Annotated in this window: 53 protein-coding genes, 1 tRNA gene and 2 pseudogenes (2 of these 56 running past the window's edge); 18 read left to right on the plus strand and 38 right to left on the minus strand. The window is 70.3% G+C overall.

Annotated features, from left to right (window positions below; translation table 11 throughout):
- A protein-coding gene (locus tag H295_RS0117070) for an LLM class flavin-dependent oxidoreductase (RefSeq protein ID WP_028809447.1) crosses the window boundary here: on the plus strand, positions 1-726 show its 3' portion. The gene continues 303 nt to the left of window position 1, outside the view; 726 of the gene's 1029 nt are visible here — the last part of the coding sequence; its start codon lies off the left edge, out of view; the stop codon is at positions 724-726.
- A gap of 114 nt (positions 727-840) precedes the next feature.
- Here the strand turns inward: H295_RS0117070 and H295_RS0117075 are convergent, their stop codons facing one another.
- Positions 841-1233, minus strand: a complete 393-nt coding sequence (locus H295_RS0117075) for an SCO5389 family protein (RefSeq protein ID WP_020136548.1) — start codon at positions 1231-1233, stop codon at positions 841-843.
- Positions 1234-1489: 256 nt separating this feature from the next.
- On the opposite strand from H295_RS0117075, the gene nucS reads away from it, so the two are divergent.
- On the plus strand, positions 1490-2161 hold the full coding sequence (nucS, locus tag H295_RS0117080) for an endonuclease NucS (protein WP_020136549.1): 672 nt from the start codon (positions 1490-1492) through the stop codon (positions 2159-2161).
- A gap of 92 nt (positions 2162-2253) precedes the next feature.
- On the opposite strand, the gene H295_RS0117085 is transcribed toward nucS, so the two are convergent.
- From H295_RS0117085 to H295_RS47960, 4 genes and pseudogenes are all read right to left on the minus strand, one after another.
- The gene (locus H295_RS0117085; protein WP_020136550.1) at positions 2254-4752 is read right to left on the minus strand and encodes a hypothetical protein; all 2499 of its coding nucleotides are present in this window, start codon (positions 4750-4752) and stop codon (positions 2254-2256) included.
- 229 nt (positions 4753-4981) lie between these two features.
- Positions 4982-5305: an STAS domain-containing protein gene (locus H295_RS0117090; RefSeq protein WP_020136551.1), complete on the minus strand. Its 324-nt coding sequence runs from the start codon at positions 5303-5305 to the stop codon at positions 4982-4984.
- A 213-nt stretch (positions 5306-5518) separates the two neighbouring features.
- Positions 5519-6367 (minus strand): 3-hydroxyacyl-CoA dehydrogenase family protein, encoded by an 849-nt coding sequence (locus tag H295_RS0117095; protein ID WP_020136552.1) that lies wholly within the window; start codon positions 6365-6367, stop codon positions 5519-5521.
- A gap of 137 nt (positions 6368-6504) precedes the next feature.
- Positions 6505-6606 (minus strand): annotated as a pseudogene (locus H295_RS47960) (TetR/AcrR family transcriptional regulator); the annotation flags it as partial.
- Positions 6607-6661: 55 nt separating this feature from the next.
- Between H295_RS47960 and H295_RS0117100 the strand changes: the two are divergent.
- A complete protein-coding gene (locus tag H295_RS0117100) occupies positions 6662-7234 on the plus strand; it encodes a cob(I)yrinic acid a,c-diamide adenosyltransferase (protein WP_020136553.1) in 573 nt (190 codons plus the stop codon).
- Here the strand turns inward: H295_RS0117100 and H295_RS0117105 are convergent.
- Entirely contained in the window at positions 7231-7761 is a 531-nt protein-coding gene (locus H295_RS0117105) for a hypothetical protein (RefSeq protein WP_020136554.1), read from the minus strand. The two genes, H295_RS0117100 and H295_RS0117105, sit on opposite strands and share 4 nt — an antisense overlap.
- A 152-nt stretch (positions 7762-7913) precedes the next feature.
- Between H295_RS0117105 and H295_RS0117110 the strand changes: the two genes are divergently transcribed.
- The 3 genes from H295_RS0117110 to H295_RS0117120 all read left to right on the plus strand — a co-directional run bounded on the left by H295_RS0117110 (position 7914) and on the right by H295_RS0117120 (position 11659).
- Entirely contained in the window at positions 7914-9083 is a 1170-nt protein-coding gene (locus tag H295_RS0117110) for a sensor histidine kinase (RefSeq protein ID WP_020136555.1), read from the plus strand.
- Positions 9080-9721, plus strand: a complete 642-nt coding sequence (locus H295_RS0117115; RefSeq protein WP_020136556.1) for a response regulator — start codon at positions 9080-9082, stop codon at positions 9719-9721. Before H295_RS0117110 ends, H295_RS0117115 begins: the two co-directional genes overlap by 4 nt.
- A gap of 117 nt (positions 9722-9838) precedes the next feature.
- Positions 9839-11659, plus strand: a complete 1821-nt coding sequence (locus tag H295_RS0117120; RefSeq protein WP_020136557.1) for a glycoside hydrolase family 18 chitinase — start codon at positions 9839-9841, stop codon at positions 11657-11659.
- 310 nt (positions 11660-11969) lie between these two features.
- Here the strand turns inward: H295_RS0117120 and H295_RS0117125 are convergent, their stop codons facing one another.
- From H295_RS0117125 to H295_RS0117250, 26 genes are all read right to left on the minus strand, one after another.
- The gene (locus H295_RS0117125) at positions 11970-12416 is read right to left on the minus strand and encodes a DUF2550 domain-containing protein (protein WP_028809448.1); all 447 of its coding nucleotides are present in this window, start codon (positions 12414-12416) and stop codon (positions 11970-11972) included.
- Between the two features lie 142 nt (positions 12417-12558).
- Complete coding sequence (locus H295_RS0117130) at positions 12559-12933, minus strand: F0F1 ATP synthase subunit epsilon (RefSeq protein WP_028809449.1); 375 nt, start codon at positions 12931-12933, stop codon at positions 12559-12561.
- Positions 12934-13066: 133 nt separating this feature from the next.
- On the minus strand, positions 13067-14503 hold the full coding sequence (atpD, locus tag H295_RS0117135) for a F0F1 ATP synthase subunit beta (protein ID WP_020136560.1): 1437 nt from the start codon (positions 14501-14503) through the stop codon (positions 13067-13069).
- Positions 14503-15420 carry a F0F1 ATP synthase subunit gamma gene (locus tag H295_RS0117140; protein ID WP_020136561.1) on the minus strand — a complete coding sequence of 306 codons (918 nt, stop codon included), beginning with the start codon at positions 15418-15420 and terminating at the stop codon, positions 14503-14505. The genes atpD and H295_RS0117140 overlap by 1 nt, the downstream gene beginning before the upstream one ends.
- A 20-nt stretch (positions 15421-15440) precedes the next feature.
- Positions 15441-17033 (minus strand): F0F1 ATP synthase subunit alpha, encoded by a 1593-nt coding sequence (gene atpA, locus H295_RS0117145; RefSeq protein WP_020136562.1) that lies wholly within the window; start codon positions 17031-17033, stop codon positions 15441-15443.
- 125 nt (positions 17034-17158) lie between these two features.
- Positions 17159-17974, minus strand: coding sequence for a F0F1 ATP synthase subunit delta (locus H295_RS0117150; protein ID WP_020136563.1), 816 nt, complete (start codon positions 17972-17974; stop codon positions 17159-17161).
- Positions 17971-18522, minus strand: a complete 552-nt coding sequence (locus H295_RS0117155; RefSeq protein WP_020136564.1) for a F0F1 ATP synthase subunit B — start codon at positions 18520-18522, stop codon at positions 17971-17973. Before H295_RS0117155 ends, H295_RS0117150 begins: the two co-directional genes overlap by 4 nt.
- Before the next feature lie 42 nt (positions 18523-18564).
- Complete coding sequence (locus tag H295_RS0117160; protein ID WP_020136565.1) at positions 18565-18795, minus strand: ATP synthase subunit C; 231 nt, start codon at positions 18793-18795, stop codon at positions 18565-18567.
- Between the two features lie 77 nt (positions 18796-18872).
- The gene (atpB, locus tag H295_RS0117165; protein ID WP_020136566.1) at positions 18873-19712 is read right to left on the minus strand and encodes a F0F1 ATP synthase subunit A; all 840 of its coding nucleotides are present in this window, start codon (positions 19710-19712) and stop codon (positions 18873-18875) included.
- A 210-nt stretch (positions 19713-19922) separates the two neighbouring features.
- The gene (locus tag H295_RS0117170) at positions 19923-20354 is read right to left on the minus strand and encodes a hypothetical protein (RefSeq protein WP_020136567.1); all 432 of its coding nucleotides are present in this window, start codon (positions 20352-20354) and stop codon (positions 19923-19925) included.
- A gap of 308 nt (positions 20355-20662) precedes the next feature.
- A complete protein-coding gene (locus H295_RS0117175; RefSeq protein WP_020136568.1) occupies positions 20663-21970 on the minus strand; it encodes an MraY family glycosyltransferase in 1308 nt (435 codons plus the stop codon).
- 129 nt (positions 21971-22099) lie between these two features.
- The gene (gene glyA, locus H295_RS0117180) at positions 22100-23341 is read right to left on the minus strand and encodes a serine hydroxymethyltransferase (protein ID WP_020136569.1); all 1242 of its coding nucleotides are present in this window, start codon (positions 23339-23341) and stop codon (positions 22100-22102) included.
- Positions 23342-23624: 283 nt separating this feature from the next.
- Positions 23625-24296, minus strand: a complete 672-nt coding sequence (locus H295_RS0117185) for a low molecular weight phosphatase family protein (RefSeq protein ID WP_020136570.1) — start codon at positions 24294-24296, stop codon at positions 23625-23627.
- Entirely contained in the window at positions 24293-24940 is a 648-nt protein-coding gene (locus H295_RS0117190; protein WP_020136571.1) for an L-threonylcarbamoyladenylate synthase, read from the minus strand. The genes H295_RS0117185 and H295_RS0117190 overlap by 4 nt, the downstream gene beginning before the upstream one ends.
- A gap of 52 nt (positions 24941-24992) precedes the next feature.
- Positions 24993-25838, minus strand: coding sequence for a peptide chain release factor N(5)-glutamine methyltransferase (prmC, locus tag H295_RS0117195; protein WP_020136572.1), 846 nt, complete (start codon positions 25836-25838; stop codon positions 24993-24995).
- 145 nt (positions 25839-25983) lie between these two features.
- On the minus strand, positions 25984-27060 hold the full coding sequence (gene prfA / locus H295_RS0117200) for a peptide chain release factor 1 (protein WP_020136573.1): 1077 nt from the start codon (positions 27058-27060) through the stop codon (positions 25984-25986).
- A gap of 102 nt (positions 27061-27162) precedes the next feature.
- Positions 27163-27381 (minus strand): 50S ribosomal protein L31, encoded by a 219-nt coding sequence (gene rpmE / locus H295_RS0117205; protein ID WP_020136574.1) that lies wholly within the window; start codon positions 27379-27381, stop codon positions 27163-27165.
- 151 nt (positions 27382-27532) lie between these two features.
- Complete coding sequence (locus H295_RS0117210; protein WP_020136575.1) at positions 27533-28639, minus strand: LCP family protein; 1107 nt, start codon at positions 28637-28639, stop codon at positions 27533-27535.
- A gap of 207 nt (positions 28640-28846) precedes the next feature.
- Positions 28847-30655, minus strand: a complete 1809-nt coding sequence (locus H295_RS0117215; RefSeq protein WP_020136576.1) for a trypsin-like serine protease — start codon at positions 30653-30655, stop codon at positions 28847-28849.
- Between the two features lie 142 nt (positions 30656-30797).
- The gene (gene rho / locus H295_RS0117220) at positions 30798-32831 is read right to left on the minus strand and encodes a transcription termination factor Rho (protein ID WP_020136577.1); all 2034 of its coding nucleotides are present in this window, start codon (positions 32829-32831) and stop codon (positions 30798-30800) included.
- 411 nt (positions 32832-33242) lie between these two features.
- Positions 33243-34172, minus strand: a complete 930-nt coding sequence (thrB, locus tag H295_RS0117225; protein WP_020136578.1) for a homoserine kinase — start codon at positions 34170-34172, stop codon at positions 33243-33245.
- A 271-nt stretch (positions 34173-34443) separates the two neighbouring features.
- On the minus strand, positions 34444-35502 hold the full coding sequence (gene thrC, locus H295_RS46720) for a threonine synthase (protein ID WP_020136579.1): 1059 nt from the start codon (positions 35500-35502) through the stop codon (positions 34444-34446).
- Positions 35503-35508: 6 nt separating this feature from the next.
- The gene (locus H295_RS46725; RefSeq protein ID WP_020136580.1) at positions 35509-36801 is read right to left on the minus strand and encodes a homoserine dehydrogenase; all 1293 of its coding nucleotides are present in this window, start codon (positions 36799-36801) and stop codon (positions 35509-35511) included.
- Between the two features lie 144 nt (positions 36802-36945).
- Positions 36946-38337 (minus strand): diaminopimelate decarboxylase, encoded by a 1392-nt coding sequence (gene lysA / locus H295_RS0117240; protein ID WP_020136581.1) that lies wholly within the window; start codon positions 38335-38337, stop codon positions 36946-36948.
- 12 nt (positions 38338-38349) lie between these two features.
- A complete protein-coding gene (gene nrtL / locus H295_RS0117245) occupies positions 38350-39594 on the minus strand; it encodes an ArgS-related anticodon-binding protein NrtL (RefSeq protein WP_020136582.1) in 1245 nt (414 codons plus the stop codon).
- Between the two features lie 164 nt (positions 39595-39758).
- Entirely contained in the window at positions 39759-40277 is a 519-nt protein-coding gene (locus H295_RS0117250; RefSeq protein ID WP_028809450.1) for a response regulator, read from the minus strand.
- A 106-nt stretch (positions 40278-40383) separates the two neighbouring features.
- Between H295_RS0117250 and H295_RS0117255 the strand changes: the two genes are divergently transcribed.
- Positions 40384-40455: transfer RNA gene (locus H295_RS0117255), tRNA-Arg, on the plus strand.
- Positions 40456-40982: 527 nt separating this feature from the next.
- On the opposite strand, the gene H295_RS0117260 is transcribed toward H295_RS0117255, so the two are convergent.
- Complete coding sequence (locus tag H295_RS0117260; protein ID WP_020136584.1) at positions 40983-41699, minus strand: SDR family oxidoreductase; 717 nt, start codon at positions 41697-41699, stop codon at positions 40983-40985.
- 71 nt (positions 41700-41770) lie between these two features.
- Between H295_RS0117260 and H295_RS0117265 the strand changes: the two genes are divergently transcribed.
- Positions 41771-42586, plus strand: a complete 816-nt coding sequence (locus tag H295_RS0117265; RefSeq protein WP_020136585.1) for a helix-turn-helix transcriptional regulator — start codon at positions 41771-41773, stop codon at positions 42584-42586.
- A gap of 150 nt (positions 42587-42736) precedes the next feature.
- On the opposite strand, the gene H295_RS0117270 is transcribed toward H295_RS0117265, so the two are convergent.
- The 3 genes and pseudogenes from H295_RS0117270 to H295_RS47965 form a co-directional block, all read right to left on the minus strand.
- Positions 42737-46237, minus strand: a complete 3501-nt coding sequence (locus H295_RS0117270) for a S8 family peptidase (protein ID WP_020136587.1) — start codon at positions 46235-46237, stop codon at positions 42737-42739.
- Positions 46238-47389, minus strand: coding sequence for a CU044_5270 family protein (locus tag H295_RS0117275; RefSeq protein WP_020136588.1), 1152 nt, complete (start codon positions 47387-47389; stop codon positions 46238-46240).
- Positions 47386-47514: pseudogene (locus tag H295_RS47965) on the minus strand (RNA polymerase subunit sigma); the annotation flags it as partial. The pseudogene H295_RS47965 and the gene H295_RS0117275, both read right to left, overlap by 4 nt.
- A gap of 255 nt (positions 47515-47769) precedes the next feature.
- Here H295_RS47965 and H295_RS0117280 point away from each other — a divergent pair.
- The 8 genes from H295_RS0117280 (at position 47770) to H295_RS0117315 (ending at position 53105) form a co-directional block, all read left to right on the plus strand.
- Positions 47770-48171 carry a hypothetical protein gene (locus tag H295_RS0117280; protein ID WP_020136589.1) on the plus strand — a complete coding sequence of 134 codons (402 nt, stop codon included), beginning with the start codon at positions 47770-47772 and terminating at the stop codon, positions 48169-48171.
- A 53-nt stretch (positions 48172-48224) separates the two neighbouring features.
- Positions 48225-49019, plus strand: a complete 795-nt coding sequence (locus H295_RS0117285) for a leucine-rich repeat domain-containing protein (RefSeq protein WP_234021629.1) — start codon at positions 48225-48227, stop codon at positions 49017-49019.
- A 42-nt stretch (positions 49020-49061) separates the two neighbouring features.
- On the plus strand, positions 49062-49724 hold the full coding sequence (locus H295_RS0117290; RefSeq protein ID WP_020136591.1) for a hypothetical protein: 663 nt from the start codon (positions 49062-49064) through the stop codon (positions 49722-49724).
- 75 nt (positions 49725-49799) lie between these two features.
- Positions 49800-50897, plus strand: a complete 1098-nt coding sequence (locus H295_RS0117295; RefSeq protein WP_020136592.1) for an acyltransferase family protein — start codon at positions 49800-49802, stop codon at positions 50895-50897.
- Positions 50898-51053: 156 nt separating this feature from the next.
- Complete coding sequence (locus H295_RS0117300; RefSeq protein WP_020136593.1) at positions 51054-51392, plus strand: hypothetical protein; 339 nt, start codon at positions 51054-51056, stop codon at positions 51390-51392.
- Positions 51393-51573: 181 nt separating this feature from the next.
- Positions 51574-52083 (plus strand): SigE family RNA polymerase sigma factor, encoded by a 510-nt coding sequence (locus H295_RS0117305; RefSeq protein ID WP_020136594.1) that lies wholly within the window; start codon positions 51574-51576, stop codon positions 52081-52083.
- An 8-nt stretch (positions 52084-52091) separates the two neighbouring features.
- Complete coding sequence (locus tag H295_RS0117310) at positions 52092-52535, plus strand: hypothetical protein (RefSeq protein WP_020136595.1); 444 nt, start codon at positions 52092-52094, stop codon at positions 52533-52535.
- 69 nt (positions 52536-52604) lie between these two features.
- Positions 52605-53105, plus strand: coding sequence for a peptidylprolyl isomerase (locus H295_RS0117315; RefSeq protein ID WP_020136596.1), 501 nt, complete (start codon positions 52605-52607; stop codon positions 53103-53105).
- A 53-nt stretch (positions 53106-53158) separates the two neighbouring features.
- Here H295_RS0117315 and H295_RS0117320 read toward each other — a convergent pair whose 3' ends face one another.
- The gene (locus tag H295_RS0117320) at positions 53159-54217 is read right to left on the minus strand and encodes a Ku protein (protein ID WP_020136597.1); all 1059 of its coding nucleotides are present in this window, start codon (positions 54215-54217) and stop codon (positions 53159-53161) included.
- 54 nt (positions 54218-54271) lie between these two features.
- Here H295_RS0117320 and ligD point away from each other — a divergent pair, with 54 nt between their 5' ends.
- Positions 54272-55153, plus strand: coding sequence for a non-homologous end-joining DNA ligase (gene ligD / locus H295_RS0117325; protein ID WP_020136598.1), 882 nt, complete (start codon positions 54272-54274; stop codon positions 55151-55153).
- Positions 55154-55387: 234 nt separating this feature from the next.
- Here the strand turns inward: ligD and H295_RS0117330 are convergent, their stop codons facing one another.
- Positions 55388-56191, minus strand: a complete 804-nt coding sequence (locus H295_RS0117330) for a nuclease-related domain-containing protein (RefSeq protein ID WP_020136599.1) — start codon at positions 56189-56191, stop codon at positions 55388-55390.
- Between the two features lie 130 nt (positions 56192-56321).
- Between H295_RS0117330 and H295_RS0117335 the strand changes: the two genes are divergently transcribed.
- A protein-coding gene (locus H295_RS0117335) for a protein-tyrosine phosphatase family protein (protein WP_028809452.1) crosses the window boundary here: on the plus strand, positions 56322-56695 show its 5' portion. 133 nt of this gene lie beyond the right edge of the window; 374 of the gene's 507 nt are visible here — the first part of the coding sequence; it begins with the start codon at positions 56322-56324; its stop codon lies off the right edge, out of view.

Here is a 56695-nt window from a genome sequence, read left to right on the forward strand (position 1 = left end):
TCGCTGGGCGTCGGGCGCGGCGGACCGTGGGTCGACCTGGAGGTGTTCGGCTCGGGTCTGGAGGCCTACGAGAAGGGCTTCCCGGAATCACTCGATCTGCTGGTGCGCTGGCTGCGCGAACCCTCCGTGGGGGCCGACGGCGAGCGTTTCCGGTTCCGCGAGGTACCCGTCGTGCCCCGGCCGTCGGAGTCGCTCACGGAGGCGGACGGCCCCGAGGTGATCGTCGCCTGCACCTCCCCGGCGAGTGTCCGGCTGGCCGCCGAGCGCGGGCTGCCCATGCTGCTGGGGATGCATGTCGGGGACGAGGAGAAGGCCGAGATGGTCGCCCTGTGGCGCAGGCAGGCGCGCGCGGCCGGACACGCGCCGCAGAAAGTCCTGGAGGCACCCCATGTCTCGGCCGGTGTCTGCCAGATCGCGGACCGGCGTACGGACGCGGTGGAGGCGCTGGTGAAGGCGATGCCCGGCTGGCTCAGGCAGGGGCTGGGCGCCCATGTCACGGTCGACGGCCGCGTACGGCAGATGCGCGATCCGGTGGCCTACACCGAACTGCTCTGCGGACTGCACCCGGTGGGCACCCCGCGGCTGTGCGCCGACCGCCTGGCGGCGACCAGCGAGCGGACCGGTATCTCCCGCTTCGCGCTGCTCGTCGAGGGCTCGGGAGACCTGGCGGCCACCGAGGAGAACGTACGGCGGCTGGGGGGCGAGGTGCTGCCGCACCTCACCTGAAGAGGTGGCGGCGCATCTGACCTGAAGTGGAGCAGGAACCCTTGTCCGGCGGGGGCTTGCCGCCCCGGTACTGATGCACCTCCCGCGTACGGAGCGGCAAGCAAGCGCGTCGCGTCAGCAGTCCCGGAACTCCGGAGACTGGTTCAGCAGCTGACTGCGGACCGAGGTGAAACGGGTCAGCGTCTCGTCGACGGAGGAGTCCAACGGGAACACCGCCACCCGGTGGCAGTTCTGGAAGGCCAGCCGCACACCGAAGTGCCGCTGAAGCGCGCCGCGTATCGCGTCACTCGCAAGCGCACGCAGCAGCTGACCGCGTGCCTGCTCGTCCGGCGGGGGCGTCTGGTTGTCGGCGAAGTTGCCACCGTCCACCTTCAGCTGGGCCACCAGGGAGCTGATCATCTCCCATGCGTAGGGCAGGGAGGTCCGGACGCAGTCGACGAATTCGGCTTCGCCGACCTCGCCTCGCTCGGCCTTCTCGAGTAGGGCCGGTGAGACGTCGAGCGACATGGGTTCTCCTCTCGCACCCCTGCCTGGGCAGGGGTTGCCGGACAGATAAAGGGAGTTCGCGCTGCCGAACACGCTCAGTACATGCCTCGCGACCTCCCGTTTACTACCGTAGGCAACGGGCCGTGACGGCACCAGGAGAATGCGAACAAAGGGCACTCCCAACAGGCCCACAATCGGCCACAACTGAACAGGGTTTCTCCACAGCCTTACGGGCCGAATCGCGTGGACATGCGCCCGTCGAGTAGCGTTGCCGACCATGCGTCTCGTCATTGCCCGGTGTTCCGTCGACTACGCGGGCCGGCTCACCGCCCACCTGCCCTCGGCCCCCCGTCTGATCCTGGTGAAGGCCGACGGCAGCGTCTCCATCCACGCAGATGACCGCGCCTACAAGCCGCTGAACTGGATGTCGCCGCCCTGCACGTTGAAGGAGGGAACCGGCGACGAGGAGGGCGTCTGGACCGTCGTCAACAAGGCGGGCGAGAAGCTCATCATCACCATGGAGGAGGTCCTGCACGACTCCTCGCACGAACTGGGCGTGGATCCCGGCCTGATCAAGGACGGCGTGGAAGCACACCTTCAGGAACTGCTCGCCGACCGCATCGAAACGCTCGGCGACGGCTACACCCTGATCCGCCGCGAGTACATGACGGCCATCGGCCCGGTCGACATCCTGTGCCGGGACGCCGACGGGCAGACCGTCGCGGTGGAGATCAAGCGGCGCGGCGAGATCGACGGCGTGGAACAGCTCACCCGCTACCTCGACCTGCTGAACCGCGACCCTCATCTCGCCCCGGTCCGCGGCATCTTCGCCGCGCAGGAGATCAAGCCCCAGGCCCGCGTCCTCGCCACCGACCGCGGCATCGGCTGCGCCGTCCTCGACTACGACGCGCTGCGCGGCATCGAGGACGACAAGCTGCGGCTGTTCTGACAGCGCGTCCTCTTCTACGACTTCTACGACTTCCACGACGACGAGGGCCGGGTCCGTGCGTGACGGAACCCGGCCCTCTTGTGCGCGCGCTTCTAGATGACCGACTCGCTGGGCGAGCTGACGGTGCTGCTGGTCTCCACGGGGGTGGTGGAGGCGGGGCCGCTGGCCGTGTTGGAGTTGGTCGGGGTGGTGCCGCTCGGGGTGGAGCTGGGCGTGCTCGACGGCGTGCTCGTGGGCCCGGACGGCGACGACGACGGCGTACCGGAACCCGTGGGTGAGGACGGTGTAGACGGCCTGGGCGACGAGGGCCTGGGGCTCGACGGCCTCGGCGAACTCGGCGTGCTCCCCGTCCCCTTCGTCCCGCTCGGCTTGGCCGAAGGAGTGGCCGTACCCGTCGGCGTCGGATCGTCCGCCGTCCCGTACGTGCCGTCGGGCCCCGGATCCGTCGGCCGGGACGTCGCCGTACCCGTGTCGCCCTTGTCGTCGTTCGACGGGACGTCCGCGCCGAGGTTGCCGTCGTCGATGCCGACGCTGGCCGACGGGTTGACGCCGACCTCGTTCGACGGGGAGTTCGGGTCGTTGTCGGAGGTGGCGCCCAGGGTCACCACGGTGCCGAGGACGGCGACGAGCAGCGCGCCCGCGCCGGCGGCGACCAGGTTGCGCTTGGCGAGGCCCTTGAGACCGCCCCGTGCCTTGCGGGAGGGCCCGGTGGCGGGGGTGCGGTGGACGACGACGGTCTGGGACTCGCCGGGCGGCTGGAGCCGCGGGAAGGCCGCGGGCACTCCCCCGGGCGGTGAGGCCGACTCGTCGTGGCGGGCGTCGGGCACCTCCTCGCCGGCCGTCGCGCCGAGGCCGACGAGGCCGGTGGCGGGTGTGGTGCCGTCCCGGTCGGAGACCAGGGCGAGGGCCCGCCGGCCCGCCACGGTGCCGCGCTTGTCGGCGAGGGCGCCGCGCAGGCCGATGGAGGCCTCCAGTTCGGCGCGGGCCCGGTCGAGCTCTCCGCCGCACAGCGCGAGGATGCCGAGTTCGTGGTGGAAGTAGGCCCGCTCGGACACCTCGCCGGCCAGCCGGGAGGCCTCGGAACCGGCCCACAGGGAACGCTCCCAGGCGCCCCAGTGGCCGCCCGCGGCGAACGCGGGTGCCGCCGTGCGGGCCAGCCGCACGGCGATCGTCTCCTCGCCGTCGAGGGGCGCGACGGTCACCGGGACCAGGACGTCGAGGGCGGCGAGCAGCGCGTCGGCTTCGGCGCAGACCCGCTCGGGGGTGACCGAGGGGTGGCCCGCCCACCAGTCGTAGTGCTGGGCGGCGGTGCGGGCGCGGTCCTCGATGTCGTCGGCGTATCCGGCGGCCTCCAGCTGGGCGAGGACTCCGGCGGCGAGCCGGTAGCGGGAGCCCACCGGGGAGACCAGTCCCGCGTCCGCGAGCTCGCCGAGGGCGGCGTCCGCGTGGGTGTCCCCGACCAGGGCGGGCAGGTGCGCCTGGTGGGGCACCTCGCCGCCGAGGGCGACGGCGAACCGCAGGGTGGCCCGCGCGGACTCGCTCAGCCGGGAGGCGAGCAGGGGTGCGGGCGCGGCGGCGTCCCCCAGCGCGGGCAGGGGTATCTGGTCGGCGTCTTCGGTGGGCGGCGGGGCGTCCGCCACGGCCATCTCCGCGAACACGCCGAACTCGTCGACGGCGCCGGCCCCGGCCCGCTGCCGGTCGCGCTGCCGGAGCAGGGCACCGGCCTGGACGAAGCGCAGCGGCAGACCCTCGGACTCGAACCAGAGGTCGCCTGCCCAGTTGGACTCCTCCTCCGTCAGCACCCGGCCGACGGCACGCTCCAGGAGTTCCACGCCGTCGGCGCGTTCGAGGCCGCTGAGGAGGACCTCCTCGACGGCGGAGTCGGCCGAGGGCGCGGGCACCTCGGGGGTGGCGCCGATCACGAAGGCGCACTCGGGTGTGGCGTCGAGGAGCTCGTCGAGGGCGGCCCCGCCGAACTCGATGTCGTCGAGGACGACGACCGCGCCGATCTCGCGGACGCAGGAGAGCAGCTCGTCCCGGTCGGGTCGGTGCAGGGGCGAGTCGAAGACGGCGTAGTAGAGGTCGTACAGGAGCTCTCCGGCCGTACGGCGGAAGCCGGTGAGGCGGACCACGCCGTCGGGGGCGAGGTCCGAGCAGTCGTCGGCGACGACGTCGAGGAGGCTGGTGCGGCCGGATCCCGCGGGGCCGGTCAGCCGGACCGAGCGGCCGCGGGCCAGCATCCGTACGAGCTGCTCGCGCTCGTCCTGGCGGGCCAGGAGCGGCAGGCTGGTACGGGTGGGGCCCGGAGGGACGGGCGGGCGGGCCGCGCGGTCCACCTCGGCGCGTTCGGCGGCACCGAACTTCGCGGGGCGGCCGGGGCGCTCGCCGGGCGGGCAGGCCTCTATCTCGCTGCCGTCGACGGGGTTGACGGTGAGCAGGTAGTCACCGGCGACGAGCTGGACGGTGCGGGCGAGCGCGGGTGAGTGCTGGCCGAAGTCGGGTGTGAGGGCGTCCCTGGGAGGCCGTTGACGCGGCGAACCGCCGTCACCGTCATGGCCGTACTCCTCGGGTCCCCGGTTGTTCGGGTCCATAGGTTCAAGCCCCCCAAAAGCGTCTCGTGTGCCGTCAGTGGCCCCTCCCGGCCGGCAGCACACAGCGCTGTCGCTTCTGGTCCGGGCCCGCTGGAAGGGTTGCAGGCAGCGGGCGACCGAACCCTAAACCTTCGCACAGTATCTATGACAGCCCGGGGTACCGCGCCGTCCGAGACGTCACAGTCTCGTGAGGATTGGGCGGGAGATGCGTTTCGCCAGGGTGACCGGGTCAGACCCGGGGCAGCGACTCGACCCCGATGCCGCCCTCGATCGCCAGGATCCGGTGCAGCCGGGTGGCGACCAGGAGGCGCTGCATCTGCGGCGGTACGTCGCGCAGCACCAGGCGGCGGCCGCAGCGGCCGGCCCTGCGGTGCGCGCCCATGATCACCCCGAGCCCGGTGGCGTCCCAGGAATCCAGCTCGGACAGGTCGAGCACCAGGTCGCCGGCTCCGTCGTCGACGGCCGAGTGCAGGACCGTACGGGCGTCCGCCGCGCTACGGACGTCGAGGCGGCCCCCGACGACCAGCTCGGCGTGGTCGCCCCTGATGTACATATGCGCTCCCCGAGAGTGCGTGCAGTACTCCACGAATGTGATGTCCAGTGATGACACCTCTGACTGCGTTGAGCGGCCAGAGGTTGCCGTCCGTAAGCGAACCGATACCGAATTCACCCTGAGGTGTGAAACCAGAGGGGTTTGTGCGGTTTCAGTGGTTGTTCCCCGACTGCCTCAGCGGCTCCGGCAGCCGCGTCGGCGGCCGGTGCTGACTCAGTAGCTGTAGAAGCCCTGCCCGCTCTTGCGTCCGATGTCACCGGCGTCCACCATCCGGCGCATCAGCTCCGGCGGGGCGAACTTCTCGTCCTGGGACTCGGTGTAGATGTTGCCGGTGGCGTGCAGCAGGATGTCGACGCCGGTGAGGTCCGCCGTGGCGAGCGGGCCCATGGCGTGGCCGAAGCCCAGCTTGCAGGCCAGGTCGATGTCCTCGGCGGTCGCGACGCCCGACTCGTAGAGCTTGGTCGCCTCGACGACGAGGGCGGAGATGAGACGGGTGGTCACGAACCCCGCCACGTCCCGGTTGACGACGATGCAGGTCTTGCCGACGGACTCGGCGAACTCCCGCGCGGTGGCGAGGGTTTCGTCGCTCGTCTTGTAGCCGCGGACCAGCTCGACGAGCTGCATCATCGGCACCGGCGAGAAGAAGTGCACGCCGACGACCCGCTCGGGGTGCTCCGTGGCCGCTGCGATCTTGGTGATCGGGATCGCGGAGGTGTTGGAGGCGAGCACGGCGTCCGGGCGCACGATCTTGTCGAGCGCGCGGAAGATCTCGTGCTTGACTTCCAGCTTCTCGAAGACGGCCTCGACGACGATGTCGGCGTCGGCGGCCGCGTCCAGGTCGGTGGTCGCGGTGATCCGGGCGAGGGCGGCGTCGGCGTCGTGCGCCTCCAGTTTGCCCTTGCTCACGAACTTGTCGTACGAAGCCTTGATGCCGTCGGTGCCGCGCTTCAGCGCCTCGTCGGTGACGTCCCGCAGGACCACGTCCCAGCCCGCCTGGGCAGAGACCTGGGCGATGCCGGAACCCATCAAGCCGGCGCCGATGACGGCAAGCTTCCGTGCCACTGTTGCGACTCCCCTTTGAAACGCCTTACGCCCTGTTTACGTTGCCTGTGCGGCGGACACTAGCGCTCGTGAGGGGCTGTGTGACCGGTTAGTAATGCGCGTCACGTCTCATCTGACGGACATCACACCGGTAGCTGTCACGAGTGGTCTCGTACGGCGTAGTTGAGCACCTTATCGCTCAACAACTCCTCCCCGTCGCTGAGAAGCACGAGTGTCTCTCGTGACACTTCGTCCGGTTCGTACCGAGGGCCGTCTCACATGCCCGTGCCGCCCTGACGTCATTACGCTGACCTCATGGTCAATCTGACGCGCATCTACACCAGGACCGGCGACCAGGGCACCACCGCCCTCGGCGACATGAGCCGGGTCGCCAAGACCGATCTGCGGATCTCCGCGTACGCGGACGCCAACGAGGCGAACGCGGTGATCGGCACGGCGATCGCCCTGGGCGGCCTGGAGGAGGACGTCGTCAAGGTCCTCACCCGCGTCCAGAACGACCTGTTCGACGTCGGCGCCGACCTGTCCACGCCCGTGGTCGAGAATCCCGAGTACCCGCCCCTGCGTGTCGAACAGTTCTACGTCGACAAGCTGGAGGCGGACTGCGACCGCTTCAACGAGCGGCTCGAGAAGCTCCGCTCCTTCATCCTCCCGGGCGGCACCCCGGGCGCGGCCCTGCTCCACCAGGCCTGCACGGTCGTACGCCGGGCCGAGCGCTCCACGTGGGCGGCCCTGGAAGTCCACGGCGACGCCATGAACCCCCTCACCGCCACCTACCTCAACCGCCTCTCGGACCTGCTGTTCATCCTGGCGCGGACGGCCAACAAGGACGTCGGGGACGTGCTGTGGGTGCCGGGCGGGGAGCGCTAGCGCTCCCGCTTGGGGAACAGGGTGTAGCTCGCGGCGATCAGCACGTTGATGCCGATCAGCCACAGCATCCGCTGCTGCCAGGCGCGCAGCGAGTCGGTCCGTCCGTCGCCGACGTACCAGACCGCGGCCTGGAGCAGGACCACGGTGACCACCGCAGCGAGGATCCAGCGGCCCGCGACCTTCCACTCGTGGACGGCGCGGGCCGTGCCGTACTTCGGCGGCCTCACGGGCGGCGGGCCGCCCGCGAACCGGTGGGCGACCCGGGCGTCCGCCCACTTGACCGTCGAATGGCCGAGGCCCACGGTGAAGCCGATGTAGACGGCGGCCAGGCCGTGCTTCCAGTCGGGCTCGGCTCCGTTCTTCAAGTCGATCGCGGTGACCGCGAACAGCACCAGCTCCAGCAGCGGCTCGCAGAGCAGCAGGGCCAAGCCGGTGCGCGGCATCCGCAGCCCGTACCGGAAGGCCAGTCCGGCCGCGAGCAGCACCCAGAAGGCCACCTCGCAGGCGATGATCAGTCCGACGACCACGACTCGCTCCCTTCGCTCACCCTTCCAGGCTCGCGTCGGCCCCGGGCCGTTTCGTCGTCGGCGGTGACGAGACCGCCGTACATCGAAAGATGCAGTCCAGGACCGTTCCCGGGGATCAGGCGCGGGGCGTGGACACCGTGTTGGATGGAGTCATGGCCCTCTCCCGCCCGCACCGCTTCGACGTGTACATCGCGGCCGGCGGGCTGCTCGGCGGGCTGCTGCTGGTGGCCATCGGCCTGGCCACCCGGCCGTCCTCCGATCCGATCACCCTCTTCGACGGCCCCTGGCCGGTGCTGCTGCCGCTCGTGGTGATGTCCGGCTGCGAGCTGCTGCGCCGGTCGACCCCGCGGGCGGCCCTGCTGACGGCCACGGTCGCGGTCTGCGCGGACGTCGTGACCCAGGGGAACCTGGCCACGGTGCTGATGTTCACCGACGTCATGTATGCCGCCGTGCTGTACGGCCCCCTCGCCTCGGCCCGTCGCATCCAGTGGATCACCGGTCTGCTGACGGTGGCCGGGACGCTGGTGCCGTTCGCGGTGTGGCGGGAGCCGGAGGCGCTGCTGATCGGGGTGGTCGTCGGGGTCGTGGCGTACGGGCCCGCCGCCACCGGCTGGATCGTGCGCGACCACCGGGACGCTGCCGAGGCCGCCCGGCTGCGCGCCGAACAGACCGCGCTGCTCGCCGAGATGGACCGCGCTCAGGCGGTCACCGCGGAACGGGCGCGCATGGCACGGGAGTTGCACGACATGGTCGCCAACCACCTGTCCGCGATCGCCATCCACTCCACGGCCGCCCTGTCCATCGACGAACCGGCCACCTCCAGGGAGGCGCTGTCCGTCATCCGGGAGAACAGCGTGGCGGGCCTCGCCGAGATGCGCCGGCTGATCGGCATCCTGCGCGACGCCGGCGGCGACACCGAGCCCGCCGTCGCGCCCACGCTCGACAGTCTCGCGGCCCTGGTCGAAGGCGCCCGCGCCAACGGCCTGGACGTGTGCCTCGACGCCGGCGACCACGGCAAGGTGCCTGCGCCGGTCGAACTCGCCGCGTACCGGATCGTCCAGGAGTCGCTGACCAACGCGCTCAAGCACGCGTGCCCCGGACGGGTCACGGTCGGTCTCGCGCGCCGGGACGGGGTCCTCGACGTGCGGGTCACCAGCCCCTACGGCCATCGGGACGGTCCCCGGGCCCCCGGCTCCGGTGCCGGACTGACCGGGATGCGGGAGCGGGCCGCGCTGCTCGGCGGCACGTTCCGGGCCGGGCCGCAGGGCGCGCTGTGGGCCGTGCACGCCACGCTTCCCCTCTCGGAAGGAGAGTCCGCATGATCCGCGTCCTCGTCGCCGAGGACCAGTCCGCCGTCCGCGCCGGGCTCGTCCTCATCCTGCGCAGCGCCCCGGACATCGAGGTGGTCGGTGAGGCGGCGGACGGCGAGCAGGCGGTGGCGCTGGCCCGGGAGTCGCGACCCGACCTGGTGCTGATGGATGTGCAGATGCCGCGTCTGGACGGGGTGTCGGCGACCCGGAAGGTCGTCGAGGAGGGGCTCGCCGATGTCCTCGTGCTGACCACCTTCGACCTCGACGAGTACGTGTTCGGGGCGCTGCGCGCGGGCGCGTCCGGTTTCCTGCTCAAGAACACCGAGGCCGGAGATTTCCTGGAAGCGGTCCGGACCGTGGCGCGCGGGGAGGGTCTGATCGCGCCCGCCGTCACCCGGCGTCTGATCGCCGAGTTCGCCGCCGGGGCGGCGCGGGAGCCGAGCGCGGATCCCGCCGTCCTCGACACCCTGACCCGGCGGGAACGCGAGGTGCTCTCCTGCCTCGGCGAGGGCCTGTCCAACGCGGACATCGCGATCCGGCTCGACATGGCGGAGGCGACGGTGAAGACGCACGTCAGCCGTCTGCTGGGCAAGCTGGAGCTGCGCAGCCGGGTGCAAGCGGCGGTGCTGGCGCAGGAGTTGGGCGTCTAGACCGCCGTATACGAGAGTGGTCCAGACCTATTGACCTGTGGTCCAGACCTTTCTATTCTCGCGGCACCGTGGGCGTGAAGGCTCAGTCACGCCCCCAACTCCCCGAGGAGGCGCACGATGCGCTTCAGACACAGAGCCGCGGCAGGATTCGCGACGCTGTTGCTCCCCTTCGCCGGCCTGGTCGGTCTCGCGAGCCCCGCCCAGGCCGCGACCTCCGCAACCGCGACCTACGCCAAGACCCAGGACTGGGGCAGCGGCTTCGAAGGCAAGTGGACGGTGAAGAACACCGGTACCACCAGCCTCAGTTCCTGGACCGTCGAGTGGGACTTCCCCTCCGGCACCTCCGTCACCTCCGCCTGGGACGCCGACGTCACCTCCTCCGGCACCCACTGGACGGCCAAGAACAAGTCCTGGAACGGCACCCTCGCCCCCGGCGCCTCCGTCTCCTTCGGCTTCAACGGCGCAGGCAGCGGCTCCCCCGCCAACTGCAAGCTGAACGGCGGCAGTTGCGACGGCGGCTCCACCCCGGGCGACGCGGCCCCGTCCGCACCCGGCACCCCCACCGCCTCCGACATCACCAACACCTCGGTGAAGCTGGCCTGGAGCGCCGCCACCGACGACGGGGGCGTCAAGAACTACGACGTGCTGCGCGACGGCGCCAAGGTGGCCACCGTGACGACGACGTCGTACACGGACAGCGGCCTCACCGCCGGCACCGACTACTCCTACACCGTCCAGGCCCGTGACACCGCCGACCAGACCGGCCCGGTCAGCGGCGCCCGCGCGGTGCGCACCACCGGCGGCACCACGGAGCCTCCGACGGGCGACAAGGTCAAGCTGGGCTACTTCACCGAGTGGGGCGTCTACGGCCGCAACTACCACGTGAAGAACCTGGTGACCTCGGGCTCGGCGTCGAAGATCACCCACATCAACTACGCCTTCGGCAACGTCAAGAACGGTCAGTGCACCGTCGACGACACCTACGCCGCCTACGACAAGGCGTACACCGCCGACCAGTCCGTCAGCGGTGTCGCCGACACCTGGGACCAGCCGCTGCGCGGCAACTTCAACCAGCTGCGCGAGCTCAAAGCCAAGTACCCCCACATCAAGGTGCTCTACTCCTTCGGCGGCTGGACGTACTCGGGCGGCTTCGCGCAGGCCGCCGCCAACCCGGCCGCGTTCGCCAAGTCCTGCAAGGCGGTCGTGGAGGACCCGCGCTGGGCGGACGTCTTCGACGGCATCGACATCGACTGGGAGTACCCCAACGCCTGCGGTCTGACCTGTGACACCAGCGGGGCCGCCGCCTTCAAGAACCTGATGTCGGCGCTGCGTGCGGAGTTCGGCTCCAGCTACCTCGTCACCGCGGCCATCACCGCCGACGGCTCCAACGGCGGCAAGATCGACGCGGCCGACTACGGCGGCGCCTCCCAGTACGTCGACTGGTACAACGTGATGACGTACGACTACTTCGGCGCCTTCAACGCGCAGGGCCCGACCGCCCCGCACTCGCCGCTGACCTCGTACGCCGGCATCCCGCAGGCGGGCTTCAACTCCGCCGACGCGATCGCCAAGCTGAAGTCGAAGGGCGTCGCCTCGAAGAAGCTGCTGCTCGGCATCGGCTTCTACGGGCGTGGCTGGACCGGCGTCACCCAGGCCGCCCCCGGCGGCACCGCGACCGGCGCGGCACCCGGCACCTACGAGGCGGGCATCGAGGACTACAAGGTCCTCAAGAACTCCTGCCCCGCCACCGGCACCGTCGCGGGCACGGCCTACGCCTACTGCGGCACCAACTGGTGGTCCTACGACACCCCCGCGACGATCGCCGGCAAGATGTCCTGGGCCAAGAACCAGGGCCTGGGCGGCGCGTTCTTCTGGGAGTTCAGCGGCGACACGAGCAACGGTGAGCTGGTGACCGCCATCAACAGCGGGCTGAGCTGACACCTGACACCGAATCGAGGGCGCGCGGCCTGTGCCGCGCGCCCTCGGCGTACTCCCCCCAGGGCCGGTCGGCCCTCGACGAAGGACCATCAGCGGCCGAAAGGCGGCGGCCGAACGGGAACAATCGGTATCTCGACCGCAAGCGGAATGACTCATTCGGGGGGGATGAATGAAGCGCAAGCGTATGAACAGGGAGAACGCCGGCGTCCCGTCGGCGAGGCCCGGCAGGGGGCACGTGGGGATGTTCACGGGGACGACGGTCGCGGCTCCGCTGACCGTGCTGCCCGTGACCGTCACCGTCACGCTCGACTCAGGCCACGTTGACACGCTGACCGGGGGGAGCTGCCTCCAGCCAGGCCAGGAAGCCGGTCAGCGCGTCCTCGCTCATGGCCAGCTCGAGGCGCGTGCCACGGTGCACACAGGTCAGGATGACGGCGTCGGAGAGCAGCGCCAGCTCCTCCTCGCCCTCGGGCAGACGGCGGCCCGCCACCTCGATCGCGGCACGTTCCAGGACGCGGCGCGGGCGGTAGGCGTAGGAGAAGACGCGGTACCACTCGACGCGGTCGCCGTTGTAGCGGGCCACGCCGTAGCTCCAGCCCTTGCCGCTGGTGTCGGTCTTCTCCGGGACGTCCCAGCGCAGCGAACAGTCGAAGGTGCCGCCGGAGCGCTGGATGAGCCTGCGGCGCAGGCCGAAGACGAACAGCCCCAGCACCACCAGGGCCACGACAATTCCGCACACAGTCAGAGCGAGGACCATCGACACCGACCTCCTCGTCTCCTAGGTACCTTCGATAGGTAACGGAACGGAAAAAACATCCAGATCTGCCACAGCCGCGACCGGCTCCGGATCGCTCCGGTGCCAGTCGCGGCTGAGTGACGTCATACAGCTCCGCGCGGCTCTAGCGCGTGGTCGCCGCGCGAAGTCGTACGTCGGCGCGACGCTCGGCGGCGGCATCGCCCTCCGCCTTCGCGCGCTCCAGCTCCCGCTCCGCACGCTGGACGTCGATCTCGTCCGACAGTTCGGCGATCTCGGCCAGCAGCGACAGCTTGTTGTCGGCGAACGAGATGAATCCGCCGTGCACCGCGGCGACGACCGTTCCGCCGTCGCTGGTGCGGATGGTCACCGGGCCCGACTCCAGCACACCGAGCAGCGGCTGGTGACCGGGCATGACGCCGATGTCGCCGGACGTGGTGCGCGCGACGACCAGGGTGGCCTCGCCGGACCAGACCTCTCGGTCGGCCGCGACCAACGCGACGTGCAGCTCAGCAGCCAAGGTGGCTCCTCGGGTCACCACCCGGCGGTTGTGCCGGGTGTTGGTTACAAGTCTAGTAGGCAGGAAAGAGGGGGCGGGACGTGCCCCGCCCCCTCAGGTGTGAACCACAGGGTTCACTTCGAACTCAGGGAGTTCAGGAGACGCCGAGTTCCTTGGCGTTGGCCTTCAGGTCCTCGATGCCACCGCACAGGAAGAACGCCTGCTCCGGGAAGTGGTCGTAGTCGCCGTCGATGATCGCGTTGAAGGCCGCGATCGACTCGTCCAGCGGCACGTCCGACCCGTCGACGCCGGTGAACTGCTTGGCGACGTGGGTGTTCTGGGACAGGAAGCGCTCCACGCGGCGGGCACGCTGGACGACCAGCTTGTCCTCCTCGCCGAGCTCGTCGATGCCGAGGATGGCGATGATGTCCTGGAGGTCCTTGTACTTCTGAAGGACACCCTTGACACGCATCGCGGTGTTGTAGTGGTCCGCCGAGATGTAGCGCGGGTCCAGGATCCGGGACGTGGAGTCCAGCGGGTCCACGGCCGGGTAGATGCCCTTCTCGGAGATCGGACGGGACAGAACCGTCGTCGCGTCGAGGTGGGCGAAGGTGGTGGCCGGGGCCGGGTCGGTCAGGTCGTCCGCGGGGACGTAGATCGCCTGCATCGAGGTGATCGAGTGACCACGGGTCGAGGTGATGCGCTCCTGGAGGAGACCCATCTCGTCGGCCAGGTTCGGCTGGTAGCCCACCGCGGAGGGCATACGGCCGAGCAGGGTCGACACCTCGGAACCGGCCTGGGTGAAGCGGAAGATGTTGTCGATGAAGAACAGCACGTCCTGCTTCTGCACATCGCGGAAGTACTCCGCCATGGTCAGACCGGCCAGGGCCACGCGCAGACGGGTGCCCGGGGGCTCGTCCATCTGGCCGAAGACCAGGGCGGTCTTGTCGATGACGCCCGAGTCGGCCATCTCCTCGATGAGGTCGTTGCCCTCACGGGTGCGCTCACCGACACCGGCGAACACGGAGACACCGTCGTGGTTGTTGGCGACGCGGTAGATCATCTCCTGGATGAGCACCGTCTTGCCGACGCCGGCACCGCCGAACAGACCGATCTTTCCACCCTTGACGTACGGGGTGAGAAGGTCGATGACCTTGACGCCGGTCTCGAACATCTCGGTCTTCGACTCGAGCTCGTCGAAGTTCGGGGCCTTGCGGTGGATGGACCAGCGCTCGCCCTCGTACTTCTCGTCGACGTTCAGCACCTCACCGAGGGTGTTGAACACCTTGCCCTTGGTGAAGTCGCCGACCGGGACGGTGATGCCCGTGCCGGTGTCGGTGACCGCGGCCTGACGGACCAGACCGTCGGTGGGCTGCATGGAGATGGTGCGGACCAGGCCGTCACCCAGGTGCTGGGCGACCTCAAGGGTCAGCGTCTTCTTCGCGCCGTCCTGGGCCGGGTCGGCCACCTCGACGTGAAGGGCGTTGTAGATGTCGGGCATGGCGTCGACGGGGAATTCCACGTCGACGACCGGGCCGATGACCCGGGCGACGCGGCCCGTGGCAGCGGCCGTCTCAACTGTCGTCGTCATTACCTGTCACTCCCCGCGGACGCGTCGGCCAGGGCTGCGGAGCCACCGACGATCTCGCTGATTTCCTGGGTGATTTCGGCCTGGCGGGCCGCGTTGGCAAGTCGGGAGAGGCTGGTGATCAGGTCTCCCGCGTTGTCGGTGGCCGACTTCATCGCGCGGCGCGTGGCGGCGTGCTTGGAAGCGGCCGACTGGAGCAGCGCGTTGTAGATCCGGCTCTCGACGTACCGCGGCAGCAGGGCGTCGAGGACGTCCTCCGCCGAGGGCTCGAAGTCGTACAACGGAAGGATCTCGCCCTTGGGGGCAGTCTCCTTGGCCACCTCTTCGAGGCTGAGCGGAAGCAGTCGGTCGTCGAGCGCCGTCTGCGTCATCATCGAGACGAACTCGGTGAAGACGATGTGGAGTTCGTCCACGCCGCCCTCGGCCGTGTCCTTCTCGATGGCCTCGATCAGCGGAGCCGCGACCTTCTTGGCGTCCGCGTAGGTGGGCTCGTCGGTGAAGCCCGACCACGACTCCACGACCTTGCGCTCGCGGAAGTTGTAGTGGGCCAGACCGCGGCGGCCGACGATGTACGTGTCGACCTCCTTGCCCTCGGCCTCAAGACGCTCGGTCAGCCGCTCCGCGACCTTGATGGCGTTGGAGTTGAAGGCACCCGCGAGACCGCGGTCGCTCGACAGGAGCAGCACCGCGGACCGCACGACCGTGTCGGCCTGCGTGGTCAGCGGGTGCTTCGTGTTCGAGCCGGTACCGACCGCCGTGACCGCACGCGTCAGTTCCTGCGCGTACGGCGTGGAGGCCGCCACCTTGCGCTGCGCCTTGACGACGCGCGAGGCGGCGATCATCTCCATCGCCTTGGTGATCTTCTTGGTCGCGGTGACGGATCGGATGCGACGCTTGTAGACCCGGAGCTGGGCTCCCATGAGTCAGGTCCCTTCCGTCGTCACTTGGCCGTGGCGGCCGGCGCGTCTTCGCCGAGAAGCTTGCCGTCCGAGGTCTCGAACTGCTTCTTGAAGTCCGCGATGCCGTCGGCGATGGCGGTGAGCGTGTCGTCCGACATCTTGCCGCCCTCCTTGATGGAGGTCATGAGGCCCTGCTCCTTGCGGTGCAGGTACTCCAGGAGCTCCTTCTCGAAGCGGCGGATGTCGTTCACCGGGACGTCGTCCATCTTGCCGGTGGTGGCGGCCCACACGGAGACGACCTGGTCTTCGGTGGCCATCGGCTGGTACTGCGGCTGCTTGAGCAGCTCGACCAGACGCTGACCGCGCTCCAGCTGCGCCTTCGACGCGGCGTCCAGGTCGGAACCGAAGGCGGCGAACGCCTCCAGCTCACGGAACTGGGCGAGGTCCAGGCGCAGACGGCCGGAGACCTGCTTCATCGCCTTGTGCTGCGCGGAACCACCGACTCGGGAGACGGAGATACCGACGTTCAGCGCGGGGCGCTGACCGGCGTTGAAGAGGTCCGACTCCAGGAAGCACTGGCCGTCGGTGATGGAGATGACGTTGGTCGGGATGAACGCCGAGACGTCGTTGGCCTTCGTCTCGACGATCGGCAGACCGGTCATCGAGCCGGCGCCCAGCTCGTCGGAGAGCTTCGCGCAGCGCTCCAGCAGACGGGAGTGCAGGTAGAAGACGTCACCCGGGTAGGCCTCACGCCCCGGCGGGCGGCGCAGCAGCAGGGACACGGCGCGGTAGGCGTCGGCCTGCTTCGAGAGGTCGTCGAAGATGATGAGGACGTGCTTGCCCTCGTACATCCACTGCTGGCCGATGGCCGAACCGGTGTACGGCGCCAGGTACTTGAAGCCGGCCGGGTCGGACGCCGGGGCGGCGACGATGGTCGTGTACTCCAGCGCGCCGGCCTCTTCGAGGGCGCCACGCACGGAGGCGATGGTCGAACCCTTCTGGCCGATGGCGACGTAGACGCAGCGGACCTGCTTCTTCGGGTCGCCGGAGCGCCAGTTGTCACGCTGGTTGATGATCGTGTCGACGGCCAGGGCGGTCTTGCCGGTCTGGCGGTCACCGATGACCAGCTGACGCTGGCCGCGGCCGATCGGGGTCATCGCGTCGACGGCCTTGTAGCCGGTCTCCATCGGCTCGTGCACCGACTTACGGGCCATGACGCCCGGAGCCTGCAGCTCAAGCGCGCGACGACCGCTGGTCTCGATCTCGCCGAGGCCGTCGATCGGGTTGCCGAGCGGGTCGACGACGCGGCCGAGGTAGCCCTCGCCGACAGCCACGGAGAGGACCTCACCGGTGCGGTGCACCGGCTGACCCTCCTCGATGCCGCTGAACTCACCGAGGACGATGGCGCCGATCTCGCGCTCTTCCAGGTTGAGCGCGAGGCCGAGGGTGCCGTCCTCGAACTTCAGCAGTTCGTTGGCCATGGCCGAGGGAAGGCCCTCGACCTTCGCGATGCCGTCGCCGGCAAGGGTGACCGTACCGACCTCCTCGCGCGAGGCCGCGTCCGGCTTGTACGACTGGACGAAGTTCTCCAGCGCGTCCCGGATCTCCTCCGGCCGGATCGTGAGCTCCGCCATCTGGGTTCCCTGCTCTCCTTGTTGGGCCCGAAGTTTCACTTTGGGGGTCTGGGGGCGACCCCCAGGATTCTTCATGTACGGCCCAACCAGGGCCGTCGTCCGTACGTACTGCTGTGAAGTTGCTGCTAGCCCGCCACGCGGCGGCCGGCGTCCTCGATACGGTCCGCGATGGAGCCGTTGATGACCTCGTCACCGACCTGCACCCGGATCCCGCCGAGGACCTCGGGGTCCACGTCGAGGTTGAGGTGCATCTGGCGGCCGTAGAGCTTGGCCAGGGCACCGCCCAGGCGCTGCTTCTGCCGGTCGCTCAGCGGAACCGCCGAGGTGACGACGGCCACCATGCGGTCCCGGCGCTCGGCGGCGAGCTTGGACAGGGACTCGAGTCCCGACTCCAGGCTACGTCCCCGGGGCGCGGCCACAAGGCGCGTCACCAGACGCTCGGTCGTCGCATCGGCACGGCCGCCGAGCAGGCTGCCGAGCAGCTCGCGCTTGGCCGAGGCCGAGGCGGTGCGGTTGGTCAGTGCGGCGCGCAGCTCGGTGTTCGAGGAGACGATCCGGCCGAACCGGAACAGCTCGTCCTCGACGTTGTCGAGCGTGCCCCGCCGCTGCGCGGCGGTGAGGTCGGCGATGTTCGCCAGCTCCTCCAGCGCGTCCACCAGGTCGCGCGACTGCGACCAGCGGGAGCGCACCATGCCGGCGACGAGGTCCGCGGCGGGGCCGCCGACCTGCGTACCGATCAGACGCTGGGCCAGTTCGGCCTTGGCCTCGCCGGCCTGCGCCGGGTCGGTCAGGACCCGACGCAGCGACACCTCGCGGTCGAGCAGCGCGGTGACGGCGGCCAGCTCGTCGGCGAGCGAGCCGGCGTCCACGGACGTGTTGTCCGTCAGCGCGTCGAGACGCTCGCGTGCGGCTGCCAGGGCCTCGCGGCTCGCTCCGTTCATCGCGCCGCCTCGGCCTTCTCCTCGAGGTCGTCGAGGAAGCGGTCGATCACGCGGCTCTGCCGGGCGTGGTCCTCGAGGGACTCGCCGACGAGCTTGCCGGCCAGGTCGGTGGCGAGCTTGCCCACGTCCTGACGCAGCGCGGACGCGGCGGCCTTGCGGTCCGCCTCGATCTGCGCGTGACCGGCGGCGACGATCTCCTCGCGCTGCCGCTGGCCTTCCGCGCGCATCTCGGCGATGAGCGTGGCGCCCTGCTCCTGAGCCTCCTGGCGCAGGCGCGCGGCCTCGTGGCGGGCCTCGGCGAGCTGTGCCTTGTACTGCTCAAGGACGCTCTGGGCCTCGGTCTGCGCGGCCTCGGCCTTCTCGATACCGCCCTCGATGGCCTCGCGACGCTCTTCCAGAACCTTGTTGATGGTCGGGAGGAGCTTCTTGGCGAGGAAGCCGAAGACGATGACGAAGGCGATCAGGCCGATGACGAGCTCCGGCCACGGCGGAATGAGGGGATTCTCCTTCTCCGCCTCGGCCGCCAGCTGAACCAGTGCGTGGTTCACATCAGTGCCTTTCGTCGAATGGGGCTGTCGTCGTGGTTCGTCTTAGTAGACGAACGGCATGACGAGGCCGATGAGGGCCAGCGCCTCACAGAACGCGAAGCCGAGGATCTGGTTACCGCGGATGAGGCCGGCCGCCTCGGGCTGGCGGGCGAGGGCCTGGGTGCCGTTGCCGAAGATGATGCCGACGCCGACGCCCGGGCCGATCGCGGCGAGGCCGTAACCGATGGAGCCGAGGTTGCCGTCGACCGCAGCGAGGGTCTGGAGAGCGGACATGCCGGTTCTTCCTTCTCTTTCAGTGACCGGTGGGGGTTGGCCACCGGATGTCTCTGGGGGTGTGGCGGGGGCGGTGCTCAGTGGTGCTCGGCGAGCGCGCCCTGGATGTAGGTGCAGGTCAGGAGGACGAAGACGTACGCCTGCACTGCCTGGATGAAGAGCTCGAAGGCCGTCATCACGATGACCATCACGAACGAGACACCGGAGTAGGCGATACCGATGCCGTTCAGCATGTACCAGCTGGCGATCGTGAAGAGCAGCAGCAGGGTGTGGCCGGCGAACATGTTCGCGAACAGTCGCACCGCGTGCGTGAAGGGGCGGACCAGCAGGTTCGAGAAGAACTCGATGACCATGGCCAGCGGGAGCACCGCGCCGAGCGACTTGTCGTAGCCCGTGACGTTCTTGAAGAACCCGACGAACCCGTGCCGCTTGAAGGTCAGCGAGACCCAGGTGATGTAGACGATCGCGGCGAGGACGGCCGGGTAGGCGATGATCGAGGTCACCGGGAAGGAGGCGACCGGGATGATCGACCACAGGTTCAGCATCCAGATGAAGAAGAACAGCGAGACGGCGAGCGGTACGTACTTCTCGCCCTCCTTCTTGCCGATCGTCTCGTAGACGACACCGCGGCGGACGAAGTCGTAGCCGGCCTCGGCGATCATCTGGAGCTTGCCGGGGACCATCTTCGGGCGGGCGAACGCGGCCCAGAAGAAGCCCACGACGATGACCGAGCCGAGCAGGGCCAGCAGCATCGGCTTGTTGAAGTAGAAGCCGTTGCCGTCGGCGTCGCCCCACAGGGGCTCGAACATGAACGAGTGCAGGCCCGGAGCCGGGAAGCCGCACCCGTCGAACAGGTGACAGCTCGTGTCGAAAGCGAGCGTCTGCGTCGGGTCAGCACTCACCGCGGGCTCCTTCATCGTGGCGCATAGGTACGGCAACCTCGTTGTGTCGGCGCGGCGGTAGGCCGCAGTTCGGCACGGGACTGGTGTAACGGATGTGGGGGCGGCCGGGGGGCATCGAGCCTCGCGTTCGAGCAGGCGTCAGCTCGGATGCCCGCGCCCGCGATGCCGCAGTTGGCACCGGACGATAGCAGGGTCTCTCAGTCGCATTTATCCCGGCCCTACCTCTCACGACGAGTGCCCGGATTTTTCGGGCTTGGTGCCCGAATCGGGTTCGACGTAGAGGATCTTGGACTTCATGTGGGCGCGAGTCTGTGCGGCGATCCAGGTCAGGGTGGAGACGACGAGCGTGAGAGCGAAAGCCTTCGGGTGGAACAGCGTGGTGTTCTTGAACGCGGCCAGGAAGACGAACAGCAGCAGGATCTGAGCCGCGTACAGCATCAGGCCCATCGCCTGGAAGAGGTGCGGAAGCGATTTGGCAGTGCGCTGAAGGACGTAGAGGCCGATTCCCATGAAGAGGATGACGACCAGCGTCGCCACACCCGCCCCGATCGCACCCTTGCCACCGGCGACCACACCACTGACGACGGCGGCGACAGCGCCGACGGCAGCCGTGGGCACGGCAGCCTGAGCCAGGATCCGGACGTCGTTGGACGGCATGGCGGCAACTCCGCTTTCAAAGGGGGGCAGGTGTCGTCATGGACGAGCGTAGTACCGGGCTGAGAGTGACCCTCACGCCAAGGGACCGTCGCACTACGGTCCTTCGGCTCTGTCCCGGGTTCTCGTGAACCGTATCACAAACTATTTGATGCGGTCTTTACCTAGAAGGTGTGCCAGCTGTCACACATGAGAGTGAAAGCGCGCGTCCGAGCAGAAACACGGTCGAGTTGTCTGGTATGGGGGCGATTTGTCGCCCCGAGCAACTCCCACGCGTTGGCAATGCTTTAGTCAGATTCTTACCTTGGGCGTCAGCGCGACGACTCGGCCTTACGCCTCTCCGGCACCCGGGAGCGGGCCCCCAGGGCGGTCGCGCCATTGACACCCGCCACCCCGACGGCGACCGGGGTGCGCTGCTCCACCTCCACGGGCTCCGTGACCACGGGACGCCTGCGGCGGCGGTACCGCGGCGGCACGAACGCCTGGGCCCACATCGGGGCGCGGGGCGTGAAGCGCGGCAGCAGGAGCAGCACCAGGCCGATCGCGCTGAGGAACACCACACCGAGCACGATCCACATGGACGCGGAGTTCACGGAGTAGGCGAGCGAGCCGAACGCGATCAGCGCCGACCAGAAGTACATGATCCACACCGCCCGGCTGTGCGAGTGGCCGATCTCCAGGAGCCGGTGGTGCAGATGGCCGCGGTCGGCGGCGAACGGCGACTGACCGCGCCAGGTGCGGCGCACGATCGCCGAGATCAGGTCGGCGGCCGGGACCGCGATGATCGTCAGCGGCAGCAGCAGCGGGATGTAGACCGGGACCGTCTGGTGCACGGCCGCCTTCTCGGACCCCGCGAACAGCTTCAGGGCGTCCGGGTCGATCTGCCCGGTGATGGAGATCGCGCCGGCGGCCAGCACCAGGCCGATCAGCATGGAGCCGGAGTCCCCCATGAAGATCCGCGCCGGGTGCATGTTGTGCGGCAGGAAGCCCAGGCACATGCCCATCAGGATCGCCGAGAACAGCGTGGCCGGGGCGGCCGCCTCGATGCCGTACGAGTACCAGATGCGGTAGGCGTACAGGAAGAACGCGCCGGCGGCGATGCAGACCATCCCGGAGGCGAGGCCGTCGAGGCCGTCGACGAAGTTCACCGCGTTGATGGTGATGACGACCAGCGCGACCGTCAGCAGGGTGCCCTGCCACTGGGTCAGCGCGACGGATCCGACACCCGGGACCGGCAGCCACAGGATCGTCAGACCCTGCATGACCATCACACCTGCGGCGATCATCTGGCCGCCGAGCTTGATGAGGGCGTCGATCTCGAACTTGTCGTCCAGCACACCGATCAGCCAGATCAGCGCGGCCCCGCTGAGCAGCGCCCGGGGCTCGTTCGACTTGGCGAACACCTCGTTGAGGTTGGTGAGATGGTCGGCGACCAGCAGTCCCGCGCACAGTCCGAAGAACATGGCGATACCGCCGAGTCTCGGAGTCGGTTCCCGGTGCACGTCACGGGCCCTGATCTCCGGCATCGCTCCGGCCACGATCGCGAACTTCCGTACCGGCCCTGTCAGCAGATACGTCACCGCGGCCGTGATGCAGAGCGTCAGCAGGTATTCACGCACGGGCTTCCCCACAGGTCTCGCTGGCCATCTCAGCACCACACCCTAGCGACGGACGCATATGGTTGTGGACTTCCGGGTAGCGACGATGGTTGCACGTGTGGCTGTGCACGCAGGTGCGAATACCCCCGCTCAGCCGGGATACGGCGGAAATCCGTCGACCAGGTCCCGGACTTCTTCACGTGCGCGGACCCTCTCGGCCGTCCCCCGCACCACCCCCGCGAGCAGGGCGGCGATCCTCGTCATCTCCTTCTCGGCCATGCCCTGGGTGGTGACGGCGGCGGTGCCCAGGCGCAGTCCGCGGCTGTCGGCGTGAGGTAGCGCACAGCAGTCGAGCACCATGCCCGCGGCCGCGAGCCGTCCCCGGGCGGTGCGTCCGTCGACGCCGAGGGGCGCCGGATCGGCCGTCACCAGGTGGGTGTCGGTGCCGCCCGTGGTGACGACGAATCCCTCCTCCGCGAGCGCGGCCGCGAACACCCGTGCGTTGGCGACCACTTGACGGGTGTACGCGGCGAACTCCGGGGTCGCCGCCTCGCCGAACGCGACCGCCTTCGCGGCGATGGTGTGCATCTGCGCGCCGCCCTGCGTGAACGGGAAGACGGCCCGGTCGACCCGCTCGGACAGCTCGCTCCCGCACAGGATCATCCCGCCGCGCGGGCCGCGCAGCACCTTGTGCGTGGTGGCGCAGACGATGTCGGCGTACGGCACCGGACTGGGCGCCGCTCCCCCGGCGACGAGTCCGATGGGGTGGGCGGCGTCGGCGATGAGATAGGCGCCCACCTCGTCGGCGACCTCGCGGAAGAAGGCGTAGTCGATGTGGCGGGGGTAGGCGATGGAGCCGCACACGATCGCCTTCGGCCGGTGGGTGCGGGCGAGGGTACGCACCTGCTCGTGGTCGATGATCCCGGTCTCCGCGTCGACGCCGTAGGGGACGAAGTCGAACCAGCGGCCCGAGAAGTTGGCGGGCGAGCCGTGGGTGAGGTGGCCGCCGTAGGGCAGGCCCAGGGCGAGGACGGTGTCGCCGGGGCGCAGCAGGGCCGCGTAGGCGGCGAGGACGGCCGAGGAGCCGGAGTGGGCCTGCACGTTGGCGTGCTCGGCGCCGAACAGGGACTTCGCCCGCTCCACCGCGAGCCGCTCGGCAACGTCGACGATCTCGCAGCCGCCGTGGTGACGGGCGCCGGGGTAGCCCTCGGCGTACTTGTTGGCGAGCGGCGAGCCGAGTGCGGCCAGCACCGCGGGCGAGCAGAAGTTCTCGGCCGCGATCAGCTGGAGCGTCGACGCCTGCCGGTCGAGCTCCCCGAGCAGGATCTCGGCCAGCTCGGGGTCCTGCCGCGCGAGGACGTCGGCGGTCTGGGGCGCATGGGTGACCGACATGGTGGACTCCGGGGCGTCGACGATGACGTCTCCCCAATGTAGGCCGGGGTCGCCGGGTACGCCCCGTTGTTGCACCCGTGCGAGCTCCTGCCCCCTACACGCAGGGCACCCCCACCGGCCCCTACATACGCGCCGGCACCCCCGTCAGCGCGGTCACCACCGGGTCCAGCGCCTCGTTCAGCCCCATCCCCGACGCGCCCCTCGCACCGCTCGGCCCTGGCGGGCCTCCCGGGCTTCGGGCCGCTGCGTCGGACTCCGTCCGCCGGCTCGGGTCCTGTCCGCGTCAGGCGCGTGCCGGCACCCCCGTCAGCGCGGTCACCACCGGGTCCAGCGCCTCGTTTATCTCGTCGCCGATGGAGCGGAAGAAGGTCAGGGGGGCGCCGTACGGGTCGAAGACCTCGTCGGCCTCGGCGGTGGGGGCCAGGAGCCACCCGCGTAGAGCCGCCGCCGCGCGGACCAGGGCCCGTGCGCGGACGACCAGGCCGTCCTCCAGGGGCGGCAGGGTCGCCGGGTCGATCGCCTTCACCAGGCGGGTGAACTCCTTCAGGGTGAAGGTGCGCAGGCCCGCCGAGTGGCCCATCGAGATGACCTGCTGGCGGTGGTCGCGGGTGGCGGTCAGGACCAGGTCGGCCATGATGACGTGCTCGTCGAGGAGTTCACGCCCGGTGAAGCCGGAGGCGTCCGCGCCGAAGTCGGCGAGCACCGCCTCCGCGTTGGCCTCCATGGGCGCGCCCTCGTGCCCCCAGGTCCCCGCGCTCTCCACGACGAGCCCGCCCCACAGCGGGTCCCCGAGGCGGTCCGCCAGGGCATGCCGGGTCAGCCGCTCGGTGATCGGCGAGCGGCACACGTTGCCGGTGCTGACGTGGAGGATGCGGAAGCTGTCCCGCGGGAGCCCCGTGAAGGTCCGCGTCTCTTCCCCGTCCCATATGCCACGCCCCGCGTCAGGGGCCGTCAATTCGCCACCTCGAGGTCGGGTACGACCTTCCTGAGCTCGTCCGCGGAGATCGCGCCCGCGCGCAGCAGCAGCGGCACCTCACGGGTGACGTCGACGATGGAGGAGGGGACGTTGCCGGGGGTGGGGCCGCCGTCGAGGTAGACGGAGACCGAGTCGCCGAGCATGTCCTGGGCGGCGTCACAGGTCTCCGGCGAGGGGTGGCCGGTCAGGTTGGCGGAGGAGACCGCCATGGGGCCGACCTCGGTCAGCAGCTCGATGGCGACGGGGTGCAGCGGCATCCGGACGGCCACCGTGCCCCGTGTGTCGCCAAGGTCCCACTGGAGGGACGGCTGGTGCTTGGCGACGAGCGTGAGCGCTCCCGGCCAGAAGGCGTCGACCAGTTCCCAGGCCAGCTCGGAGAAGTCGGTGACGAGGCCGTGGAGGGTGTTCGGGGAGCCGATCAGCACGGGAGTGGGCATGTTGCGGCCCCGGCCCTTGGCCTCCAGCAGGTCGTGGACGGCCTCCGAGGAGAACGCGTCGGCGCCGATGCCGTACACCGTGTCGGTCGGGAGGACCACGAGCTCGCCACGGCGGACGGCGGACGCGGCTTCGCGCAGACCGGTCGTGCGGTCGGTCGCGTCGTTGGTGTCGTATCGCCGTGCCATGTCTAGCGGGCCTCCTCGTACACGTACTGCTCTGAAGTCTTCGGGAAGTGGCTCACGGCATCGCCTTGCGGGCCGTCGCGAACCGGGGGCGGTTGTTGAGGTCGGGGTGGTCGGCCGCGTCGGCCCAGCCCCGCTCCTCGGTGAAGATCCACGGCACCTGGCCGCCCTGGGTGTCGGCGTGCTCGATGACGACGACACCGCCGGGGCGCAGCAGCCGGTGCGCGGTGCGTTCCAGACCGCGGATGAGGTCGAGGCCGTCCTCGCCGGAGAACAGGGCGAGTTCGGGGTCGTAGTCCCGCGCCTCGGGAGCGACGTACTCCCATTCGGTGAGCGGGATGTAGGGCGGGTTGGAGATGACGAGGTCGACATGGCCGTCGAGGTCGGGGAAGGCGTCGAGGGCGTTGCCCTGGCGCAGGTCGACGCGGGAGCCCTCGACGTTCTTACGGGTCCACTGGAGGGCTTCCTCGGACAGTTCCACGGCGTGCACGCGGGAGCGCGGGACCTCCTGGGCGAGCGCGAGCGCGATGGCGCCGGAGCCGGTGCACAGGTCGACGATGCACGGCTCGACGACGTCCATCGCGCGGACGGCGTCTATGGCCCAGCCGACCACGGACTCGGTCTCGGGCCGGGGCACGAACACGCCGGGGCCCACCTGGAGTTCGAGGTAGCGGAAGTAGGCGAGGCCGGTGATGTGCTGGAGCGGCTCGCGCTGCTCACGGCGCGCGATGGTCTCCCAGTATCGGGCGTCGAAGTCCGCGTCCTTGACGGAGTGCAGCGCGCCCCGCTTCACGCCGTGCACGAACGCGGCGAGCTCCTCCGCGTCGTTGCGCGGCGAGGGCACGCCGGCGTCGGCGAGCCGCTGGGTGGCCTGGGCCACCTCTGCGAGCAGCAGGTTCACGCAAGTCCTCCGTGTCGTACTCGGTCCGTGCGTACGTACCTTAAGGGGGTGTGCCCGGCCGGGGCCGGGGTCGCCCACGGCTGCCGCGTCTTTCCCGCGACCCCGCCCCCCATGAGCCACCCCCACTGCGCGGCCTGACGCAGTCCTACGCGGCCGCCAGCTTCGCCGCCGAGTCCGCGTCGACGCAGGCCTGGATCACCGCGTCGAGGTCGCCGTCCAGGACCTGGTCCAGGTTGTACGACTTGAAGCCGACGCGGTGGTCCGAGATGCGGTTCTCCGGGAAGTTGTACGTGCGGATCTTCTCGGAGCGGTCGACGGTGCGGACCTGGCTGCGCCGGGCGTCGGCGGCATTGCGCTCCGCCTCCTCCTGCGCCGCCGCGAGCAGCCTGGAGCGCAGGATACGCAAGGCCTGCTCCTTGTTCTGCAACTGGCTCTTCTCGTTCTGGCAGGAGGCGACCACTCCGGTGGGGATGTGCGTGATGCGCACGGCGGAGTCGGTGGTGTTGACGGACTGCCCTCCGGGCCCGGAGGAGCGGTAGACGTCGATGCGGAGGTCGTTGGGGTTGATCTCGACGTCGACCTCCTCGGCCTCGGGGGTCACGAGGACACCGGCCGCGGAGGTGTGGATGCGGCCCTGGGACTCGGTCGCCGGGACGCGCTGGACGCGGTGCACGCCGCCCTCGTACTTGAGGCGGGCCCACACGCCCTGGCCGGGCTCGGTGGCGCCCTGGCCGCCCTTGGTCTTCACGGCGACCTGGACGTCCTTGTAGCCGCCGAGCTCGGACTCGGTGGAGTCGATGATCTCGGTCTTCCACCCGACGCGCTCGGCGTAGCGCAGGTACATGCGCAGCAGGTCGCCCGCGAACAGCGCGGACTCGTCGCCGCCGGCACCGGCCTTGATCTCCAGGATGACGTCCTTGTCGTCGGACGGGTCCCGGGGCACGAGCAGCAGCCGCAGCTTCTCGGTCAGCTCCTCGCGGGTGCGCTCCAGCTCCTTGACCTCGGCCGCGAAGTCGGGGTCGTCGGCGGCGAACTCCTTCGCCGTCTCCACGTCGTCGCCGGTCTGCTTCCAGGAGCGGTACGTGGCGACGATCGGGGTGAGCTCGGCGTAACGCTTGTTCAGCTTGCGCGCGTTGGCCTGGTCGGAGTGGACCGACGGGTCGGCGAGCTTCTTCTCCAGCTCGGCGTGCTCACCGAGGAGTTCCTCGACGGCCTCGAACATCTCTGGCTCCTGTACTGCGGACGAAGGGGGTGGGCGGGCGACCAAAAACGCCGGTCCCGGCGCACTCCGAGGAGTGCGGCGTGGACCGGCGCTGGTGGCTCGCTACTTCTTGGCAGCAGCCTTGCCGAAGCGGGCCTCGAAGCGGGCCACACGGCCACCGGTGTCGAGGATCTTCTGCTTGCCCGTGTAGAACGGGTGGCACTCGGAGCAGACCTCGGCACGGATGGTGCCGCTGGTGATCGTGCTACGGGTGGTGAACGACGCGCCACAGGTGCAGCTGACCTGCGTCTCGACGTACTCGGGGTGGGTGTCGCGCTTCAAGGTGTCTCCTAGTTTCGGGAGGGCGCCGGGTCGCCGCCGCGGGATGCGGGAGCGTGAACCGGGGCCGACGTACCAGTCTGCCAGCACTGGCCGCATCCCCCAAAACGAGGGGTCGCGGTGATCTATTCCCAGCGCTCCCGGCAGCGGTGTCCTACGACGTGACGACGCCCTTGGCCTGGCCCGTCGCGTTGCCCTCGGTGGCCGACTTCGGGATCGCCCGGTCGTTCTCCAGGGCCGTCCAGATCTGCTGGGCCTTGGTCTGCTGCACGAGCACGCGGTTCGGGTTGGCCGGGTCGTACTGGACCGGCATGGTGACCATGGTCATGCCCTCCGGGCTGATGCCCTTGAGGCCGCTGGCGAAGGAGACCAGGGAGTTGACCGAGCCGAGGTGGGAGTCGGTGGTGACGGCCTTGGTGGCGGTGTCGGCGAGGTCGTACAGCCTCTTGGGGTTGCTCAGGACGCCGACGCTCTTGATCTGCTTGACCAGAGCCTTGATGAAGGCCTGCTGGAGCTGGATGCGGCCGAGGTCGGAGCCGTCGCCGACGCCGTGCCGGGTCCGGACCAGGCCGAGGGCCTGGGCGCCGGTGAGCTCGTGCGTGCCGGCCTTGAGGTCGAGGTGGCTGTCGGGGTCCTTGATGGCCTTGGTCGTGGTGACGGTGACCCCGCCGAGTTCGTCGACCAGCTTCTCGAAGCCGCTGAAGTCGACTTCCAGGTAGTGGTCCATGCGGATGCCGGTCATGGACTCGACCGTCTTGACCGCGCAGGCCGCGCCGCCGGTGGTGTAGGCGGAGTTGAACATGACGCCCTTGGCGGCGTCGTGCCGCTCGCCCTGGGTGTCGGTGCACTCGGGGCGGTCGATCAGGGTGTCGCGCGGTATGGAGACCACGGTGGCCTTCTTGTGGCCCTTGTAGACGTGCACGACCATCGCGGTGTCGGAGCGGGCGCTGCCGTCGTCGGTGCCGCCGCCGAGCTTTCTGTTGGAGCCGGAGCGGGTGTCCGAGCCCAGGACGAGGATGTTCTCGGAGCCGTTGTCGACCTTCGTGGGCCGGGCGCTGCCGAGGACCTGGTCGATGTCGACGCTCTTGATGTTGCCGTTGAGCTTGAAGTACAGGTAGCCGGCCCCGGTGCCGCCCAGCACGACGATCCCCGCGGCGACCCAGGCCGTGACCAGCAGGCCCTTGCGCCCCTTGCTGCGGGGTTTGCGGCGACGTCCCTTGCCGCCCGGCTTCCCGGGTATCGGCGTGCTCTCGGCTGACATGTGCTCCTCGAATCTCGTCCGGTCGGTTACCCCCTGCTTTCAGGGTCAGACGTGGTCGTGAAAAGACCCGTACCGCACCATCGTCGCTCCGCCTGGTCAGACGGCGAAACTCGAGAAAGGGTTGCACAACGCCCTGTGACCACCACGTGCAGCGACGGTCACAGGGCGTGACGAGAACCTCAGAGTGAGCCTTGCTCACCAGCGGTTTCAGCCAAAAATGTCGTACTGCTGGAAACCGGTACCAACGGTGACCCTTGTGGCAAAGATCTCGCTGGTGGCCTTGCCGGTGCCCTTGTAGAGGTAGAGCGTGCCGCCGGCGGTGCGGGCGACGAGGTCGGCCCTGCCGTCGCCGGTGATGTCACCGACGGCGTCGAAGGCGTTGTAGCCGCTCCAGTTGCTGCGCACCTTCACGCGGGCCGCGAAGACGCCGGTGCCGGACTTGCCGGTGCCCTTGTACAGGTAGACGTCGCCGGTGGTCTTGTTGCGGGCCAGGAGGTCCGCCTTGCCGTCGCCGGTGAAGTCGCCGTGGCCGAGGAGCTGGTTGTACTGGCTCCAGCCGCCGCCGACCCTGACCCGGGCCGCGAAGCTGCCGTCGCCCTTGCCGGGGTAGATCCACAGGACGCCCGCGGAGTCGACGGAGAGCAGGTCGGGCTTGTAGTCGCCGGTGACGTCGCCGGGGGTGACGATCCGGGTGCGGGTCCGCCAGTCGGTGAAGATCTTCTTCGGGGCGGCCCAGGAACCGCCCGTGGACGACGGGACGAACCGCAGCCAGTACACGTCACCGGTGGCGGATACGCGGTACATCAGGTCCTGGAAGCCGTCCCGGTTCAGGTCGGTCTGCCGGACCAGGTTGACGCCGTTCCAGTCGCCCCAGGACTGCGGGGCGGCGAGGGTGGTGCCCTTGGAGTCCAGCTCGTAACCGACCTTGGTGGAGGACTTGCGCACCCACAGGTCGGCCTTGTGGTCGAAGCTGAGGTTGGTGTCGTCGACCCGCGGGTAGACCGCGCCGACGTACTTGCTGACCTTGGTGAAGACGCTGTAGGCGCCCTTGGCCACGCAGTCGGTCACGTTCCAGGAGACGACGCCGACGATCCGGCCGTTGACGACGAGCGGTCCGCCGGAGTCACCGCTGCAGATCGCGGTCGTACCGGAGTCGCGGCCGCTGGCGGGCGAGCCCGCGCAGACCATGTGCCCCTTGATGAACCAGGAGCCGTAGGCCGCGGCGCAGGTCGCGTCCGACTTGATGGGCAGCGTGGCCGTCTTCAGCGTCTGGGAGACGTTCTCGCTGGTCGAGCTGGTCCGGCCCCAGCCGTAGACCTTGGCGGTCTTGGCGCCGGTCGTGGCGGGGTCGTAGGAGCCGGTGTCCGTGGACGTCGTCATACGGATCGGGGTGGCCTTGACGGGAGCCGCCAGGGTCAGCACCGCGATGTCGTTGTCGATGGTGTCCTCGTTGTACGACGGGTGGTACCACTGGCGCAGCACGCCCGTGGCCGTGCCGCCGTGCAGGTCTCCGTCGTCGGAGAGCAGCTGGGTGGCGCCGGTGACGACGACACCGCCCTTCGCCCAGTTCGCGCCCTTGACGCAGTGCGCGGCGGTGAGGATCTTCGTGGGCGCGATGACGGCGCCGCCGCAGAAGAAGCCGGTGTCGTCGCTGGTGTCCGTGGTGCCCTGGTCGTCGACGTACCAGAGCTGGGCCATCCACGGCGCCGAGGAGATCGTGGTCGTGGTGCCGCCGATGATCATCGGCGAGACGGTGCCGTCGACGGCCGGGCTGCTCGCCGTGGACCTCGACGGGCGGACGACCGCGCCGGAGCCGTCGTCGGCGGCCACGGCGGCGACGAGCCGCTTCTTCAGCTCGGCCTGCGAGGGCGCGGCGGAGACGGCCTTGACCGGCGGCTTCGGGGCGGGTGTGACGGTGGCGGCGTGCGCGGGGCCGGCCAGCAGCGTGGCGGCCACGGCGGCGGGCAGCGCGATCCACAGTCGCCGTCTGTGCCGGCGACCGGCACCTCCGGACATGGATATGCCCATGCAAGTCCCCCCTAGGGATCAGAAGTTCGGACATCGCGAATGCGGCCGAAGAGCGTGATCGTAACCCGCCAGGACACACCAAAAAGGGCCGCCCCCTGAAACAGGGGGCGGCCCTTCCGAAGGTTTTGCCTCAGTCGCCGTTGCCCGGCGTGGGCGTCGTCTTCTGGATCTGCATCAGGAACTCGGCGTTCGACTTCGTCTGCTTCATCTTGTCGAGAAGCAGCTCCACCGCCTGCTGCTGGTCGAGGGCGTGCAGCACCCGGCGCAGCTTCCATACGATGGCCAGCTCGTCCGGGGCGAGCAGGATCTCTTCCTTACGGGTACCGGACGCGTCCACGTCCACCGCGGGGAAGATCCGCTTGTCGGCGAGCTTGCGGTCGAGCTTGAGCTCGGCGTTGCCGGTGCCCTTGAACTCCTCGAAGATCACCTCGTCCATGCGGGACCCGGTGTCCACCAGGGCGGTGGCGAGGATGGTCAGCGAGCCGCCGTCCTCGATGTTGCGGGCCGCACCGAAGAAGCGCTTCGGCGGGTACAGGGCGGTCGAGTCGACACCACCGGACAGGATGCGGCCGGAGGCGGGTGCGGCGAGGTTGTACGCACGGCCCAGACGCGTGATCGAGTCGAGCAGCACGACCACGTCGTGGCCCAGCTCCACCAGGCGCTTGGCGCGCTCGATGGCGAGCTCGGCGACCGTGGTGTGGTCCTCGGCCGGGCGGTCGAAGGTCGAGGAGATGACCTCGCCCTTGACCGACCGCTGCATGTCGGTGACCTCTTCCGGACGCTCGTCGACCAGGACGACCATCAGGTGGCACTCGGGGTTGTTGTGCGTGATCGCGTTGGCGATCGCCTGCATGATCATGGTCTTGCCGGTCTTCGGCGGGGCCACGATCAGACCGCGCTGGCCCTTGCCGATCGGCGACACGAGGTCGATGATCCGGGTCGTCAGCACACCCGGGTCCGTCTCCAGGCGGAGGCGGTCCTGCGGGTACAGCGGGGTGAGCTTGTTGAACTCCGGGCGGCCGCGGCCGTGTTCGGGCGCCATGCCGTTGACGGAGTCCAGACGCACCAGCGCGTTGAACTTCTCGCGCCGCTCGCCTTCCTTGGGCTGACGGACCGCGCCGGTGATGTGGTCACCCTTGCGCAGGCCGTTCTTGCGGACCTGGGCGAGGGAGACGTACACGTCGTTCGGGCCGGGCAGGTAGCCCGAGGTCCGGATGAAGGCGTAGTTGTCGAGGATGTCCAGGATGCCCGCGACCGGGATCAGGACGTCGTCCTCGTTGATCTGCGGCTCGCCCGCGCCACCGATCTCGTCGCGGCCACGACGGCCACGGCGGTCCCGGTAACGGCCCCGACGGCCGCGACGGCCGCCCTCGAAGTCGTCGTCGTCCTGCGGGCCGTTGTCGCGCTGCTGACGGTCCTGGCGGTCCTGACGGCCGCCGCCCTGCTGCTGGTTCTGCTGCTGGCGCTGACCGCCGCCCTGGCCCTGCTGCTGGTCGTCGCCCTTGCGACGGTCACCCCGGTCCTGGCGCTCGCCCCGCTCGCCGCGGTCCCGGCCGCGGTCACGGCGGTCGCGGCGGCCACGGCCATCGCCGTCGGCGTCGGCCTGCGGCTGCTGCTGGGCCTGGGCGGGCGTCTCGGCCTTGGGCTCGGTCTTCGCCTCGGCCACGATCGTCTCGGTGCCGCCCGCGGGGGCACCGGCCTCGGCGGTGGCGCGGCGGCGACGGCGCTCGGCGGGAGCGTCGTCGCTTCCCCGCTCGGCGGCCGGCTGGCCGGGAATCTCGATCTGCTGCTGGGCCACGGCCTTCTCGGCGGGGGCCTCGGCCTTCGCCTCCGCCTTCTTCTCGGCGGCCTCGCCGGTGCGGGCCTTGGAGGTGGCGCGGCGCTTCGGCTTGGCGTCGGCGGCGGTGTCGGCCTTGGCCGGGGCACCACCTCCCGCCTGCGCCTCCTTGATGACCTCGATCAGCTGGCTCTTGCGCATACGCGCGGTGCCCCTGATGCCGAGGCCGGATGCGACCTGCTGCAGCTCGGCCAGCACCATGCCGTCGAGGCCGGTACCGCGGCGCCGCCGGGAGCCGGCACCGCTGGCAGGCGCGGAGGCGTCCGTGTCGGGCGCGGCAGCGGTCTCCTCGACACGTGCGCCCATCAGATCGGTGGTGTCGCTCACGAAGGGTCCTTCCCTGGAGCGGACGTCGGCCTGTCTGGCTCGGCGACCGTTTGTGCTGTCCGACGTCGGTCCCATCTTTGTGGACCGAGCCGGGGCGGTGGTCCGCCTCAGCGGCGGAAAAATGTGGTGACGTCGGCGCTTCCGACAGCCGTGGCACTGAGTGTCCGTGTCATGCGGCTTGGTCGCACCGGTTCCGGAGCGTGCCCGGCAAGTCGCTCAGTGCTCGCGTACGAGGTACTGCCCATGTACGTCGTACGAAACACAGCGCGGCTTGGGAGGCTCCCGGAAGAATGTCTGTCCCGGACGGGGACGTGAAGCACCTCGCCATGGTGGGGTCGGGTGCAGACTTGAGGTTAACACTACCGGATCCAACAAACATTCCCCCTCTCGAAATCCGGCACACGCCGGATCTCACATGTCACTGGCGGCCGCGAGCGGAAGCACGCTCGCCCCCTGGTCGTCCAGGTCGAGCCGGTTGGCGGCCCATCCCGCACCGGCCAGATGGGCCACCTTGTCGGCGCTGTCCGCGTCGACCAGTGCCAGCACGGTCGGGCCCGCTCCGGAGATGACCGCCGGCACTCCGTCGGCCCGCAGCCGCTCCACCAGCGCGGCGCTCTCCGGCATGGCGGGCGCGCGGTACTCCTGGTGGAGACGGTCCTCGGTGGCCGGCAGCAGCAGTTCGGGGCGCCTGGTCAGAGCCTCGACCAGCAGCGCGGCACGGCCCGCGTTGGCGGCGGCGTCGACGTGCGGCACGGTGCGCGGGAGCAGTCCGCGCGCGGTCTCGGTCAGGACGGGCTTCCCGGGCACGAAAACCACCGGAACGATGGAATCGTGGGGCTCCAGCCTGATCGCCCGGGCAGCCCCGGACTCCATCCAGGCGAGCGTGAAGCCGCCGAGCAGACACGGGGCCACGTTGTCCGGGTGGCCCTCGATCTCGGTGGCGAGTTCCAACAGCGCGGTGTCGTCCAGGCGGGCCTCGCCGCCTATGGTCACGGCACGCGCGGCGACGATCCCGGCGCAGATGGCGGCCGACGAGGAGCCGAGGCCCCGGCCGTGCGGGATGCGGTTGGCGCAGACGATCTCCAGGCCGCGCGGCTGGCCGCCCAGCAGGTCGAAGGCGGTGCGCAGGGAACGTACGAGCAGGTGGCTCTCGTCACGCGGGAGCGTCTCGCTGCCCTCTCCCGCGATGTCGATGTGCAGCCCGGAATCGGCCACCCGGACGACGATGTCGTCGTAGAGCCCCAGCGAGAGGCCCAGGGCGTCGAAGCCCGGTCCGAGGTTGGCGCTGGTGGCGGGGACGCGCACCCGGACGGCGGCGGCGCGGAAGGCGGGACCGGCCATCTCTCGATGACACTCCTTGAGCTGCGTGATGGTCGAAAACGTTCGATAGGTATCCGGAGACCCTCAGGCCGCGCAGAGGACGCGGCTGCCTGCCATGCGCGGAGGCATATGCAGCGGGCGGGTTCGGTACAGCCTATCGAAGGAAGGTTCTGTGGCGACATAGGGCGCACAGGAGGCGCACGATGCGTGTCGTAAGCCCCCTGTGCACCCCTTACCGGGATCTCCCGGCGGAGCCACTGATTCCGGGTCGGAGTCCGGGTCGGATCCCGGGTCAGGCGAGCCCGAGGCGCTCGGCCGCCGTCGCCGCGTCGACCGGCACGGTGACCGGCTGCGGGGCGCCCGCGACCGCCCAGTCGGGGTCCTTGAGGCCGTTGCCGGTGACGGTGCACACGATCTTCTGGCCCGGGTCGACCTTGCCCTGCTCGGCCGCCTTCAGCAGACCGGCCACCGACGCGGCCGAGGCGGGCTCCACGAAGACACCCTCCTGGGCGGCCAACAGCCGGTAGGCGCGCAGGATCTCGCGGTCCGTCACCTCGTCGATGAAGCCGCCGGACTCCTCCTGCGCGGCCAGCGCGAACTTCCAGGAGGCGGGGTTGCCGATGCGGATCGCGGTGGCGATGGTCGAGGGGTCCTTGACGACCTCGCCGCGCACGATCGGGGCACTGCCGGAGGCCTGGAAGCCCCACATCCGGGGGGTGCGGGCGGCGATGCCGTCGGCGGCGTACTCCTTGTAGCCCTTCCAGTACGCCGTGATGTTGCCGGCGTTGCCGACGGGAAGGACGTGGATGTCGGGCGCGTCGCCGAGCATGTCGACGATCTCGAAGGCGCCCGTCTTCTGGCCCTCGATACGGACCGGGTTGACCGAATTGACCAGCGCCACCGGGTAGTTGTCGCTCAGCGAGCGGGCCAGGGTGAGGCAGTCGTCGAAGTTGCCGTCGACCTGGAGGATCTTCGCGCCGTGCACGAGGGCCTGGCCCATCTTGCCGAGTGCGATCTTGCCCCGCGGGACGAGCACCGCGCAGACCATGCCCGCGCGGACGGCGTAGGCGGCGGCGGACGCCGAGGTGTTGCCGGTGGAGGCGCAGATGACCGCCTTGGCGCCCTCCTCCTTGGCCCGCGTGATCGCCATGGTCATACCGCGGTCCTTGAAGGAACCGGTGGGATTGGCGCCCTCCACCTTGAGGTGGACCTCGCACCCGGTGCGCTCGGAGAGCACCTGCGCGGGCACGAGAGGCGTGCCGCCCTCGCGGAGCGTCACGACCGGGGTGCTGTCGGAGACGGGCAGCCGGTCCCGGTACTCCTCGATGATTCCGCGCCACTGGTGGGTCATTGCTGGTTACTCTCCTTCAACCCGCATGATGCTGGCGACACCCCGCACGGTGTCGAGCTTGCGCAGCGCCTCGACGGTGCCGCCGAGGGCGGCGTCCGACGCGCGGTGCGTGACGACGACGAGGGACGCCTCGCCGTCCTTCCCCTGCTGCCGAACGGTATCGATGGACACCCCGTGCTCGGCGAACACGGTGGCCACCTGGGCGAGAACACCCGGTTTGTCCGCCACGTCCAGGCTGATGTGGTAGCGCGTGACGACCTCGCCCATGCTCTCGACGGGCAGGGCGGCGTACGCGGACTCGCCCGGACCCGTCGTCCCGCTGAGGCGGTTGCGGCAGACGGCGACGAGGTCCCCGAGAACGGCGGAGGCGGTCGGGGCACCACCCGCTCCGGGGCCGTAGAACATCAGCTGGCCGGAGGCGTCGGACTCGACGAACACGGCGTTGTACGCGCCGCGGACGGAGGCGAGCGGGTGGGTGAGGGGGATCATCGCGGGGTGCACGCGCGCGGTGACGGACCGGCCATCTTCGGCACGCTCGCAGATGGCGAGCAGCTTGATGGTGCAGCCCATCTCCTTCGCCGAGGCGAAGTCGGCGGCGGTGACCTCGGTCATGCCCTCGCGGTAGACGTCGTCGAGCCGCACGCGCGTGTGGAAGGCGATCCCGGCGAGGATGGCGGCCTTGGCGGCGGCGTCGAAGCCCTCGACGTCGGCGGTCGGGTCGGCTTCCGCGTACCCGAGGGCGGTGGCCTCGTCGAGGGCCTCCTGGTAGCCGGCCCCCGTGGAGTCCATCTTGTCGAGGATGAAGTTGGTCGTGCCGTTGACGATCCCGAGCACCCGGTTGACCTTGTCGCCGGCGAGGGACTCGCGCAGCGGACGGATCAGCGGGATGGCGCCGGCGACGGCGGCCTCGTAGTAGAGGTCCTTGCCGTGCTGGTCGGCGGCGGCGTGGAGGGCGGCCCCGTCCTGGGCGAGGAGGGCCTTGTTGGCGGAGACGACCGACGCGCCGTGCTCGAAGGCGGTGGTGATGAGCGAGCGGGCGGGCTCGATCCCGCCGATGACCTCGACGACCACGTCGATGTCCCCGCGTTTGACGAGGGCGGTGGCGTCGGTGGTGACGAGCTCCTGCGGGATGCCCTCACGCACCTTGGAGGGCCGCCGTACCGCGACACCGGCGAGCTCGATCGGGGCACCGATCCGGGCGGCGAGGTCGTCAGCGTGCGTCGTCATGATGCGCGCCACCTCTGAGCCGACCACTCCACAGCCCAGCAGCGCCACCTTCAGCGGACGCGTACGCATCATCCGACCTCGTTTCCTCATACCGTCACGGTGGGACCAGTCTCACTCACCGGACGGGAGTTTCTGCCCCTCGTCCGGATTATGAGACATCTATTTCATTTGTCCGGGGGTGGAAGACCGTAGATCTTCCTTTGCGCGTTCCTGTGCTCAGCCGACGTCGAGCCGCAGCAGGTCCTCCTCGGTCTCGCGGCGGACGATGACCCGGGACGCACCGTCGTTCACGGCGACGACCGGCGGACGCAGGACGTGGTTGTAGTTGCTGGCCATGGACCGGCAGTAGGCGCCCGTCGCGGGTACGGCGATGAGGTCACCCGGTGCCAGGTCGGCCGGCAGGAACGCGTCCTTCACCACGATGTCCCCGCTCTCGCAGTGCTTGCCGACGACGCGGGCGAGCATCGGCTCGGCGTCGGAGGTCCTGGACACCAGGGCGACGGAGTACTCGGCGTCGTACAGCGCGGTGCGGATGTTGTCCGACATCCCGCCGTCGACGGAGACATAGGTGCGCAGGCCGTCGAGGGGCTTGATGGTGCCGACCTCGTAGAGCGTGAAGGCGGTGGGCCCGACGATGGCCCGGCCGGGCTCGACGGAGATGCGCGGGGTCCGCAGCCGGGCGGCGTCGCACTCGCGGCTGACGATCTCGGTGAGGGCCTTGGCGATCTCGTGCGGTTCGCGCGGGTCGTCGGCGGAGGTGTAGGCGATCCCGAGCCCGCCCCCGAGGTCGATCTCGGGCAGCTCGACGCCGTGCTCGTCACGGACGTCCTTGAGCAGCCCGACCACGCGGTGCGCGGCGACCTCGAAGCCGGACATGTCGAAGATCTGCGAGCCGATGTGGGAGTGGATGCCGATGAGTTCGAGCCCGTCGAGCTTCAGCGCCCGCCGCACGGCCTCGGCGGCCTGTCCGCCGGCGAGCGGGATGCCGAACTTCTGGTCCTCGTGGGCGGTGGCGATGAACTCGTGGGTGTGCGCCTCGACGCCGACGGTGATCCGGATCTGCACGCGCTGCCGCTTGCCCAGGCTCTGGGCGATGTGCGCGACCCGGACGATCTCCTGGAAGGAGTCGAGGACGATCCGCCCGACGCCGCTCTCGACGGCCCGGGTGATCTCCTGCTCGGACTTGTTGTTGCCGTGGAAGGCGATGCGGTCGGCGGGCATGCCGGCGGAGAGCGCGGTGGCGAGTTCGCCGCCGGAGCAGACGTCGAGGTTGAGCCCCTCCTCGTGCAGCCAGCGCACGACGGCCCGGGAGAGGAACGCCTTGCCCGCGTAGAAGACGTCGGCGTCGTGCCCGAAGGCGGTACGCCACGCACGCGCGCGTGCCCGGAAGTCGGCCTCGTCGACGATGTAGGCGGGGGTGCCGTGCTCCTCGGCGAGGGTCTTGACGTCGACACCGCCGACGGTGACGACACCGTGGTCGTCCCGCGTGACGGTCTGGGCCCAGACCTTGGGGTCGAGGGTGTTGAGGTCGGCGGGCGGCGCCGAGTAATGGCCCTCGGGGAGGACGTCGGCGTGGCGGGGCCCGGCGGGGTGTGCGGAACGGCTCATCTTTGTCGTCTTTCAGAGGTGTTCGGGTGCGTCGATGCCGAGCAGGGACAGGCCGCCGGCCAGCACCGCCCCGACGGCTTCGGCGAGCGCGAGCCGGGCACGGTGGGCGGCCGAGGGTTTCTCCGCGCCGCGAGGAAGGACGGTGACGAGAAAGGGGAGCGCGGCATCGGCGACGGTGACGAGATGCCGGGCAAGGCGGTCGGGGGCGTGGTGCGCGGCGACGGCCTGGAGGGTGCGGGGGTGGGCGGCGAGGGTGTTGAGGAGGGCCTTGGGGGTTTGTACGGCGGTCGGCGGTACGGCGATGTCTTGCGCGGGGGTGTCTCGGGCGGGGACGTCCCGGGCGGGGGTGTCGAGGGCAGGGGTGTCGAGGGCAGGGGTGTCGAGGGCAGGGGTGTCGAGGGCAGGGGTGTCGAGGGCCGGTGATTCCAGGTGACCGGGCTCGGCGCGGAAGCCCAGGTCGGCGGCGTTGCGGCTGAGGGCCCGGGTGCGGGCGCAGGCGTAGCGGACGCGGAAGAGGGGGTTGCTCTCGCGCTGGACCAGGTGGTCGGCGGTGATGCGGGGGCGGTCGTGGGCGGCCGGGTGGAGCAGGGCCCAGCGGGCGGCGTCACGGCCGAGGGGGGTGGGGTCGGAGGGGGCGGGCACCGGTCGCACGGTGTCTTGCGCGTTCAGGTGGGCGATGGTGCCGTGGGCGCTGAGGTGGGCGGGGGTGCCGTGGGTGTCGACGTGGGCGTCGAGGACCTGTGCCCACTCGGGCTCGGGACGGCTCGCGCAGTTGGTGCGGACGAGGGCGCCCTGGGAGCGCAGGACGCGGGCGAGGGCGTCCATGACGACGACGGCGCGGACCTCGTGGGGCGCGTGCAGCTGAACGAGTTGCCCGGTGGGCCGTTCGACGTGCCCGTACCGCTCTCCGGCATCGAGGATCTCCCGGACGAGGGAAGCGTGGCCCCCCTCCCCCTGGAGGCTGATGTTGAGAAAGCCGGGCCCGGTGACGACGACGTCGCTGATGCCGTCGCGGATGCCGTCGCTGATGCCGTCGCAGTGAAGGAGACGCGTGCGCAGAATCTCGGCGACTCGAAGCGGCGGCTGCCCGGCGGGACCGGCGAGCTGAAGGGCGAGGTTGGTGGCGTAGTCACCACAGCCCCCGGGCCCGGGCGGCGTCACCTTCACGTCGGCCGGCACGACCACGTCCAGCTCCCCGTCATCGACAGCACGACGCACCGCGCGCAGCACGGTACGGGAGAGCTCGACGGGGGTCACGGGACCAGCGTATGGGAGGAGGGGGGTGGGTAGGCGAGCGGGATTCGGCAGGGTCCGGGATGTGGACGGCGGGGGGACGGCAGGGGCCAGAGGTTGCGGGGCCGTGCGGCTGTGGGCTGGGGATGCGGGGCCCCATGGTGCAGCGCGTGCCGTCGCGAAGCTTCTCAGCCGCCGTGCTGACGGACGCGCTCGGCGTCTCCGCCCCCGAGGACGGGCCCGACGAGAGAACCGCCGTCCCCTCGGTCGGTGCGCGCTTGCCCCGCGCCTTCTATCAACTGCCTGACCAGTCGGACGAGTTCGGCGGGCTCGAAGGGCTTGGCGAGGAAGGCGTCGACGCCGACGTCGAGACCGCTGTCGACCTCGTGCTGGGTACAGGCGCTGACGATGGCGAGGGGAAGGTGGGCGGTCCGGGGGTCGGAACGCAGCTGTGCGGCGGTCCGCAGACCGTCCAGTCGAGGCATGACCACATCGAGGGTCACGACATCGGGCTGCACCTGGTGAACGACATCCAGACACTCGACGCCATCGGCCGCGGTCACGACCTCGAGACCCTCCAGCTCGAGATTGACCCTGATCAACTGCCGGATGACCTTGTTGTCGTCCACAACAAGCACCCGACCCGACGCGCCTGGCACAACTCGAGAGTAGGTGCGGACCGGCCACCGCGTCCGGCTTTTCCCCACTTCCACCCGACGCAGCCCGTCCACCCACGAAACCCGTTCCTGATCACCCCGACGAAGCTGGTAGTGTTCTACCCGTCGCCGCGAGCCACCACCTCGCACCCGACACGCCCCCGTAGCTCAGGGGATAGAGCAACGGCCTCCGGAGCCGTGTGCGCAGGTTCGAATCCTGCCGGGGGCACCCTTCATACGGTGCCCAAAGACCCCGTCACCAGCGGAAACGCTGAGGCCGGGGTCTTCGCGTATGTGCAAGCGTGCGCGGTCGGGTGTCGGGGGCCGTGGGTTACTTGTGGACTGGCCGCAGGGCAGGGATTCGCAGGTCTGGTTCCGAAGGCTGCGAGGGCTTCGGACCGAAGTCCAGGGGTCGTTATGCCGCAGGTGTGGGTGAGGAGCGCGTGGATCAGGGGGCCGGCGCTGGAGTCGTCCTCCTGGTCGAGGACGTTGGTGATCCGGTGGTTGGGCGCGTCCTGTCTTGCGTCGAGGGCACTTGGCGTAGCGACCCAGGAGCGCTTCAGCGCGGTTGCCTGCTCGCTCCGCGGAACTTGGTGCCTTCGTCGGACCGCCGGTGGGGCGACCACCCGGACCGGTGCTCATGAGCGCGGGGCTGTGGGGGCAGCCCTCTTGTGCTGCTGCCGCGCGCGCTTCGGTCCGGACCGAGGAGGGCCGCCGTTGTGTGAATGCGCTTGGGGGCTTGCCAGGTGGTGTCGTTTACCAGGGCACGGGGGTTCCGTCCCAGGAGAAGAAGCCTCCGGTGGGGCCGTCGGCGGGTAGTAGGGACAGGTGGGTGGCTGCCTGGGCGGCCTCGGCCGGGTCGTTGCCGGTGGCGGCGGCCAGGGGGTTGAGGTCGGTGGCCCGGATGCCCGGGGCGAGCGCGTTGACCTTGAAGCCGTGCTCGGCCAGGGTCTGCGAGTAAAGGACGGTGAGGGCGTTCAGGGCGGCCTTGGACGAGCGGTAGGCGGCGGCGCCACCGCTTCCCGGGGTGAACTGGGGGTTGGGGTTCGTGCTCCAGGTCAGTGATGCGGTGCCGCTGGAGATGTTGACGATGCGCGGTTGCGGGGACCGGCGCAGGGCGGGCAGGAAGGCATTGGTCACCGCCACCACCCCGAAGACGTTGGTCTCGTAGGTGCGCCGGAACTCCTCGATGCCCGTGTCTGTCGGCAGGGCGAGTGACGGGGAGATCCCTGCGTTGTTGACCAGGACGTCGAGGCGGTCCACCTGAGCAGCGGCCCGTGCGATGCCGTCAGGATCTGTCACGTCGAGGACCAGCAGGCGGGCGCCTTCGCCGATCTCCTCGACGGCTCGCTGTCCGAGCCCGCGGTCGCGCGAGCCCACGTACACGGTGAGGCCCTCGGCGGCGAGGAGCCGGGCGATGTGCTTGCCGATGCCCTTGTTGGCACCGGTGACAAGAGCTGTGCGATCGTTCATGGCAACCACGGTTCCCTGGCTGGGAGCGCCCTGCCAGGGACAACCTGTACCAGGCAGTGGGAGGAAGCGGCATGGCACGGCAGGAGCTGGCCCACTTTCTGCGGGAGCGCCGGGCGGGCCTGCGTCCCCACGAGATCGGCATGACGGCGACGGGCAGCGATCGTCGGACACCGGGGCTGCGGCGCGAAGAGGTGGCGGAACTCGCCCACATGTCGGTCGACTACTACACACGGCTGGAGCAGGCCCGGGGCCCGCGGCCGTCCACCCGGATCCTCGACGCCTTGTCCCGGGCACTACGGCTCACGCCGGCCGAGCGCAGCCACCTGTTCCGCCTCGCGGGATCGAGCGCGCCGCCCGGCATCAGTGCCGTGCGGCGGGTACGCCCGCATGTGGCCCGGATGCTGGAGCGGTTGCCGGAGGCCGGTGCCATCGTCACCGACGCGGCGTACGGCGTCGTCGCCTGGAATCCCCTGGCCCAGGCCCTGCTCGGCGGTGATCTCGGAAGCGGGAGGACGAACCTGGCCCGGCGCCGCTTTCTTGGCCAGGGGCGGATGTACGAGAGCTCCAGCGCCGAGGAGTTCGGGCACATTGTGGTGGCGCGGCTGCGGCGGGCCGCCGACCGCTACCCGCATGACCCGCAGTTGACCGCTCTGCTGGCCGAACTGCACGCCGGCAGCGAGGAGTTCCGGCAGATATGGCAGACGCGTCCGGTCCACGCCCCCGGGCACCGCACCAAGACCCTCGATCACCCGGAGACCGGCACGCTGCGGTTGAACTGTGACGTCCTGCTCGTGCCCGAGGACGACCAGGAAGTCGTCCTGATCACGGCCGATCCCGGATCATCTGCCGCGCGGGCCCTGCACAGGCTGGCCACGCCGGCGACCTGAGACATCAGACTGACGCAGGAAAGAGTGCCGGACCGGCACACGGATCCTGCCGGGGCACCGACGGAAGGGCCGGCTCAGGAGGGGTTTCCTCCACAGCCGGCCCTTGGTCGCTTCAGGCACGTGAGCGCGCCGAGGAGCGTCCGGGCCCCGTCAGGTAAGGAGGTATGCCTTCAGGATCGTCACCGTGTAGGTGTTGCCGGTGGTGTCGGTCAGGGTGGATGTGAGGGAGACCGAGCGGGCGTTCTGCGGGTGGGTCAGGGTGAGGGTGCGTTTGCCTCGGGCTGTGGTCACCGGGGCGGGGGACCAGGTCTTGCCGGCGTCGTAGGAGACCTTCACCGTCAGGGATTTCAGGTGGGTGGCCGCCGGGCCCTGGAGGGAGAGGGGGATCGTGGTGCGGCGGCCCGCGGGGGCCGTGCCGGTCGGGGTCAGCTTCGGGTGGAAGCGGACCGTGGAGAGGGGCAGGGGGCCGGCGTCGGACGGGGTGGATGTGAAGGTCCAGGCCGCTGTCAACCGGCTCGTGGTGGTGGCTACCGACGGCGGGCGGGTCAGGTTCGTTCGGATCGTGTAACGGGCCGGGGCGGACGGAAGCTTCTCCAGGGTCTGGCAGAGGTCGCCGTCGTTGTCGAGCAGGGTGCTGCCGTCCGCGGTGACCGTGGTGTGGCGCTTCGCTGTGGAGTAGGCGGGGTGTCCGGCACCGTCGGCGAGGTCGGGGAGGCACAGGTCGAGCGTGTCGCCGTCGCGCTGTGCGCCGTACGGGCCGCCGGTGAGCGGGCTGAAGACACCGACGTTGTAAGTGGCCGCGTAGGTCCGGCCCGCCTGGTACGACCTCGCGCTCTCCGTGCCGTAGAAGACGTCGTCGTCTCCGGAGGCGTTTCGCTGGCCCAGGTTGGCCGCCCACTTGAAGCCCTTGGGCGTGGTGACGTAGATCTTCGCGGTCGTCGGCAGCGGGAAGGGGTCGCTCACCGTGCCCAGCGACAGGGTGGGGCCGCTCCACAGGACGTTGACGATGCCCTTGCTGTGCGCGACGGACGAGCCGAAGTTTCGCTTCAGCAGGGCCAGTTCGTTCATGCGCGTGGTGTGCCGGTAGCCGGTGGGGAAGCGGTCGGGCAGGTTGTGGAGCAGGTGGTAGCTGGTGCTGCCCTTCTGCCACAGGCCGCCGAGCTGCGTGCTGAGCCTCCCGGCCGGGGCGGTCGGTCCCAGGGTCGCGGTGCGGAGGTTGTTGAACGCTCCCCAGAACAGGGTGCTGTTGTGCGGTCCGCCCCCGGTGCCCCCGGTGCTCCCGGTGTCCCCGGTGCCCACGGCCAGGTTGAGCTGGCCGTCGGACATCTTCGCGCCCTGCGGTGCGGTGATCCCGACCGGCTTCGCCTTGCGTGCGTCGAAGACGACCGTGGTGTCCCGGGTGAGGGAGAGTCGGGGCCGGACCAGCGCGGAGGTGCCCCCGGCGTCGGCCAGCACGGTGTCCACGACGTAGTCGCCGCGCGGGACCCGCACCCGGTACACGCCCTTGGAGATCTGCTGGTAGTCCGCGAGGTTCGTGGTCCAGTACGTGCCCGAGTACCCGAGGATCTCGGTCAGCGGAGCGCTCACAGGCTTGCCGCCACGGTCGAGGAACTTCAGGGTGAGGTCGTATGCCTCGGCCTCGCGTACGACGCCGAAGGCGGTCCGTACGGCAGTGCGGTCGGCCGCCGCAGGTTCCGCGGCCGAGGGGTCGGCGCCGTTCCGCGCGGTGGCGAGCAGCGTGCCCGAGTAGGCGCCGTCCGCCGCCTGGACGCGGGTGTCCGTGGTGAGGTCGACGCCGGCGGTGCCGCCCGCCGGGACGGTGAGCTGAGGGGTGCTCAGCGTGAACATGCCTTCGGGGGCCGTGCTGCCTCCGGGGCCGCTCGCGGTGGCCGTCAGGTCCAGGGTGACGGGGTGGTCGCCGTCGTTGCGGTAGGTGATGTGCTGGGTGACCGGCCGGTCGTCGGTGTGGGGCCACAGCTGCTTGCCGAAGGACACGGAGGTCTGTTCGCTCGCCACCGCCGCCTCCAGTGCCCGGGACACGTCGAGCCGGCCCGTCCCCTGCTGGTAGCCGGTCGCGCCGGTGGTCGGGGTGGTGGACGCGGTGAGCGCCTGCTTGATCCGTGCTCCGGTCCAGTCGGGGTGCCGCTGCGCGAGGATCGCGGCCGCCCCCGCGGCATGCGGCGTCGCCATCGACGTACCGGACATGGAGACATAGCCGTCGGCGGCCGGGTCGCCCATGTGGCCGTGCGCCGCCCTCGCCGAGACGATGTCCACGCCCGGCGCCGTGAGGTCCGGTTTCAGCGCGCTGTCGGCGGTCGGGCCGGTGCTGGAGAAGTCGGCCATCCGGTCCTCGCCGTCGACGGCGCCCACGGTGAGCGCCGACTCCGCGGCCCCCGGGGAGCCGACGGTTCCCGCGTCGGGGCCCTCGTTGCCGGCCGCGGCGACGGTGAGCATGCCGGTGCTCTTCGAGAGGGCGTTCACCGCCGCCTCGACCGGGTCCTCCCCCGGGGTGTCCTCCTGGCCCAGGCTGAGGTTGGCCACCTTGGCGCCCTGCCCGGCGGCCCACTCCAGGCCGGCGATGACGCTGGAGTCGCTGCCCTCGCCGCTGTCGTCCAGCACCTTGGCGTTGAGGATCCCGGCTCCAGGCGCGACGCCCTTGTACCGGCCGCCGGACCGTTCACCGGAGCCCGCCAGCGTCGCGGCCACATGGGTGCCGTGTCCGGCCATGTCGTCGGTGCTGCCGGTGGCGGTGAAGTTCTTCGAGGCCTTCACCGCCGCGGCGAGGTCCGGGTGGGTGGTGTCGATTCCGGTGTCCAGGACGGCGACCTTGACGCCCTTGCCGTCGTATCCGGCGGCCCAGGCGGCCGGGGCGCCGATCTGCGCGACGCCGCCGCCCGGCTCCTCGTCCGCGCCGCCGGTCCCCCCGTCGACCTTCCCATCAGCCCTCCCGTCGGCCTTCCCGTCAGCCCTCCCGTCCGTCTCCACGGACTTCGCGCCGTCTTCGGCCGCCGGTGCCTTGAAGCGGCCGTCCAGCCAGACCCGCGCGACTCCCTGCTCCTCGGTGAGGGCCTGCCACATGTCGTCCGCCCCGGCCTTGGGTACGGTGATCGCGGCGCCCGCCACGCTGGGCAGCTCCCGGCGCACAGTGGCGTCCGCGTCCGCGACCAGTGACTTCTGGGTGCTCCTGCGCTGGGCGGACCTGCCCTCGTACGACACGATCAGCGGGAGCGTGCCGCGCCGGGTGTCGTCGTAGCCGGCCCGTATCAGGCCGCTGACGTCGAACAGCCGCATGTCCAGGACGCCTTGGCCGATCAGGGCGGCGGCGTCGGCGGGGACGACGTACTGATCGTCCCCGACGCCGCGCACGGACACGGGGACGTGCTCACGGCCCGGTGCCCGCCGTACGCCCGTCACCCGGCCCCGGGCGTCCAGCAGGACCCGGTCGCCGGTGAGGAGGGTGACGTACCGGCCGGCCGCGGAGGGGGAGCCGGCGGTCCGCGCGCCGAGGGCGGGGCTGCCGGGCGCCGCGACGGTGGCGGTGCCCTGCGTCCGTACGCCGAGGCCGGAGCCCGTGGCCGCCACCGAGACGCCCGTCATCAGCCCCGCCACCAGCAGGGCGGCCAGCGAGGCGGTTGTGGTTCTGTCGCGCATTCAGCTCACCTGCCCGGGGACCTGCTGGGCGGCGTCGACGACCGCGCGCTCGGTGATCGCGCTGGTGAACGTGACGGTGCCGACCTTGAGGGGACTGTCCGCCGTGGCCTTGACCACCACGACGCGCTCGCCGAGGAACTGCAGCGTCTTCTTGTCGAAGATCCACTCGGTGCGCTCGCCGTCGGTGTCGTTCTGCCGGGCGATCGCGACCCCGTGCCGGCCCGTGGCGTCGACCGCGTCATCCACCGAGACGACTCCGGGGATCTTGGCCGCGGCCTTGTAGAGGGCGGCGCCGACCTCGGCGGGCGGGTAGCTCTCGGTCAGCAGATCGCCGATCGCGACGAAGGCGGCCTGGTCGCGCGGGACTTCGGGGTCCCGGTTGGCATCCGACGCACGGTAGATGCGTCGCAGCAGCGCGTCGGGGTCGGTCGGCAGCGCGGCCAGGGCGTCGTAGGCGCCGCTGAACGGGGTGTCGCTCTTCAGGGTGATGCTCTTGTCGCTGGTCTCGCCGGCCTCGATCAGCCAGCCGTCCCTGCCGTCGAGGGAGTTCCAGACCTGGCGGGAGTGCAGTTCGCTGCTGACCCCCTCGTGCTTGTCGCCGTCGGCCTTGATGTAGCTGTCGGCCACCTTCGAGGCGATGTAGATGTACTGGCCCCTGTGCGGGGTGGGCACGGAGGTGTCGGCGGCGGCCAGGGAGATGCGGTCGAGGAGCTGGGGGGCGCCCTTGGGGTCGGCGACGCCGATCGTGGTGGTCAGGGCGGGGCCGGTGGCCAGGGCGGTCCTGCCGTCGTCGGTTCCGCCGTCGGTTCCGCCGTCGGTTCCGTGGCCGGTGAGGGCGAGGCCGCCGGCGACCGCGCCGGTCAGGGCGAGGGCCGCGGCGGGCAGGAGGATCGTGCGGCGCAGGAACGGGTTGGAGCGCTTCACGGGGGCGACCGGGGAGATGGCGGATGTACGGGAGGGGGTGGCGGACGTATGGGAGGAGGTGGCGGACGTATGGGACGCGGTGCGGAGGTCTTCGTGGATTCGGGCCATCATCTGCTCCTTGTGGAACTGGTGGCGGCCCGCCGGCAGATCCCGCTCGGTGGAGGGCAGCAGACTCTGCGTCTCCGTCCACTCGGCCGGGTGGGGCCGGTGGGAGGGGCTGGCGTTCATCGGTTTCCTTCCTGTGCGGACCGGACCGCGTATCCGCGATCACCTGTTATCTGCCGGTTCGTGCGGGTGAGTTCCCGTTTTTCTTCGAGCAGTTGCGCGTCGGCGAGCTTGCGCAGCTTGGAGCGGACGGTGCCGCCACGCCTCCATCCATCTCCGGTCACGTCTTGAACTGACGTACGGTGAGGGCGAGTTCCGGTGAGACACGTCACGCCGTCGCACAGGTGGCCGGGGTGGTGACCGCACGAGGCCCCGCTTCCGTTGGGGCTGTCAACAGTGCTGATCTGCAGGAAGGCGTACATGTCCGCGTCGTCTACCTGAGAGTGTCGTGAGAGCGTGGCTCTTTGTTCCGGGCGACGGCCCGGGTGAGGAAGAGGGTCTGGGTGAGCGTGGTCTGGGCGGCGACGGCGCCGGATTCGGAGCCGTTCCATCTGGTGGAGAGACGTTCCGAGGTGAAGGATCTTGCGGACCGCTTCAGCGACCTGCGTGCTCTTGGTCAGGGGTATGTAGAGGTTCGGTCGTCGGACCAGGAGTTCCCGGTCCTCACCCTGGCCTTCCGGGAAGACCATGCCGTGGTCCATCTGATGCATGACCGCGAGCGGATTTCTCTGCTCGTGGGAGACGGCACCGTGCCCCCGGAAGCCGAGGTCGACGTGCCGGTCATGGAGGAACTCGCCGTGTTCACGGGCGACTTCGTCCTCGAGACCGATCGGGCGTGGGAGTTGGTGCTCGACTTCACGCAGACGTGGGCGGTCGGTCCTCTGGGTGAGTGGTGGGAGTTGTAGCGAGCCGAGTGACACGGCTGCGCCGGCGCACGCCGTCTCCCTATCGTTGCGCCATGACAGACGAACAGTCACCCCCGCGGCTCTTCCCGAACCGGTTTCCCGAGGCGGTGGACTCCCGGACCGGGGTGCCGCAGGACGACTGCGACTGTTTCAGCCAGGTGCACGGGAGTCCGCCCGGTGCTACGACGTCCTTCCACGCCGATGTGCAGGACACCACCGCCCCGGGCTGGCTCACGCTGCTCGAGATGATCGACGCGGCGGTGGCCGACGGGCGGGAGGAGTTCCGTCCGCTGCCGGAGCTGAGTCCCGAGGAGCGGCGGCAGATCGTGACCCTGCCGGCGTCGATCGGGCGGCTGACAGCGGTGCGGAGCCTTGTCCTGTACGGAAGCAACCTGGTGCGCGTACCTCCGGAGATCGGCGGCATGACGAACCTGGAGGAGTTCAGCCCCTACACCTCCCGGCGACTGCACTGGTTCCCGTACGAACTCACGCGGTGCGCTCGGCTGGCCGCCAGCACGGTGAGTACGCGCTCGATCTACGGCAACTACAAGTACCGGCCGCCGTTCCCGCGGCTTCTCCCGCCCGGCGACACCGTCCTGGACGTCGGAAACCTGGATCCCGCCCGTTGGGGCACCACGGCCGCCCTCACGTGCAGTGTCTGCGACGGGCCGATCCCGGTGACGGGCCCGCACCAGGCGTGGCTCTCGCGGACGGTGGCGACCGACGTTCTGCCGCTCCTGGTCAACGCCTGCTCCCAGGCCTGCCTCGACGCCCTGCCCGCCGGGGCGAAGGGCCACCTCCCCGCGCCTCATCGCGGAGGTGTGATCGAACAGCCTCCACCGCGTTGACCGTCGGCACCCGTTGTCAGTGGTGTGCGCTTCTATGGACGGGTGACCGTTCATGATGTTGCCCGGAAGTTGCCCGAGATCGCTGTCCTCCGTGAGCACTGCCGTGCGTTGGCCGTGCTGGAGGCCGGGCTGAGTCCCGAGTGGGGAGATCGGTACCACTCATTCGACGCGCACTGGTCCGAGGGCGAGGCCATGGCCTCGATGCGGAACGGATCCGGTGACGAGTACTCCATAGTCTTCTCGGCCGCCGGAGTCTTCGTCCGGGGGTTCGATCATGAGTCGCCCATGAGCCCCTACGCGGAGGACGGGCCCTGGCCCGGTGTGCTCGACGACGTCCCCGATGTCTTCAAGGCGTACGTCGAGGAGCCCGCGTTCTGTGACGACGGCATGCCGCGCGTCACCGCGTGCATATGGCGTGAGGTGGGAGACGACGGCTGGCGGACGGGGGCCATCGACTTCCCCGATGGGCAGACGGACGACCCGGACGGTGCCGACTATCTCTTCCAGCTGCTGGTGGACCGGTCCCCTGAGGCCTTTCAGGAGTGGGCCGAGGACTACTACGAGGTTCCGGTCGATCTGGAGGCGGTCCGGCATGTCATGTCCTTGCGTCCGCTGACCGAGGACGTGGTCCGCGCGCTGAACCCGGAGATCGGCCTCGCCGACCTCGTGGACGACATCGCGCAGACCGGCTGTCCGGTGAGCTGAGGCGCCGAGGCGCCCAACGGGCCGGGAACGGATTTTCTACGTTTGGGACCCGTCGTGTGCGGTGAGGCGGCCAGGATGCGTGAGCGAACGGGCACAGCCGAGTCAACGGGCACAGCCGAGTCCCGGCACAGACCTGCGGTCAAGCGTGCCGAGGACGGGCGGGACGCCTTCTTCGACAACGTCAAGTATCTGGCGATCGTGCTGGTCGCCGTGGGGCACGCGTGGGAGCCGTTGCGGGAGGGGAGCCGGGCGGTCTCTGCGCTGTACTTGCTGGTGTACGCCTTTCACATGCCGGCCTTCATCGTCGTGTCCGGGTACTTCTCGCGGAACTTCGACGCCAGTCCCGGGCGGTTGCGCCGGCTGGTGGGCGGGCTCGTCGTGCCGTACGTCGTGTTCGAGACGGCCTACACCTTCTTCACCCGATGGACCGACCAGGATCCGGGGCGGGCTGTCAGCCTGCTGGACCCGCTGTATCTGACGTGGTTCCTGGTGGCCCTGTTCGTGTGGCGGCTGACCACTCCGCTGTGGCAGCGGGTGCGGCAGCCGGTGGCGGTCGCGCTGGCCGTGGCCATGCTCGCCACCCTCACGCCCTCCATCGGTGACGACCTCGACCTCCAGCGGGTGCTCCAGTTCCTCCCCTACTTCGTGCTGGGGCTCTGCCTGCGGCCCGAGCACTTCCAGCTGGTCCGGCGACGGGCCGTACGGATCGCCGCCGGGCCCGTCTTCGTCGTCGCGCTCGGCCTGGCGTACTGGGCCGTGCCGCGGATGAGCGGGGCATGGTTCTACCACCGGGACAGCGCCCAGGAGCTGGGCGGGCCCGCCTGGTCGGGGCCGGTGATGACGCTGGTCGCCTTCGGGTGCTCGCTGGTCCTGGTCGCGTGCTTCCTCGCGCTGGTGCCGGGGCGGCGGACCTGGTTCACCGTGCTGGGCGCCGGCACGCTCTACGGCTATCTCCTGCACGGCTTCCTCGTCCAGGGCGCCCGCTTCTGGGGCTGGTACGGGCCCGCCTGGGTGCACCGGCCGCTCGGTGTGGTGCTGGCCGCCCTCGTCGCCGGCGCCGTCGTGACGGTGCTGTGCACTCCGCCCGTCCGGCGTGCCCTCCGGTACGTCGTGGAGCCGGAGCTGCGGTGGGCCTTCCGGCGGGATGCGGCGGTGCAGCCGGCGCGTGGTTGAGGGGAGTCGGCCGGTCGGCGACGGGGTGTCCCGTGCTGTCGCCGACCGGCCCTGGGCGCTCGCCCTTCCGCGGGCTACTTCGACGGCCGGTCGGGGACCGCGGGTACGGGGCTCGGGACCGTCGAGGGCCGCTGGCTCGGCACCACTGTCGGCACCGTGCTCGGCCCGGTCCGCGGGACGGAGGGCACGGGGCTCGGCACGGTTGCCGGGACCGACGGCACCGGACTCGGCCCCGTCCCCGGGACGGACGGCACCGGACTCGGCTGGGACGGCCTCGTGCTCGCCACGGGTGACGTCACGGGCGACGGGACCGCGGAGGGCACGGCCGAGGGCTCCGCGGGCGGTACCGCCGAGGGCACCGTGGACGCCACGGGCGTCGGCTTCGTCGCGGGTGAGCCCGTCGCCGCGCCCGCGACGGCTGCCCAGCCCGCCACGGCCACGGCACCTCCCGCGGCGACGGCGATCAGGAGACGGCGGGTGGGCCGGACGGCATGACGGTTCATCAGGATCACTCCTCGGTGGTCGGGTCGGTTGCGTGAGAGGAGTACGGGGCACCGCCCGGGACGGGTTGCACGCGCCGGCCCGGAAAGTTTTCCTGCCCGAGCGTGCAACCCCGCCGGGCTCTTCGCCGTACCTCTGAAGGACAGGTGCGATCGGTACGGCGGAGGGGCGGCGGGTGCGGGAAGCAGTCCGGGAGCGGGAGTTCCGGGAGTTCGCCGAGGCCAGGCAGGGGCAGCTCAGGCGCAGCGCGTATCTGCTGTGCGGGGACTGGCACCAGGCCCAGGACCTGACCCAGACGACCCTGATGAAGCTCTACGCCTCCTGGGGCCGGGTCCGCCGTGACGGCAATGTCGACGCGTACGCCCGTACGATCCTCACCCGCGCCTTCATCGACCAGTACCGCAAACGGAGTTGGCGGGAGGAGCCGGTGGACGAGGTGCCCGAGCCGGCCTCCGCCGAGCCGGTGACTCCGGAGCTGCGGCTGGTGATGCAGGCCGCGCTGATGGAACTGCCGCCCCGCTACCGGGCGGTGCTGGTACTGCGGTTCTGGGAGGACTGGAGCGTGGAGCAGACCGCCGAGGCGCTGCGGGTGACCCCGGGCACGGTCAAGAGCCAGAGCGCGCGCGGGCTGGTCCGGTTGCGCGGGCTGGTCGAGGGCCTGGCCGGCGAGACGAGTGGGAGGTGAGGGGGGAGATGTCCGACGGGTACGGCGAGCACGGACAGCGCGGCAGGTACGAGGAGGAGGGCAGCTCCGCGCGCGGTGCCTTCGAGGTCATCCTCGACGGTTCGCGGGAGCCGGTCCTTCCCAGCGTCATCGACGCGGCGGTCGTGGGCGGCCGACGGATCCGACGTCGTCGTACGGCGGTCTCGGGCGCCGTGGGGGTCCTGGCGGCGGCCGTTCTCGCGGCGGGGGTGGTGGCCTCCCTGCCCGGTACGGGGCCCGACCGCTCCTCGGTGCCGATGGCCCCGTCGAGCGGCCGCCCGAGCGGTTCACCGAGTGTTTCTCCGAGCGGTTCCGCGAGCGGTTCTCCCACCGGTGCCGCGGGCCCGGTGTCGCCGTGGCCGTCGACGGTGCCCTCCCCGGGGGCGGCCGTTCCGACGCCGTCGAACCTGCCCCGGAGCGGGAGCGTTCCCTGACGTCGGCGGCACCGGAGGGCCGTGTGACAAGATGCTTCGGTCATGCCCCACCAGAAAGGGACGATTCCCATGTCCAGGGTCGAGCTGACCACCAACTTCGGCCGTATCGTCCTCGAGCTGGCCGACGCCGAGGCGCCCAAGACGGTCGAGAACTTCCTGACGTACGTCGGCAACGGGCACTACGACGGCACGATCTTCCACCGGGTGATCAACGGCTTCATGGTCCAGGGCGGTGGCTTCACCGCGGACATGGTGCAGAAGCCCACGCTCGCGCCGGTCCCGAACGAGGCCGACAACGGTCTGAAGAACACCGCGTACACCGTGGCGATGGCGCGCACCAGCGACCCGCACTCGGCGACCGCCCAGTTCTTCATCAACGTCTCGGACAACGAGTTCCTCAACTTCACGGCCAAGAGCCCGAACGGCTGGGGTTACACGGTGTTCGGCAAGGTGGCCGAGGGCCAGGACGTCGTCGACCAGATCAAGGGCGTACGGACCGGCAGCAGCCGCGGTCACGGTGACGTGCCGACGGAGCCGGTGGTCATCGAGTCCGCGAAGGTCGTCGGCTGACCGACTTCTTTCGATGCTGACCTGCGCGGCGCCGGGCACCGGCACCGCGCAGGTCACGCGGACCGCTTCCGGGCGGTCGTCTTCTTCGCCGCCGTCTTCTTGGCGCTCGTCGCCTTCTTCGCCGACGCCGACGTCGATGCCGTCTTCTTCGTCCCCTGTGACGACCCGGCCGTCGATTTCGCCGACGTCTTCGCCGTCGACTCCTTGGCCGCGGCCGTCTTCTTCGCCGGTGCGGCCTTCGTCGTCGACTTCTTGCCGCCGGTCTGCTTCGGGGCCGCCCGTGCCGACTTCCGCTGCGGCAGCTGTCTGACCTCGCCCGGCTCCTCGCCGCGCGACTCCTTCGCCTCCCGCACGCTCTTTTCCAGCGCGGCCATGAGGTCGAGCACCTTGCCGCTGCGGGCCGGTTCCGGGGCCTCCGGCGGGGCCTCCCCCGCGGCCTTCGCGGCGACGACCTCCTCCAGAGCCTCGCGGTACTCGTCGTGCAGTTCGTCCAGCTCGATCTCGCCGAGGGTGTCCATCAGGGCGTCGGCCAGGTCGAGTTCCTTGTCGCTGACGGTGACCTTGGTGTCGGGGGCGAGTCCCTCGGGTGCGCGGACCTCGTCCGGCCACAGCAGTCCGTGCAGGGCGATGGCGTCCTCCACCACCCGCAGCATCCCGAGCCGTTCCCGGCCGCGCAGCGCGAACTTGGCGATGGCGACCTTGTTGCTGCGCTTGAGCGCCTCCCTCAGGAGGGTGTACGGCTTGGCCGCGGGGGCGCCGCCCGCCTGGAGGTAGTACGCGGCGTCCATCTGGAGCGGGTCGATCCGGTCGGCCGGCACGAAGGCGACGATCTCGATGGTCTTCGCCGTCGGGAGCGGCAGGTGGGCCAGGTCCTCGTCGGTGATCGGGATGATCGTGCCGTCCGCGTCCTCGTAGCCCTTGCCGATCTCCGACTGGGCGATCTCGCGGTCCTCCAGTTCGCAGACCTTGCGGTAGCGGACCCGGCCGCCGTCCTCGGTGTGGATCTGGCGGAAGGAGATCGAGTGGCTCTCGGTGGCGTTGACCAGCTTGATGGGGATGCTGACCAGGCCGAACGAGATGGCGCCGTTCCATATGGATCTCACCGGCAGCACCCTCCCTGCGGGTATTGAGGCGTTTTATACCGTTATGCGTGAGATTCTCATCGTATGACGCCGATCACCGAGGTGGAGGGGCGACGGCTCGCGCTCAGCAATCTGGAGAAGGTGCTGTATCCGGCCACCGGCTTCACCAAGGGCGAGCTGCTGCACTACTACGCCACCACCGCCGACGTCCTCCTCCCCCATCTGCGTGGCCGTGCGGTCTCCTTCCTGCGCTATCCGGACGGGCCCGGGGGGCAGGTGTTCTTCACCAAGAACGTCCCTCCGGGTACGCCCGACTGGGTCACCACGGCGGAGGTGCCGCGGTCCGAGGGGCCGGCCCGGATGGTGCTGGTCCAGGATCTGGCGAGCCTGATGTGGGCGGCGAACCTGGTCACGGAGTTCCACACCCACCAGTGGCTGGTCGACGCGCCCGAGGAGGCCGACCGGCTGGTCCTCGACCTCGATCCGGGGGCGCCGGCGACGATCGTCGAGTGCTGTGAGGTCGCGCTCTGGCTCCGGGAGCGGCTGGCTTCCGACGGGATCGAGGCGTATCCGAAGACCGCGGGGTCGAAGGGGCTGCATCTGCTGGCGGCGGTGCGGGGGGCGTCGTCCGATCAGGTGTCGGAGTACGCGAAGCAGCTGGCTGTGGAGGCGGAGCGGGCTCTGCCGCGGCTGGCTCTGCACCGGATGACGCGGAGTCTGCGGGCGGGGAAGGTTTTCGTGGACTGGAGCCAGAACGCTGCGCGGAAGACCACGGCTGCTCCGTACACGTTGCGGGCTCGGGAGCGGCCGTGGGTGTCCGCGCCGGTCACGTGGGGCGAGGTCGAGGGGTGTGGGGCGCCGGGGGGGCTGGCGTTCGAGGCGGGGGACATGGGGGCTCGGTTGCAGGATTACGGGGATCTGCTGGCTCCGCTGGTGGAGGGTGGGCGGGCGTCTCGGTTGCCGTGAGTGTGCCTACGGGGGTGCCGGGTGCGGTTCGCGGGCGGGTGCGGGTGCGTTGTGGCTGGTCGCGCAGTTCCCCGCGCCCCCGCTGCGCTCGGCTTGGGCCGGGCGCCTATCGGGGTGCCGGGTTCGGTTGTGTGGCGGGTGCTGGTGCGTTGTGGCTGGTCGCGCAATTCCCCGCGCCCCTGGGGGGCTCACCCGCACCTGTGACCCCGAGCCCCCTGAGTCATCCCGCCCGCCTCAGACCCTCCCCCACATACGCCGGTCCCTGGCCATCGCGTGCAGCGCCTCCACATCCGCCGGCTTCAGGACTCCGCCCTCTCGGGACAGAGTCGGCAGGTCGGTGTCGGTGGTGATGCGGAGGTCCCGGGGCGGGAGGGTGACCGTGATGTCGGAGGGGGACACCAGGGCCAGGACCGGGTGGACCTCGGCCGTCAGGGCGTAGGAGGCGCGGGCGGCGTCGGCTCGGACGCGGTGGAGCAGGGGGTGGGGGTCCCGGCGGCCCAGGGTGACCATCGGGTCGGCGACCGTGACCCGCTGCTTGCGGGCGTACAGCGCGTGGACGGCGTACAGGCCGCCGGGGCCGATCACCAGGTGGTGGACGCGGTCGCCGCCGGGCAGCGGCACGGAGTGCAGGGTGTGCCAGCCCGCCCCGTCGAGGCGGTCCAGCGCCTCGCCCACCGTCTGTTCGGCCTCCAGGGCGCGTCGACGGGGGTCGCGGCGGAGCCGGTGCCCGGGCCCCGGCTCGCGGTCCAGGGCGATCTGGAGGGCCTCGCCGGGACGGTTCGGGGCCAGGTCGTCGTCCGGGTGGAGGGTCAGCCGGGCCAGTTCCGCCGGCGTCGGCACCGGGGGCGGGCCCACGGCCACCGGGCCGGTGAGGAAGGGCCCGAGGGCGTCCAGGACATCCTCTCTGCGATCCTCGCTCAGCAGGTTGATCCGGGCGGCCTCACGGTCGTACCAGGCGATGTTCCTGCCGTCCGTGAGGCAGACGTAGAGCCGCTCCTGACCATGGCGCCAGGTCGGTACGACGCGCAGTCCGCTCATGCACCATCACCCCACGGACCATGGGAACAGGCGGGGTGCTGCGCAGGCAAGAAGCCGGTTACCTTTGGGGTGAGTCGCAGTGAGTTGCCGTGAGGTGCAGGGCTTGGCGCAGGGGCTTGGGGAGGCGCTGTTGCGAACCCGCAGGAAGCAACCCGATGTACCGGCTCCGGAGCGGGCGTGGAACGAGATCGTGCCCGGGCTGTGGATGGGCGGTCACGAGTTCCAGGGCCTGTCCGGACAGCGGGAGTTCGCCGTCGTACGGGACGAGTTCGATGTCGTGCAGTCGCTGCTCAGACTGCCGGGGCACGGTCCCGATCCCGGTGTGGAGCACCATGTGTGGCCGATTCCGGACGGCCCGCTGGACGGCACCCAGCTCGCGGGCGTGATGCGGCTGGCGCAGGCCGCGAACGACGCACTGGACGAGGGCCGCAAGGTCCTCGTCCGCTGTTACCACGGCTACAACCGCTCGGGGCTGGTCGTCGCGCACGCCCTGGTCCGCCGGGG

This window comes from Streptomyces sp. 351MFTsu5.1, from assembly GCF_000383655.1.
GTDB classification, from domain to species: domain Bacteria; phylum Actinomycetota; class Actinomycetes; order Streptomycetales; family Streptomycetaceae; genus Streptomyces; species Streptomyces griseorubiginosus.

Coding starts and splice junctions, on each gene's coding strand:
- lysA (WP_020136581.1), bottom strand. CDS start 38,337: ATGAGCCGTTCCGCACACCCCGCCGGGCCCCGCCACGCCGACGTCCTC.
- H295_RS0117270 (WP_020136587.1), bottom strand. CDS start 46,237: ATGCGCGACAGAACCACAACCGCCTCGCTGGCCGCCCTGCTGGTGGCG.
- thrC (WP_020136579.1), bottom strand. CDS start 35,502: ATGACCCACCAGTGGCGCGGAATCATCGAGGAGTACCGGGACCGGCTG.
- H295_RS0117265 (WP_020136585.1), top strand. CDS start 41,771: ATGGCACGGCAGGAGCTGGCCCACTTTCTGCGGGAGCGCCGGGCGGGC.
- H295_RS0117140 (WP_020136561.1), bottom strand. CDS start 15,420: ATGGGAGCCCAGCTCCGGGTCTACAAGCGTCGCATCCGATCCGTCACC.
- H295_RS0117260 (WP_020136584.1), bottom strand. CDS start 41,699: ATGAACGATCGCACAGCTCTTGTCACCGGTGCCAACAAGGGCATCGGC.
- H295_RS46725 (WP_020136580.1), bottom strand. CDS start 36,801: ATGATGCGTACGCGTCCGCTGAAGGTGGCGCTGCTGGGCTGTGGAGTG.
- glyA (WP_020136569.1), bottom strand. CDS start 23,341: ATGTCGGTCACCCATGCGCCCCAGACCGCCGACGTCCTCGCGCGGCAG.
- H295_RS0117190 (WP_020136571.1), bottom strand. CDS start 24,940: ATGGCACGGCGATACGACACCAACGACGCGACCGACCGCACGACCGGT.
- H295_RS0117100 (WP_020136553.1), top strand. CDS start 6,662: ATGGTCAATCTGACGCGCATCTACACCAGGACCGGCGACCAGGGCACC.
- H295_RS0117170 (WP_020136567.1), bottom strand. CDS start 20,354: ATGCCGTCCAACGACGTCCGGATCCTGGCTCAGGCTGCCGTGCCCACG.
- H295_RS0117295 (WP_020136592.1), top strand. CDS start 49,800: ATGCGTGAGCGAACGGGCACAGCCGAGTCAACGGGCACAGCCGAGTCC.
- thrB (WP_020136578.1), bottom strand. CDS start 34,172: ATGGCCGGTCCCGCCTTCCGCGCCGCCGCCGTCCGGGTGCGCGTCCCC.
- H295_RS0117085 (WP_020136550.1), bottom strand. CDS start 4,752: ATGGACCCGAACAACCGGGGACCCGAGGAGTACGGCCATGACGGTGAC.
- H295_RS0117210 (WP_020136575.1), bottom strand. CDS start 28,639: ATGTCAGCCGAGAGCACGCCGATACCCGGGAAGCCGGGCGGCAAGGGA.
- H295_RS0117110 (WP_020136555.1), top strand. CDS start 7,914: ATGGCCCTCTCCCGCCCGCACCGCTTCGACGTGTACATCGCGGCCGGC.
- nucS (WP_020136549.1), top strand. CDS start 1,490: ATGCGTCTCGTCATTGCCCGGTGTTCCGTCGACTACGCGGGCCGGCTC.
- atpD (WP_020136560.1), bottom strand. CDS start 14,503: ATGACGACGACAGTTGAGACGGCCGCTGCCACGGGCCGCGTCGCCCGG.
- H295_RS0117075 (WP_020136548.1), bottom strand. CDS start 1,233: ATGTCGCTCGACGTCTCACCGGCCCTACTCGAGAAGGCCGAGCGAGGC.
- H295_RS0117215 (WP_020136576.1), bottom strand. CDS start 30,655: ATGTCCGGAGGTGCCGGTCGCCGGCACAGACGGCGACTGTGGATCGCG.
- H295_RS0117315 (WP_020136596.1), top strand. CDS start 52,605: ATGTCCAGGGTCGAGCTGACCACCAACTTCGGCCGTATCGTCCTCGAG.
- H295_RS0117310 (WP_020136595.1), top strand. CDS start 52,092: ATGTCCGACGGGTACGGCGAGCACGGACAGCGCGGCAGGTACGAGGAG.
- H295_RS0117120 (WP_020136557.1), top strand. CDS start 9,839: ATGCGCTTCAGACACAGAGCCGCGGCAGGATTCGCGACGCTGTTGCTC.
- ligD (WP_020136598.1), top strand. CDS start 54,272: ATGACGCCGATCACCGAGGTGGAGGGGCGACGGCTCGCGCTCAGCAAT.
- H295_RS0117330 (WP_020136599.1), bottom strand. CDS start 56,191: ATGAGCGGACTGCGCGTCGTACCGACCTGGCGCCATGGTCAGGAGCGG.
- H295_RS0117275 (WP_020136588.1), bottom strand. CDS start 47,389: ATGAACGCCAGCCCCTCCCACCGGCCCCACCCGGCCGAGTGGACGGAG.
- atpA (WP_020136562.1), bottom strand. CDS start 17,033: ATGGCGGAGCTCACGATCCGGCCGGAGGAGATCCGGGACGCGCTGGAG.
- prfA (WP_020136573.1), bottom strand. CDS start 27,060: ATGTTCGAGGCCGTCGAGGAACTCCTCGGTGAGCACGCCGAGCTGGAG.
- H295_RS0117160 (WP_020136565.1), bottom strand. CDS start 18,795: ATGTCCGCTCTCCAGACCCTCGCTGCGGTCGACGGCAACCTCGGCTCC.
- H295_RS0117150 (WP_020136563.1), bottom strand. CDS start 17,974: ATGAACGGAGCGAGCCGCGAGGCCCTGGCAGCCGCACGCGAGCGTCTC.
- atpB (WP_020136566.1), bottom strand. CDS start 19,712: ATGAAGGAGCCCGCGGTGAGTGCTGACCCGACGCAGACGCTCGCTTTC.
- H295_RS0117090 (WP_020136551.1), bottom strand. CDS start 5,305: ATGTACATCAGGGGCGACCACGCCGAGCTGGTCGTCGGGGGCCGCCTC.
- H295_RS0117125 (WP_028809448.1), bottom strand. CDS start 12,416: ATGGTCCTCGCTCTGACTGTGTGCGGAATTGTCGTGGCCCTGGTGGTG.
- H295_RS0117285 (WP_234021629.1), top strand. CDS start 48,225: ATGACAGACGAACAGTCACCCCCGCGGCTCTTCCCGAACCGGTTTCCC.
- H295_RS0117115 (WP_020136556.1), top strand. CDS start 9,080: ATGATCCGCGTCCTCGTCGCCGAGGACCAGTCCGCCGTCCGCGCCGGG.